Genomic DNA, 56,932 nt, shown 5'->3' on the forward strand with positions numbered 1-56,932 from the left:
CGCAAGCGCGAAGGTCAGCAGGAAGACGGCAATCGCGCGAGACCGAGGGGTAGTTGACACCTGATGCTCCGATGATCGCTTGCTGGAACGGGGTGAACCCGGCAGCATGCAGGTCCCACGTCATAGGCGTCGAGGCGGCGCGAGCGTGCGAAGCAATGCCATCGAGCGCGCCGGCATCCACCACCACGTCAGCCACCCGATGAGCCTAGCCAGGCAGCGGCGCGTCGCGCGTCCACCAAACGCGGACATCGAGCACGACACGGGTCGGTCGGGATCGATCTCGACCCCCGATGACGTGACGTTGTAAGCCAGCCCGAACATGCTCGCGTGAATCCTGCTCGAACAGGCATCCATGGCACGGCAAGCTCCAACAAAAAAATCCCCGCCGAACGGGGATTTTTGTGGAGGTAGCGCGACAGTGCTCTAACCTTGCCCCGACCCTCCAGTTGGCGGTCACGTTGCATCGAGCGATCCGACGTCGCCGCAGGCCAACGGTGGGGCCGGCCTCCTCTCGGCCGCTGCCGCGTCCGGTTCCGCGGTTGACGGCGGCGATGCTGGATGAGGCGGAGCGCCGCTACAAGTGCGGCGAGATTCTGCGGGTGATCGCTGACGATCTGGGCGTGAGTCGGCAGCGCCTCGCTGACCGGTTGCGGGATCGAGGCGTGCGACTGCGCCGCGAGAAGCCATCATCGGGAGAGGTTCTCGAAATGTGCCGCCGTTACGAGCAGGGCGAGTCGCTGGCCAGGGTCGGCGAGCGGCTGGGTTTCAACGCGAGCACGGTCCGGACGAACCTGCTTCGTGCGGGTGTCTCGCTTCGTGATCCGCACGGGCGGGAACGGTAGGCGAACAAGCAGAAGGATCCGCTCTCTTCCAGTCGAGAGCGGATCCTTGGCGGTGGCGGTAACGGATCAGTCCGTGGGGTCGCTACCACCGGAGGGGAACGACCGCGGGGCCTCGGCATCGAGGTGTGCCTGCTTGACGGCGATCAGGTTTCTCCTCGACGGAGCTTGTCGTGCGGTCTTTGGTGACGTGGATGTCGACTCCAGCGTCGTGGAGCTGCTGGACGACGGCGACGTGATCGGCGTACTTAGAGCCGAGCCGTGCAAGGTCGGTGACGATGAGCCCGGTCACGTCCTGCCGCTCGACGGCATCGAGCATGTGACGCAGGCCGTGGCGACTGTGCCCGACGTCGGTGAAGACCTCGGTGACGGTCAGGCCGTGCTCGTCGGCGTAGCTGCGGCAGTCGGCTTCTTGCTGGTTCAGCCAGGCAGGGTTCTCCGCCGCGCTGTACCGGTAGGTGACTGCGTTCATGATGCACCGCCGACCATGACCGGAGCATCGTCCGGCGTGCCGCGCCCCTCGGCTTCACCGCGGACAGCGCGGCGTTGGGCGTGCTCGCGGTGCCGGGCACCGGCGAGGGCGATGAGGCTCATCGGGCCGAGCCAGAGCATCTTGAGCGCGTTCCACGCGCACAGCAGCACGACCAGGTGGAGCCAGCCGGGACTGCCCTGCTCGATGTGATCGCTCAGCAGCTTCACCGCTGCGATGTAGGGGGCGGCGAGCAGCATCGCCGGGACGCCCCATTTGAGTCCGCGGCGACTGTAGACGGCATCGCGGATGCGGTTCGTCGGGAAGAGCCGGCGGACCGGCTCCAGGTTCTGGGCGGTGTTCTCGCTCTGGCGCCAGCGGCGCCGCACGCGGTCGCTGAAGAACATCGGTGGGTCTCCATTCAACACGGTTCGAATGTTAGGAAGCGGCGTGTTGGTGGTGGCCCCGCGAAAGGGGTGGTCCCGGAGAACCCGACAGATTGGAAGCCTCCGCTTCGCCTTCCACTCTACGCCGGCGTGCGGACAAGAGGAACCCCCGACCCGGGAGGCCAGTCCGGTCCCATCGGCGCCAGGTGGCGTAGATTGACCGTCAGGAGCTCCTTGCTTCCCGTCAAGATGACCTTCACCCACGACTCGGCTCCCCGCAAGTTGACGGATTCTTGATAAGAACTGAAGTATCGTGCTACGCTTCCACTGACGATGGGAGACGACATGCGCGATGACGACCACCTTGACTGGCGTTCGGAGTTCACTCAGGAGGAGATCCAGACTCTGCGGTCTGCGATCCCGCAAGCCATTCATCTCAGCCAGCAACGTTCGGCCCGAGCGCACACCGAGTACCAGGACCCGGACGGAGACCAGGATGTTTACGGCGTCGGGATGGCTCGTGGGGCTCAGAAGGAACTTCAGGCGCTCATCAATGCCCTGCCCTCCTACCATGAACAACGGGTTCCCGGTACGCGTCGGACGCTGACGTATGTCGGCAACAGCCTCGTCTTCCTTCAGCGCGTGGGCAAGAAGATGCCGCGCAATCATCGTCGCTACCGTCCGAGCTATCTCCCCGAGAAGCGGCGAGAGATGTTCGCTGCGGCCAGCAACACGAAGTACACCGAGCCTGGCGGCCTGTTCGAACTCCCGCCCAGCCACATCAATGAGGAAGACGACGTGGCCCGCCTGTCCGATGCGCTCGACATCGTCTCAGATCCGAACGGCAAGGTGACGCTGTTCGTGCCGTATTACAGCAGCACGCCGTTCGGCGTCGGCACAATCTATTGGGCGCCAGCACGGCTCAACGGTCGACACCTCGAATTCACCGATCCTGAGCGTCTGACCTACACGAAGGAACCGGCAGAAGCTCCGTCGGTACAGCAGAAGCCTCGTCTGGTCGGCGGCTTCGCCGAGGGAGATCGGCCTCGTACTCGGGCCAAGCTGCGCTCGCGTTCCGAGGAGAAGGAGGGTAGCTGATGCCAGAGCAAAGCCTGACCGATATTGCGCGCCTTTTTGATCCTGCCCGCCTGACTCAGGCGCGACGCATCTGCAAGATGAGTAAGACCGAACTCCATCGAGCGGTTGGAGTCTCTGCCGCCGCGATTGGTCAGTACGAGCGTGGCGAAGTCAGACCGCGTGCAGAGACAATCGCAGCGCTGGCCGACGCCCTCAAAGTTCCAGCAGGTTTTTTCGCACATGGCCGTCCTCGCGCACAAGTCGAGATCGCAGAAGCTTCATTCCGAAGGCTCCGATCGACCACTGTCAGTCAGCAGCAACAGGCCACTGCCTATGTCGAACAGGCGTGGGAGCTTAGCTGCTATCTCGAAGAGAGTGTCGAGTTCCCTGATATCGATCTGCCGGGCTGGGCGCAACCCGACTCGTTCGACGTGCCCGACCCGGTCACCGCGGCACGCGCTATGCGCGAGCATTGGCGGCTCGGTTTCGGCCCGATCCCTCATCTCGTTTATCAGCTAGAGCAGCACGGCATTCTCACGGTGTTCTTCTCAATGAAAGAAGAGGAGCTGGACGACAAGAGCCGTATCGATGCGTTCTCAACGATCGCCCTGCCGCGTCCTATGATCGTGCTCACACCGGATAAGGCCAATGATGTTATGCGCCACCGATTCTCCGCGGCTCACGAACTGGGACACATCGTGCTGCATCACGGGCGTCAAGGAACTGACACCCAAATGGAGCGTCAAGCCGACGAGTTCGCGGCCGAGTTCCTCACGCCCCGTGATGTCATCTGCAACGAGCTTCCGAAGCGGGTTAACTTCAACCGGATCGAGGAGATCAGCGAATGGTGGGGCGTCTCGGTTCACTCATTGCTGTATCGCATGCGCGAGCTCGAAATCATTTCCGAGTCAACCACCAGGCGAGCCTACATAACGCTCAATAGCTTGCCGCGACGCTCACGACCAATCCGAGACTTCCCTGGGGAGCAACCAGAGCTCCTCAAGAACGCCATCGAGCTTCTCGAAACTGTCGACGTGACCGTTGTCGATATCGCGCGCGACCTACAGTTCACCCCCAGACGTGTTCGGCAACTCGCGGGCATCGAGGATCCTCGGCCGAAGCTCTCGCTGGTGCCAACCCCAGACGACCGTCGAACCACGACGGCGCCCCCCGACGACATAGGGGGGAACTCCGAGGAGGAAGGAGCCGACATGGCTCATCGCTCTGCAATCACAGGCCGCTACATCTCGAATGCCGCGGCCGCTCGTCATCCGAAGACGAGCGTTACCGAAACCGGAGGGAACAAGTCGAGCGGCACGCACAACCGCTCGGCGATCTCCGGCCGGTACATCTCGGGCGCTGCCGCTGCCCGTCACCCCAACACGAGCGTGACGGAGAAGGGAAAGTAGGGCCGAACGAGAGAGGGCGGTCGATCTCCCTGGGACTGAGATCGACCGCCCTCTTCTCGTGCCACCCTAGCGTCAACTTCTTCGGCAACGACACAAGAACTCCAGAGACCTGCACCCCTCCTTCTCGCTTTCAACACCCCTCCTTCTCGCTTTCAAAGAGTGCGGCCCTGCCGGGCCTCCACCGTGAGGTCCGGCTGTTCGGAGTCCCGGGTCTGACGGCTGAGCTGCTGCGCCCGCGTGAGCGCGGCAGTCGCGCGGGCGGCGTCGAGCTTCTGCGCATCCGATCCCGCATCGCGGCCAAGCGGGGTGTCATCGGTGATCTGGTACCGGTCGCGGTACGCGGCGACAACCCGGCCGGCCTGCCGCCACCGCTGCGCCGTCCGTGCGTCCGCGGGCGGCTTGCCCAGCGCGGCCGTCCACGGCTTCCCCTGATCCCGGTCGCGGCCGAGGACCGCCGCTGCGCGGTGTTCGATCAGCTCTTCGCGTTCAGCGAGGGCGTGGTGCATCTCAGGGTCGGTCACGCCCGAGGCATACGGGATGAGCCCTGCGATCAGCCGCGGCGACCGGCGGGCGCGCCCGGACCCGGCGGGGCGGGCGGTGGCGCGGGCGAGGCGGTGATGCAGGACCGAGGCGAGGTCGTCGGCATCGGTAAAGCCGCGCGCCGCCACCAGCCGCGGAAACAGGGCGTCGAGGTCGTGATGATTCGCCTCGGCGCGGCGCAACTCCGCGGACAGGGCACCGTAGGCGTCCGAGCCGAGCACCACATCGACCTGCCCCTCGGTCAGACCGGAGGTTTCCAGGAGGGTGGCCCAGCGGTCGTGCTGGGCGGCTTGGGCGATGGTCTCGTACTCCGCCGCCAACTGGGCGATGGACCCCCAGCGTTCGTGTTCGGCGGTGATGGTCTCGTGTGCGGACAGCTCGGCGCCGACGTGCTGGAGCACCCCGTACAGGACGGATCGGGCGGTGGCGTCGGGGTTGTCGGAGGGGTGCGGGGCGACATGCGCGTCGTCTGTGGTGTCGGTGGCGACGTAGGCGTAGTTCCCGTGCCGGCCGCGGGTCATCGCGACGTAGAAGTTCTCCCGCGTGGTCGTGGCCGTCACGACCGCGTGCGCGGTATCGACAGTGATCCCTTGGGCGCGGTGCCCGGTGATCGCATACCCGAGTTCGACCTGTTCGGCGACATAGGCGGCGGGGAGCACGAGCGATCCGCCGAAGCGTCGCCCGGCGGGGCGGACGGTGATCGACCCGTCGCTGGAGATGTCGGTGATGGTCCAGCGGTCGCCGTTGCGCACCCAGTTCTTGCCGTTCTTCGACCGCAGGCGCCGGTCGTTCTCCCTTGTGATGACCCGGTCACCCTTGGATGCCTGGGTGCCGTCGTGCAAGGTGACTTCTCGGCTGGGGGTGATGGTGCCGTCGAGGATGAGGTCGGCGCGGGCACGCTCGTTGAGCTGGGTGACGCTCTCGCGGGTTTCGGCGACGAGGATCGACGCCCGCCCCGCCTGGACGTCGTGTCGCCAGGCGGTGTAGGCGGCATCGATCATCGCCTCCTGGTCACCGCCGCGCACCCGGTCGTGCTTGATGAGCGTGTCGATCGCCGGGGTACGGCCGTGCCGCAGGGCCAGCGAGTTGGCCTTCTCCCATTGATGGGTGAACCGGTGTACGTCGACCAGTTCGGGGGCGTCGTCGCGGTCGTGGACGAGCATCCCGAACGCCCCGCCCGCATCCACGGCCTGGAGCTGCGACCAGTCACCCACGAGCAGGACTTTCGCGCCAGCTTGTTCGGCGAGGCCGGTGATGCGATCGAGGGAGCCGGTGCCGGCCAGGGATGCCTCGTCGAGGATCACGAGCTGGTCCTTGTCGAACGTGGTCCCGTGGAGGAGGTGCATCTGCCACCAGCGGGCCGTGTTCTCCGTCTCGATGCCCAGTTCCTCGCCGAGCACCTGCGCCGCGTTCTCCGACGGCGCCAAACCGACCACGCTGCCGGCGCCGTGTTGCTTCTCCCACGCCCGTTTCAACGCGCTCATCGCCGTCGTCTTCCCCGCACCTGCGGGCCCGACGAGCACGTCCACGACCCGGCCCGACACCGCGATCCGCTGCAGGGCATCGGCCTGATCGGGGCCGAGCCGGCGCCCTTCCGAGTCGGGCCTGCTGGTGATCTTCTCGACGGTGGCCAGTTCCACGGTCGGCCCGGTCGTCGCGTGCGAGCGGTCGAGGAGCCGGTCTTCCGCGGCCAGCAGTTCCTCGGTGGAGTACAGGACGGCGCTGGGGTGGCGGAAGCGGCTTGATCCGTCGGGGCGGCGGAACACGATCGGGCTCGATGCCAGCTCCGGCGGCGTCAACCGCAGCGACGCCTGTTCGGCGGCGTCGGTCACCATCCCGGTAATCGCCTCCCTGTCGGCAGCGGTCGCGAACCGCACCCCCATGAGCTGCCGGCTCGCTTCGGAGCGGAGGTTCCAGCGCCGCCACGTCGACCGCTTCTCACCCACCGCCGCGACGACGGACTGGCCGAGGTCGGTGATGGTGTCCACGGGCACGTCGTCGGCCCGCAACAGCGCTGCCTGTTCCCCGCCGGTGAGGGTGCGCGCCCAGGCGGTCGCGTCCTCGCCGAGGACCTCGCCTGCGCGGTGGCGCCAGTTGGCGGTGAGGGTAGCGAGCGACTGGACCTGCTTCTCGGGTCGGGTCGCGAGGGTCGCTTGGGCGCGGAGCTTCAGGATCGTCTTCGTCGACGGTTCACGGCCGTGGTTGGCCCGGTAGGCGTCGATCAGGCGGGTCTTCTCCTCCTCGATCTGCCGAGACCGGGAGGAGAACTCCGAGATCAGCTCGTCCGGTACCGGGGCGAGCTCCCATGCCGGGTTGCGATCCCGGCCCCGTTCCCTGGCCTCCCACTCGATCCCGAACATGCCCGTGATCCGGTCGGCGAGGGTGGCGTTGTACAGCTCGGACAGGGCGACGACCGAGGCGTGCACCGGGCGACCGGCGAGGGTCCGCCACTTCTGGTCCTGCACGGTGAGCACTTTGTTGCTGACCACGACGTGGGTGTGCAGCTGCGGATCGCCACGGCGTGAGTCGTAGTGGTCGAACGCGGTGGCGAGGACGCCGGCGACATCGACATGCGCGACCGCGCCCTCCGGTCCGGCGGCACCGACGCGCGTGGTCGCGACCTCGCGTTCGAGGAACGCGATCACCTCCGCGACCGCCTGATGGTGCGCGTCCGCAATCAGCGATTGCGTGCCCGCATCCGCAACGCCCCACCAGGCCGACAGCGACTTCGGCACCGAGAACGTCAGGTCATACCCCGCGACCGCGCGGCGGGTGCCGCGCTCGGCTTCCTCCGCCTCGATGGCCGCGACCTGCTCCGCACGAGACACCGGCCCCAGCTCCGGGTCGAGGTCGGCGACCCGACGATCGACGCGGTCCTGCACGCTCGCGTACTGCCGATACGCTTCACCCAATGGCTCGCCTGTGATGGGGTCGCGGCCCATCCCGACCAGGAGCTGGAGCTGCGCCTCGGTGACTCGGCCGCCCTCGGCCAGCTCACCGCTGCCGAGGGACGGCAGGCCCGTCCCCATCCAAAACCCGGGGGGCGTTCCCGCCTCGGCGTAGTAGCGCGTCAGAGGCGTGGACAGCGAGCGGTCACCATCGGCCGCGGCGACTGAGCGCAGGAGGTACTTGTAGCCGTCCCCGGCGCTCATCACCCGCATCGAAACTGTCATACGAGCCAGGTGCGCGTCATGCGGGCAGCCCATTCCAACGGCTGCACCAGTCGATGCTGCGTCGGTCGCGGCCTGTGTTTGTTTTGTACTCTATAGTCCATCAACTGCTAGCATCGCGGACATGGGTAGACCACGAACGTTTGACGAGGCGACAGTGCTGGATGCCGCGGCCGCGCAGTTCAGGGTGCGTGGATTCGCGGACACGTCGACTGAGCAGTTGTGCGCGGCGGCCGGGGTGCGGCGGAGCAGCCTGTACAACGCCTTCGACTCCAAGGATGAGCTGTTCGTTCGAGCGCTGGAGCGCTATGTCGAGGTCACTGGTGAGAGCCAGGAGGCGGTGCTCGCCGATGCCGAACTGGATGGCTTCGCACGCGTGAGCGGCGTTCTGAATCTCATGATCGCCGAGGAGCACGAGGCGTCCACTGAGGGGCACGCGGCCGGGTGCATGGTCGTGACGACACGCATGACGCCGGACCGCGGCAGTCAGGACCCGCGCGTCGCCCGCATCCTCGACCGTGCACTGGGACGCCAGCTCGCGATGCTGGAGCACGCCGTCAGGGCCGGCAAGCTCGACGGCAGCCTCCGGCCGGACCTGGACCCTCGGGACACCGCACTGCTGGTCGTCACCCTGATCTCAGGGATTCGCGTCATGGCACAGGCCGGCTCCGCACCCGAGGAACTGCGGCGGATCGTCGCACTCGGCCTCAGTGCCCTGACACCTTGATACGCCACTACTGAGAACTCCGTGAGCTGTCGGGCTCACCTGCACCCTTATTTTGTACTAGAGAATCCAGATTGGAGACCGGTCAGTGAAGAAATACCTGTACGTACTGATGCTCACGATCATGGTGGTGATCATGAGCGAGTTCCAAACCGCGGGGATGATGCCGCAGATCGCCGCAGACCTGGGCGTCTCGACCGGCCAGGTCGGGACGGTGGTCACTTTATACGCGCTCGGCATGGCGCTCGGAGGCCCGCTGCTGGTCTACCTCCTGCGGCATCGCCCACCCAAAGGCTCACTGTTGATCGTCATCGGAACCTATGCCGCGCTGGAGGTCCTGGTCCCGCTGATCCACGAGTTCTGGTGGCTGGCACTGCTTCGCGTCCTGACCGGATGCCTCTCCGGCGCCGCCTATGGCATCGCCGTGTCCTATAGCGCCCGACTGGCCCCAAGTCCGGAGAAGATCGGCGAAGCAGTGTCCATCGTGCTCGGCGGCATCATGGTCGGAACCGTCATCGGCCTGCCGCTGTCGCACTTCCTCGCGGCCCGCTGGGGCTGGCAGTCCAGCTTCTACATCCTAGGCATCGCGGCCTTCGCCGTGTTCCTCATCAGCCTGCTCACCCTGCCCGCCCGCGAAGCCGCCACCCAGGAAGCCGCCGCACAGGACCTGCGCAAGCTGCGCTCACCGAAACTCTGGTCCAGATACCTGGTCAGCCTGCTGACCATCGGCGCAGCCTTTGCCGGCTTCTCCTACTTCACCCCGCTGCTGGAACAGAACGCCGGCTTCGCGACGAACACGACGACCCTGATCCTGCTCGCCTACGGAATCGTGTCCTTCATCGGCAACCTCATCGTCGGCAAATTCGCCGACCAGCACGCCATCGGCATCCTGCGCATCGGACACACACTGCTATTCGTCTCACTCTCGCTCCTCGGAGCCTTCAGCAACGCACAGCCGCTCGTGCTGGCCATGGTGCTCATCGTGGGCGTCGCCGGAGTGCCGATGAACCCCGCGATGGTCGCCCGCGTCGCCGAAATCGGAGGAACCGGGAACATGGTCAGCACGGTGCACACCTCCCTCATCACCATGGGCGTCGCCCTGGGATCAGCGATCGGCGCGATCGCCATCGGCCGAGCCGGTGACGATCCCTCCGCAGCCATGTGGATCGGAGCAGCCTTCGCCATCCTCGCCACACTCACCCTGGCAACACAAGCACGAGGCAGAAGACAACCTCTTCGACCACCCCACGCAACTGAAACAGTAGATTGTGTCTGATCTGCTGATCTGCTCGAATCACATCTCCAATCGGCAGACCCGTCGATCCCCTGGACCATCAAACAGACGTAGCTACTTTCGCATACCAACGGCGTCCTGATCAGAAGGTAGCGACCGGAGAACGCGACATCACGCTCTCACCGACTACGGTGCTTGCGTCGCCGTCCCGAAGGGATTGTCGATGATGTAGCGCCAGGTGCCGTCATCGCCGCGTCGCGCCACGTCAGTAGCGGTGCCTTGGATGTTGACTTCTTCACCGTCCGGAGTGGTGCCGGCGATCGTCCAATCCACGATCAGCAGGGCGATGTCGTCGGCGACGTAGACGTGACGGGGCTTGACCTCGATCGGAACCCCGAGAGAGGCCATGCGGGCGTTGGCCTCGCGGCGGTCGGCTCCGGTGGAGGGGTTACCGGGGATGCTGATGAAAACGCCGGCCTGTTCGTAGACGCGCTCAATCGCGTCAGGGTCACCGGTGTTGAATGCGGTCGCGAACACATGCGGCTGCTGCTCCGGGCTGGTGGCCAGAGGAACGTCACTACCGGATGGGAGAATATTGTCGGTCATAGTTCCAGCGAAGCAGGAGGTCTCGTGGCTCACCAAGCAGTAAGTCCCCGGTGGGATGTAGAGCTCGTACCGACCCTGAGCGGACGCACTGACGTTCCTTCGATCGACTGCCCGGTCGAGGTGTCGCTGGCGGCGATCTCGGGTCGGTGGACGACGCTCGTGCTGCGCAACCTCCTGCCGGGCGACGGCTACTCCTACACGGAGCTTGCCGCGTCACTGCCGCAGCTGAGCGACAAGGTGCTGACCGAGCGCCTGCGTGAACTCGTCTCCGCCGGGCTCGTGGAACGGCAAATCGCCAGCGGGTTCCCGCGACGAACTGAGTACCGGATCACCGAACGCGGTCGGGAACTCCGCCCGCTGCTGATCGAGCTCTACCGCACCGGTCTGGCACTCAAAGCACATGACGGCACCGAGGACGAGTAGCGCGATTGGAGCACCAGGCCTGCTTCGGACCTCTCCCGGATAGGCTGAGAACCGCAAGACGCAGCCGATCAAGACGCACTTACTTTTGCAGGACTACGGGGTTCTCGTCTCCATGTAGCGCTGTGTCGCTTATGCCACTTGGTCGAGCGGGTCGGACTACTTGAGCCCGACGGGTGCGGCGTCCTCGTCCGCCGAACTCAGGACGGATGCCAGGAGTCCGGGGAAGCGTTCTTCGAGGTCGTCGGCGCGCAGATGGACGTAGCAGCGGGTGCCCTCGTCGCGGGTGCGGGTGATGCCCGCGCTGCGCAGCGTTTTCATGTGGTGGCTCAGCGTCGACTTCGACACGGGGGCATCCAGTTCGCCCCACTGCCGCTCTTGCCCGTCGGAGAGCAGGCGGACGATGCCGAGGCGTAGCGGATCGGACAGCGCGGAGAGCACTCGCGTGAGCGAGAGGTCCGCGGTGGCCGGGTGCTTGGTGTCCGCATGGTCGGTCGGGGGCATGCCTCGATCCTACCTTGTTCGTCGCCTATCGAACGACCTGCTAACGTGTTCGATGTTCGTGAAACATAGAACATCACCATGCTTCGACTCGACCGGAGGTGCCCATGCCCCGCAGTTCCCTGTGGCTTACCGCCCTGTTCATCGCCACGCTCTCGCTCGGCACCGACGAGTTCGTGATCGCCGGCGTGCTCAACACCGTCGCCGCCGACCTCGACGTCACCCCCGGCGCGGCCGGCCAGCTCGTGACCGGCTTTGCCTTCGCGTTCGCCCTGGGCGCTCCGGTGCTCGCGGTCTGGTTGGATCGCTACCCGCGCCGGCTCGTCCTGTTCGGCGGGCTGAGCGTGTTCGTGCTGGCGAACCTCGGCTGCGCGATCGCACCCGACCTGACCACGCTCTTCATCCTGCGGATCGTCGCGGGCTTATCGGCTGCAGCGGTCTCGACCACCGCGTTCGCTGCCGCGGCCGAGGGCGCGCCCGAGGGCAATCAGGGCACCTACCTGTCCGTGGTCACCGCAGGGCTCACGGTCGCCCTGTTCACCGGCGTGCCGGTGGGTACCTGGCTCGCCGGCGCGTGGGGCTGGCGCGCTACGTTCGTGCTCATCGCGATCGTCGCCGCCCTGGCCGCGATCATCGCGCTGACGACGATGCCCCGCCTGCCCGGAGCGAAGCCCGGCACTCTCGGCGAGCGTCTTGCGCCGCTGCGCAACCCCGGCGTGCTGCGCATGGTCGCCGCGATCTTCCTGTGCGGAACGGGCGGGCTGATGTTCTACACCTACCTCGGCCCAATCACCCTGCACACGCTCGGCACTGATACCGCGATGCCGATCCTGCTGCTGACCGTCGGGCTCGTCGGCGTCGTCTCCGCGCTCCTGGGCGGCCGCCTCACCGACCGCTTCGGTCCGCGCCGGGCACGCCTCGCGATTCTCGGCGGGCACGCCCTTGCCCTCTCGCTGGTCGCTGTCCTTGTCATCGTCACGGGCGCCCCCGTGTGGGTGTTCGGGATCACCGTCGGCATCTGGTCGGTCTTCGCGTGGGCGCTCAACCCGCCCATGCAAGCGAGCACCATCGCCGCGGCACCCGACGCGGCCATGACCGCGGTCTCGCTCAACATCTCGGGCCTCTACCTCGGCACCGCCGTCGCCGGAGCCATCGGTGGGCTCACCCTCGATCACCTCGGCGCATCCGCGATCCCGATCGTCGGCGCGATCGCACTCGCGGCGGCATGGCTGGTCGCCGCCCCTCGTATCAAGAACTCGACCCCGCTCCACCAACAGTCCACTGCCGGATAAGGTCGGCACTGCTCAACCAAGAAGATCAGGATGCGGCTACTTTTGGGGGACTACGGCGTGCCCTCCTCCGTGTAATACTTCGTCAGCGGAGTCGACAGGGAACGGTCGCCGTCGCCCGCGGCGACGGTGCGTAGCAGGTACTGGTAGCCGTCGCCGGCGCTCATCACTCGCATCGAGACCGTCATACCGAGCAGGTGAGCACCCGAAGTGGTGCATGACGCGACCATGCCCAGCGCGAGATTCCGCCCGCCACCTATGAGGGCCGCGCTTCGTCCGGCCGTACGTTGTCGGCTTCACGCAGTCGGGCTTGAACACTGAGCGTCCTGTGCACGGCAGACGTGTGGCGCGAGCAGGAGCAGCCCGTAGGCGAGGACAAGGAAGAACGCTACCGCCCCTGTTGCGGTCCGGGCAGCACCGGATACCGGCTCGCAGTTGCGCCGTACACCACCGCATCCAGCAGCAGACCGGTCACCGCGATCACCGTACCGAACAGCAGACGGAGCGTGAGCGAGTCGGTACGGGGCCGGCGGAAGATCAGATAGGCCAAGGTTGCGATCCCGAGTGTGAGCACCCCGAATCCCGCGACCAGCAGCATGCCACCCCAGCGCGCGGCCCGATGACCTGCGCGGTTGGCCGAGCCCTGGCTGCATAGGAGAGAATGAGGGCACCGTGGATGAGGTCAACACGAAGCGAGGATGCGATGGCCAAGGTCAACTTCAAGCGACTGGGCCAGGGGGCCTCGGCTCCGGCCAATACGATTACCGACCCCCGTGATCTATTCAACGCTCTCCCTGAGAAAGTCTCCGGACTGGACTATCTGAGAGGGCCGCAAGATCAGGTGCTGGCCGCTTGGCACGAGCGTCGCGACGAACGGGACCTCGTGATCAAGATGAATACAGGGGGCGGCAAAACGCTGGTCGGGCTCCTGCTGGCTCGTAGTTGGCTTAACGAGGGAATCCGACCGGTTGCTTACCTCGTGCCTGATGACTTCCTCACGGCCCAGGTCACTAACGAGGCACAACGAGCGGGGATCACCACCACGAACGACCCCAAATCGCCCGAGTATCAGCAGGGACGCGCCGTCCTCGTCGGGACGTTCGCCAAACTCTTCAATGGCTTGTCAGTCTTCGGGGTCGGCGGCAGCGTGTCCAAGCCTCCGTCGCACGGACTCGCAGGAGTGATCATTGATGACGCTCACGCCTGCATCGCGCAGGCAGATCATGTGTTCCGGCTCCGGGTCGATGCTGAGTCGTCCGCATACGACGAGCTGCTGGACCTTTTTGCTGCCGATTTAAAGGTTCAGTCTCCTAGCGGATATTTGGACTTGGAATCTCGTCACCGTAGTGCGATTCAGGAGGTTCCATTCTGGGCCTGGCAAGCGAAACAAGATCAAGTCTTGTCCATCCTGCACCCGCTTTCGACCGGCGCTCTGAAGTGGGGTTGGCCCCTTGTTGTTGACAGCCTCCCGCTCTGTACTGGCGTTATTACAAGCGACGCCTTCGAGATATACCCTCCTTGTCACCCAACCGAAGCGCTTCTCGGGTTCTCCCAGGCGCAGCGACGCGTGTACCTCACCGCCACTCTTGCTGACGACTCAGTGCTTGTCCGGCACTTCGGCGCCGCCCCAGAGTCGGTCGCACGACCCATTTTCCCTTCAAGCGCGGGCGATATAGGGGATCGGATGATCCTTGTGCCCCAGCAACTCGTGCCGAGAGCGACAGATAACGAAGTGCGTGAGCTTGTCCTAGATCTGGCAGAAGAGCAAAACGTTGTTGTCATCGTTCCGAGCCATGCACGTGCCGACTGGTGGCGGGACGACGCTGCCCTCGTTCTCGACCGTAACAACATCCACGAGGGCATCGAGAAAGTACACCAGAACCCCCAACTGGGACTCGTAGTCCTCGTCAACCGCTACGACGGCATTGACCTACCCGGCGACGCGTGCCACGTCCTAGTCATTGATGGACTCCCCGAAGCACTCGACGGGCCCGAACGGATAGCGCAGGCGCGACTAACCGGATCAGCAAATCTCCTTGGTCGGCAGATTCAACGCCTGGAGCAGGGTATGGGTCGGGCTACTCGGTCAAACGAAGACCATGCCGTGGTTCTCCTCCTTGGGGCTCGGCTGGCCGAACGCCTGAATGCGCCCGAAGCACGAGGCTTCTTCTCTCCCGCGACCAGAGTGCAACTGGACCTCGCGGCGGAAGTTGCGAGCGAGGTCGAAGCCGAGACCCTTGACGATCTACATGACATCATGAATCAGTGCCTCGAACGCGATAGGGACTGGATCGCTTACAGCAAGGGCGCTCTGGCGCAGGTCCGTTACGACGCTTCGATGGTCGTTGAAACCGCTAAAGCTGAGCGACTCGCATTTAGTGAAGCCATGCGTGGCGACTATGTGTCCGCGGCACGAGAACAGCAGTCAGTCGTTAATAGCATCACGGATGACGACGCTACACAAGCACTCCAGCAACAGCGACTCGCGACTTACATCAACTTCTTCGATCCATCGCAAGCACAACAGATTCAAAAGACGGCTAATCGCGCGAACATGCGACTACTTCGACCTCTCGCAGGTGTGCAGTACGAGAGATTGAAAGCGGCCAGCCGCCCGCAGGCTGAGCAGGCTTCATCTTGGCTGCAAGCGAGGTACGAGTCCGGTAACGATCTGCTCCTCGGTTTCAACGCCCTAGCGCAAGACCTAGATTGGGGGCCTCGGACGGACCAGTTTGAGCAGGCGGTGCGAGATCTTGCGGAACATATCGGACACGTAGGGCAGAGACCCGAGCAACTTCCCAAGCCCGGACCCGACAACTTGTGGGCGCTCAGCGACGGGAGTTTCTGTGTCATTGAGGCGAAGAGTGACGCGGACGCCGGGCACCCGGTCTACAAGAAGTGGGCCGGGCAACTTTCCCAAGCGATGGATTGGTTCCGTGAACAGTATCCGAGTAGCCAATCGGTTCCTGTGCTTATCCACCCGGAGGAGAGGTTCGATTCACGCGCTGCGATACCGTCGGGCTGCCGGGTTATTACCACGGAGCGGCTTGCTCGCCTGAAGAAGGCGCTGGCGTCCTTCGCTACAGGGCTGGCTTCGAATGATGCCTTCCGTGATCCCGCTCGTGTCGCCAGCCTTTTGAACGATCATGGGTTGACCGCCGCCGAGTTCAAGCGTCGATTCTCGGTAGAGGGACGATACTGAGTGCCCTGCCAGTTCATCCTCGCGAGACCAGCGGGGCTAGGAGATGCAACCGCATGAACTCAGACCCATTCGAAAGTCTTGCCCCAAGGGCCGAGGGCTACCGCACCTGCGCAGAGTGCGGAGCCGATTGCGCGCCAGAGCCGTTCGACGCGGGCAGGGCACGGGCCTGCGCATCGCGTTCTCCTGCCCCGCGCACGGCGTGCATACGGTCGTGGACCCGTTCGAGGAGACCCGCTGACTAAAGCCCGCTGATCGATCTGTGCATCCATCTCTCGGCCAGCAGCGCGATCCCCATCACCGTCTTCGACTCACGCCGCATCGACGGCGACCTCACTGTGCGGCACACTGACGGACAGCACATGGGAGGCATGCAGATCGTCATCGATACGCGCTAGATGGCCCTGGTAGCGACGAAACTCGTGCACGATCGCGGAGCGCTCAGCGCGATCCAGTGACAGCACCTTCACGGGCCAGCCCCTGGCCCCTCCCATCCGGGATGCGCTCACGCCGATCAGGTGCGCTGATGACGACACTTGAACCCGGTTGTCAACTCAAGTTGACGCGGCGAGCCTCGCTTGAAAGACGTGTGGCGGCTCGTTGGGCGGCGAGAGCGACTGGTCGCGGAGGAGGTCGAGTAGCGCGCTGCCGAGGGTTCGAGGAGGCAGTCGGCCGAAGGCGTTTCGGGGGTCGCGGTAGTTCGATACGCGCCGGTCGTCTGGTGGTGCACCTGGCAAGTGTTCAGCCCGGAGAGTCGGCGCCCGTTCGGTCGCGTCGAGGTCCGGGGTTCACGAAGCCTGCGGAGCCCTCATGCGCGACGATCATTCCCAGCGCGGCCGCCCTCTCCGGGTCGGGTCGCTGTTCTCCGGGTACGGCGGCCTGGACCTTGCCGTCGAGTACGCCACCGGCGGGGAGACGATCTGGTTCTCCGAGATCAACAACCCCTCCATCCGCGCCTTCACCCACCACTGGCCGGGCATCCCGAACCTCGGAGACATCTCCGCGATCGACTGGGCGACGGTGCCGCCGGTCGATGTGCTGATCGGCGGGTTCCCCTGTCAGGACGTCTCGACCGTCGGCAAGGGCGCCGGCCTCGCACCCGGCACCCGCTCCGGGCTCTGGTCGCACATGGCGGCCGCGATCGACGCGCTGCAACCCGAGCTCGTCGTCATCGAGAACGTCCGCGGCCTGCTCTCCGCACCCGCAATCCGCTCGCCCCTGGAAGGAGCAACCCCCGATGCACGCAACCGAGACGATGCAACCGACGAGCGTGCAACCGCCGTTCGCAACTTGGAACCCGACCCGTGGCTGCTGGGAGACGAGCCAGCGCGACCTCTTCGGGCGCACGGAGCCGTTCTCGGGGATCTGGCCGACCTCCGGCGAAGTGCAAGGTGGATCGGCCTACCGGCGTCACTGGCCGGCGCACCGCATCACCGGTTCCGTGTCTTCATCACCGCCTACCGCGAGGACGCTGTTCCGGACACCTTTGGCCTCGGACTCCTCACGCGGCGGCGAGACCCTGGACCAGGTACGGGCACGCCGGGGCACGATCGCCCTGAGCCACCAGGTGATCGACCTCGCCCTGCACGGGCCGCATGGCTCGCCCGCCAGCTGGAACGAGTCGGAGACCCTGTTCGCCCTGGTCGAGGACATCTTCACTGCTGGGGGCGATACGCCGATTCACTGCTGGGGGCGATACGCCGAGGCCATCGCCCGATGGGAGCACATCACCGAACGAGTAGCCCCTGCCCCCGCGATCCTGAACGAGGAGAAAGGCCCTCGCCCAGCGCCCGAGTTCGTGGAATGGCTCATGGGCCTCCCCGCGGGCTGGGTCACCGACCCTGAGCACGGTATGACCGCGGCCCAGCAGAACACAGCCCTGGGCAACGGCGTCCTACCCCTCCAAGCAGTCGTCGCGCTTGACGCGCTACAGGCAGGCACTGAGCCACGATGAGAACGGAGTACTCAACTCGGTGTAGCGACGCTATTGATCGGTTCCGACGTTGTGTTCCACCCAGTCGCGTAGGTGCTTCAGCGGGGCTGCAGCGCTGTGGCCGAGGTCGGTGAGTTCGTACTCGACACGGGCAGGAACCTCGGGGTACACGGTGCGGGTGAGCAGGCCGTGGTCTTCGAGGCGCTTGAGGGTCTGCGACAGCACCTTGGGGCTGATGCCGTCCAGTTTCCGTTTGAGTTGCCCGTTCCGCTGCGGCCCGTCTTCGAGGGCACCGATCGCGAGGGCACTCCACTTGTTGGCGAGCAGATCGAGCATGTCCCGGCAGGGGCACATCGCCGCGTAGACGTCGTTCCGCGCGCACTCATCAACGATCTGGCTCATCTCATCATGGTATCCGATAGATACTGGATGCCCTTGACGGTAACCAGGGTCGGCAGGGAACCATAGGGTCCATGACGACAACAACTGCCATCGGCTACGAGAAGAACCTGCCCGCCACCGACCCCGAGGCGCTCATCGCCCGCGAGGTCGACGTGCCCGAACTGGGCCCGCACGATCTGCTGGTCGAGGTCGAGGCGGTCTCGGTGAACCCGGTCGACGTGAAACTCCGCGCGGGCGCACCCGCCGACGGGTTCAGAGTGCTCGGCTTCGACGCCGCCGGCACGGTGCGCGAGGTCGGCTCCGCGGTGACGCTGTTTGCGCCCGGCGACGAGGTGTTCACCGCCGGGAGCATCGACCGGCCGGGTACGAACCAGCGCCTCCACGTCGTGGACGAGCGCATCACCGGACGCAAGCCCGCCACCCTCTCGTTCGCGGACGCCGCCGCACTGCCACTGACGGCGATAACCGCCTGGGAAACGCTGTTTGATCGGCTCCGCCTGACCGAGGAGTCCTCCGGCACACTCCTGGTGATCGGGGCGACCGGCGGGGTCGGATCGGTCATGCTCGAGTTGGCCGAGGCCCTGCTGCCGAACGTCACCGTGATCGCCACCGCTTCCGATGCCGAGCGCGCCGCCTGGGTGCGCGGCCTCGGCGCGGAGCACTCAGTCGATCACCGCGGCAACCTGGTCTCCCAGGTGCAGGGCATCGCTCCCCACGGCGTGGACTGGCTGTTCACCGCGCACTCCGAGGGGCAGATCGAGACCTACGCGCAGATCGTCGCCCCGTTCGGACATATCGTCGCCATCGACGACGGCCCGCGCGACGTATTCCCGCTCAAGGGCAAGAGCATCGCCTGGCACTGGGAACTGATGTTCACCCGCCCGCTCCAGCAGACCCCGGACATGGTCGAACAGCACCGGCTCCTGAACCAGGTCGCCGACCTCATCGACCAGGGAAGCATCAGCGCGACGACCACGCAGACCTTGGCTCCGATCTCGCCGGACACCATGCGTGAGGCGCACGCACTCGTCGAGAGCGGCCGTACCCTCGGCAAGGTCGTCGTCCACGGCTGGCGGTAGACTCAAGCCCGCAGAATCATGCCGTTCAAGACGCTCGTACTTTTGCGTCCCCATAGGGTTCCGGCCTCACGGTAGTAGCGTCGCCAACGTCTCAGCTGGGTTCTGTGCGCTCGGGCGCGGCCAGGCGGCGGGCCGCGGTGATGACGGAGGCGCGGCGGCGGGCGTGCGCGGCGTCGTCTTCGGGGCCAGTGATCATGCGGGCGACCTGTGGCACGGCTGACCACCAGCCGGCCAGCGACAGGATCAGGAACATCAGGTGATCCGCGTCGATCTCGCGGGTGACGGTGCCGGCGTCCTGCCCGGCGGTGACGGCGGCGGTCTTGTAGCTGTAGTAGTCGCGCCGCTGCTCCTCATCGGGCACGTCGGCGTCGAAGAGCAGCCCTTCCCAGCGCAGCAGGCGGCCGAGCTCGGGGTGCTCGCAGTGGTAGTCGTAGACCCGGCCGGCGTAGTCGCCCACGTCCTCGACTGCGAACGACTCGACCGGCACGTCCCGGGCGACTTTGGCGAGTTCCTCGCGCAGCACCCGGGCGAACAGCTCGCGCTTGCCGCCGAAGTAGTTGTAGACGCGCTCCTTGTTCACGCCGGAGGCTTTCGCGATCCGCTCGATTGTCGTGCCGTCCGGCCCGTGCGCGGCGAACTCGGTCACGGCGGCGGCGAGGATCTTGCGTTTCGTGCCCTCGGTGTCCCACGCCATCGCCCGTTCCCTCTCGTGCCGTCCGCCGGAATCTCCAACGCTCGCGTTGCTTCCCGGGCTCCACCGTACTACAGTCAATTCCAACGTTACCGTTGGAAAGGGGTTGGAGTGTCAGCAAGCTCAACCGACCAAGTGACCGTCGTCCACGACAAGAGGGAGCATCCGGCGGGGAGCGGCACCGTCGTGCTGCTCGTGGTGACGGCGCTGTTCGTCCTCATGCAGCTGTATGCGGCGATCCCGCTCATCGCCCCGGTCGGCGCGGCGCTCGGCGCCCATGTGACGTTCGCACTCTCAACGGTGTTCAGCGTCTGCTATGCGACCGGGTTTCTCATCTGGGGGCCGTTGGCCGACCAGTACGGCCGCAGGCGCATCCTGCTCATCGGCCTCGCCGCACTGACCGTGGCGACGATCGCGTGCGGTCTCGCCGCCTCAGTACCGGCCCTGGCCGTGCTGCGCGGGGTACAGGGGCTGACGGCGGCGAGCTTCGCGCCGGTCGCGCTCGCCTACCTGGCGGAGGCCACCCCGCCGCGCCTGCGGGCATCGGCAATCGGGGCGATGTCGACGGCGTTCCTCGTCGCCGGGATCGCGGGCCAGGTGCTCGCCTCCACGATCACGCTCGCTCTGGGCTGGACGTGGGTGTTCATCCTCTCGGGCATCGTGCTTGGGTTCTGCCTCATCGGTGTCGCCGTGCTCATGGCAGAACCGTCTCAGCGGCAGAGCGGCGGCGGCGTGAGCCTCGTGCGTCGCTTCGCCGCCGTCGGCAGAGTCGCCGCCCGTCCGGCGGTGCTGCTGCTGAGCGCCGCGCACCTGACCCTGCTGCTGTCGTTCGTCGCGATGTACACCGGCCTCGGCCCCCACCTGGACGCGCTGGGCCTGGACGCCTCGCAGGTGATCTGGTTGCGCCTGGCCGGGTTGCCGGGGATGTTCGCCACCCTGCTCGCCGGAGTGCTCGCGCGGCGGCTCGGCGTCGCCGGCGTTGCCCGCGCCGGGTTCGCCCTCGCCGGCGTCGGCCTGCTTCTCGAAGCGGTACTCTCCGGAACGCTGATCGGCACCGCCGCGGCGAGCCTCGTGTTCGTGACCGGCGTCGCGCTCGCCGTGCCGTCGATGATCACCCTGTTCGGCGAGACCGCCGCCCCGAACCGCGCCGGCGGCATGGCGCTCAACGGCTTCGTGCTCTTCCTCGGCGCCAGCCTCGGCCCCCTCACCGCACACCTGCGCCTGGACTTCCCGATTCTCCTGGTCGCCCTCGCCGCGCTCGCCGGCCTCGCGGTCGCCTCCTTGACCGGGTTCGCCCGACTCACCCGCGCGAACGCATAGGAGGTATCCACATGACCCGCATCCTCCTGCTCGGAGCGACTGGCCGCACCGGAGCCGCTATCCTCCAAGCACTACCGGCCGGGGTGGAAGTCACCGCCGCGCTGCGCGACCCGGCAGATACCCGCCGTCTCGCCGAGACCGCGGCGTCACTCGACCACGTTGTGGTCGACCTCTCCGACAGCGAGAACCTCCGGCACGCGATGGACGGGCCGGATGTTGTGGCGAACGCGATCCGGCTCCGCGAGGACATCGCCCCGACCGAGCTCATCGACCTGCACGAGCGACTGCTCGCCGCCGTGGAGACGCGGGGCAGGGCGTGCCGGATTGTGACCGTCGGCGGAGCAGGCGCACTCCGGCTGCCAGGAGGTGAGCGCTTCTGGCAGAGCCCGGCGTTCCCACGGGCCACGCTCCCGCGCGGACATGCGCACGCCGCGCTGCGTGACCACCTCGAAGCGGGGAACGCCGGAGATACGTGGGCGTACCTGATCCCACCGCCGGCATACGTTCCTGACGGCCCGGCGACGGGGCGGTGGGAGATCGTCCCGCCTGCCTTGGATGAGACTGCTTTCACTGACCGGGCGATCAGCTACGCCGATTTCGGAGCCGCCGTCGTCGAGGCCGTTGTGAACGCAGGTAGGGGTACGCAATTGATCGCCTGGCAACACTACATCGAGCAGTGACGGCAGGGAGTGACTGTGAAGAGCTCACCGATCCAGACGCCGAACTACTTTACGGACGTATGGCGTGCCGATCTCGGTCTACCGAGGGGCTTCGGAGCGTTAGACGGCGGCGGTCTCTCCTGCGTCGACGACGCTGCGGATCGCGTCTCGGGATGCGACGAGGGCTTCGATGGAAGCTTCGATGCGGGCCCGCTCGCGCTTGAGGTCGTCGATCGTGTCAGTGCAGATTGGGGCGAGACGGCCCGCGCGTTCGGTGAGGCAGGGCAGCACGGTGCGGATGGTCGCGGTGCCGAGTCCGGCGTCGAGGAGCTGCCGGATGCGCCGGGCGACCTCGACGTCCTGGTCGCTGTAGTCGCGATACCCGGAGGCGTTGCGCGCAGGCACGAGCAGCTCCTGCTCCTCGTAGTAGCGCAGGAGCCGGGCCGGGATGCCGGTGCGGTCGGTGACGTCCGAGATGCGCATGTGAACGATGTCTCCTGCCGAGTGGTTTGCCTTCACATTGATGTGAGGGTTCAGCCTAGCAGGGTGAACGTCGAACAGTCTTCTCTCGCTTCTACTCGTGCTCGGCCTGGTCTGGTGCTGGCCGGGTTCGTGCTGCTGGTGTTCTGCACCGGCACGGCCGAGTACCTCGTCGCCGGTGTGCTGCCGCAGCTCGCCGCCGACGTCTCGGTCAGTATCGCCGCTGCCGGGCAGACGGTGACCGCCTATGCGCTCGGGGTCGCGATCGGTGGCCCGATCGTGACCGTGCTGACTGCCCGGTTTCCTCGCAAGGGCCTCGCTCTGGCTTTGGGGGTCGTGTTCATCGCGGGCACGGTGCTGACGGTGTTCGCGCCGACGTATGCGTGGGTGATTGTGGGCCGGGTGGTCTCGGCGTGCAGTCAGGCCACGCTGTTCGCCATCGGGCTGACGACTGCGACCGGTTTGATGGGGCCGGCTCGTCAGGGGCAGGCGATCGCGATCGTCAGTTCCGGCCTGACGGTCGCGACCGTCCTCGGTGTACCGCTTGGTGCGCTGCTGGGCGGTACGACGAGCTGGCGGATTCCGTTCGTCTTCGTCGCTGCTGCCGCCACCCTCGGGGTGCTGCTGCTGGCTGCCGCGATGCCCCGCACCCCGGCACCGACGACCGGGGTGCGCGATGAGATCCGCACCCTGCTGCGCGGGCCGGTGCTTTTGGCGGTGTCGACCACGGTGATCGGGTTCGCGGGCGTGAGCGTCGTGTTCACCTACCTCGTCCCGCTGCTGAACGAGGTCACCGGCATCGCTGCGAGCGTGATCCCCGCGCTGCTGCTCGCCTATGGGGTTGGTGGGTTTGTCGGCAACCTCATCGCCGGTCGCCTCGCCGACCTCTCGCTCGGCAAGACCCTGGTCGGGGTGTTCCTCGCGCTCATCGCTACCCTGGCCGCGTTCCCGCTCCTAGCCGGGCATCCGATCCCGATGATCGGGCTCGTGCTGATCCTGGGCCTGCTCTCGACCGCGACCATCGCCCCGCTGCAGTCGCTCGTGCTCCGCCACGCAGGAGCCGCGCCCACGCTGTCGCTGGCGGTCAACGTGGGCGCGTTCAACCTCGCGAACGCGATCGGCTCCGCCCTCGGCGGCCTCGGCGTCGCCGCCGGGCTGCTGCGCTGGGGCGGCTTCGGCGGCGCCGTGTTCGCGGCGCTCGGCCTGATCCTCACCTTCCTCGCCCTCCGCGCCACGCCGCGCTCCGACCCATCTACTACCGCAACCGCTGACACCGATGCACAGGAGACCCGCTCATGAAGACCGCAGCCATCACCACCTATGGTGACCCCGACGTCCTCACGATCCTCGATGCCCTGATCCCCGAGCCCGGCCCGAGCGAGGCTTTGGTCGCTGTCGTCGCCTCGACGATCAATCCCGTCGATGTGAAGACCCGCACCCCCGGTACGCCGCAACAGGTCGGCCGGTTCCCCGCGGTGCTGGGCTGGGATGTCGCGGGCATCGTCATCACCGCCCCCGCAGGCTCCGGCTGGACGCCGGGCGACCGCGTGATCGCAATGCACCCGCCCCAGCCGGACGGGGCGGGAAGCTGGCAGCAGTACGCCGCGATCCCCGCCGCAGGCCTCGCCCCGGCACCGGAGACGGTCGACCTGAAGACCGCGGCGACCCTGCCGCTAGCGGCACTCACCGCAGACCAAGCACTCACGCGACTCGACCTCGGCGACGACGAGCAACTGCTCGTCACCGGCGCCGCCGGTGCTGTCGGCGGCATCGCAGTCCAGCTCGCCGCACACGCAGGCATCCGGGCGGCCGGTCTGGTCTCCCGACCGGAACACGAATCCGCGGTGCTCGGTCTCGGGGCGGCTTCCGCGCACTCGAACCCGGTCTCGGCGGGCGAGTTCGATGCGATCTTCGACACCGCCGGCGTCTTCGACCACCCGCACCTGCTGCGCGAGGGCGGCAGGCTCGTCACGGTCAGCGACGACACCATCCCCGACGCCCTCGAACAGCGCGCAGGCAGTGCGGTGCACAACTATGTCCAGCACGATCCTCGGCGCCTGCGCGAACTGTCCATCCTCGTCGACGAGGGCAAGCTCAGGTTGCGGGTCGCCGAGCAGTACCCGCTCGCGAGCATCGCGCAAGCGAACCGGCGGGCCGAGGCCGGCGGACTGCTCGGCAAGATCGTCATCGCGATGTAGAACACCGTTGACCCGCACACCGAGCGGCAGCCAGAGCCGGCAGTCTCAGACCATCACCGATCAGGTAGCTCCTACGTTCGGACCCTGCGAACGCAGAGTGAAGCGCCGAGTCTCGAACCCTCCGCTACGCCGACATCGGAGCCGCGACCGGAGCAGGTGCCGATACCAGCTGATCGCCTGGCCGCAGTAGAGCACTGGCTCAGACAGCAGTAATGAGTGGCCGCACGACTCTCCCCGCCTTTGTCTGCCCGCACGCGCACGCTCCATCGCCCCATCGGGCCTGCCGCCTATGGCTGCGTGCGGCTCGTCGTGGTGCGCGATGGCACGGCGATCGTGTCCTCCGAGTTCGGTGAGCAGCCCGTCAGCTTCGGCGACGCGATCCTCCTTGGACCCCACGTCCTCTGCGGGATCGAACCGGAGGGACAGCTGACGGTCACGACGATCTACGTCGACACCGATCTGGCGTTGGATCAGTTCTTCTGGCAATACTCCACGATCCTGCACGATCGACTGGACGCGCAGGGCTTCGCCGAGAAGGTCTATTCCGAACCGGCCCAAGTTCTGCATCTGGGCCGCGATCGGGCGGGCCTGATGCTGCCGTGGCTCGATGAGCTGGTCGCGCTCAGTGCCGAGGGGCATTTCCATGAACGCTTCCCCCGGTTGCAGTCGCTCTGGTTCGCGATCGTGGATGTCATCGCTCCGTATGTCCGCGTCTCGCCGGTGCGGCTGACCAGGTTGCAGCGTGCCCGCTCCCGCCCGGTCTCTTCTCATGAGCGAGCGCTTGGACCGCTACGCCGCGAGGCGATGCTCGTGCGCGATGCGCTCCATCGTGATGTCGCCTACCCGTGGACATTGACAGAGCTGGCCGAGCTGGTGCAGCTCTCCCCGAAGCAGCTTGCCCGAGTGTTCACCGCCGCGTTCGGTAAGACCCCGACCGCGTATCTAACGATGCTGCGAGTGCAGGAGATGGCGCGACTCCTACGGGAGATGAACGTCACCGTCGCTGTAGCTGGGCAGCGGGTCGGGTGGCGGAGCCGGTCGCGTGCGATCGAGGCGTTCGCCGCTCATACCGGGGTGACGCCGAGCCGGTACCGCGACATGCATCCCATCGTTGCCGACGTGCCGTGAACACCCCACCTCTGCGTTTCGGGAAGCGGACAGTTCGACCGGGAAAATCCCGGTCAGGCCACCTTCTCCTTCCGCACGGTGCCGCTCGCAGGTAGGCCGGTATGTCCTACGTCAGGTGCCTCCGCGTTCCTGATGGCCAACCTACCGACCTCGCTGTTCGCTGACCGTCTGACTCGCCGGAAGCTCCTGGCTCACCTCGCTGGTGAAGGCCAGCAGCCCCTCGCGCGGCTGGCCGCTCGGGAGGAGGCCGACGATGGCGACGAGGCAAGAGGAGGCCCGCCAGGCGCGGGAGGCGAAGCTCGACGAGCTCCACGACAAGCTCACCGTCGCGGTCGAGCGGCTCGTCACCGGTGACGACTGGGCCGACGCGCTCCGGTTCGCCGCCCGATTCCGGTCGCGGTCGTTCAACAACGTCCTGCTGATCTGGGAGCAGCATCAGGCCGCGTTCGAGCAGGGCCGGGTCCCGGAGCCGTTCCCGACCTATGTCGCCGGGTACAAGCAGTGGCAGCAGCTCGGCCGCCAGGTCGAGAAAGGCCAGGCCGGGTACCAGATCCTCGCCCCGGTCGCCGGCAGATTCGCGTCCGCGAACCCGTCCGATCCGGCGTCGTGGCGGCGCCTGAACCGGGGCGAGAAGCCGAAGCCGGGCGAGACGGTGCGCTCGAAGATGGTCGGGGTACGACCGGCCTACGTCTGGGATGTCTCCCAGACCACCGGCGACCCCCTCCCGACGAAACCGGAGCCGCAGCTGCTGACCGGGGAGGCTCCGGCGGGGCTGCGGGAGGGGCTGGCCCGGCGGATCGAGGCGGAGGGGTTCGAGCTGCTGTGGGTGCCGCACGAGGGCATGATCGGCGGCGCGAACGGGCTGACGAACTTCGAGACTCGCCAGGTCGCGGTGCGCACGAACATGGACGACGCCGCGCAGGTGAAGACCGAGGGCCACGAGCTCGCCCACGTCCTCATGCATGGCCCCGACGCCGAGGAGGCCCGCCAGCATCGCGGGATCGGGGAGGTCGAGGCCGAGTCTGTCGCTTTGATGATCGGTGCTGCGCACGGGATGGACACGAGTGAGTACACGATCCCGTACGTGGCCGGGTGGGCGGCGGCCGTGGATGGGAAGAACCCGGTCGAGGTGGTCCAGGCCGCTGGGGAGCGTATCCGCAAGACCGCGATCGACATCCTCGATGGGCTCGACACGATCCAGGTGAGCGACGGCACCCCGCCCGGCCTCGACCGCGACACCCAACGCCGCCCGCCAGAACCTCGGCCCAGCCGGACGGCACCCGCCGCGGAGCCTGGGCAGGCGCGGCCCGAGCGAGCGGGGCGGGGGCTGTGATGACGGTCCGTGATCTGTCGGCGCTCTTCCTCGACGCCACCGACCAGCCCCTCCCGCAGGCCGCGGTCAGGCTTGCGTCTGCGGGGGTGCCGGTGTTCCCGGTCGCGCCGCGCGACAAGGTGCCGCTGATCCGCCACGGCCGCGGCTTCCGGGATGCGACGACGAACCTGCGGCAGGTCGAGGCGTGGTGGCGGCGCTTCCCGCAGGCGAACATCGGCGTGCCCACCGGCGCTGCCTCCGGCCTGGTGGTGGTGGATGTGGACGTGCACGGCACGAACGGCTACGACGCCCTGCACCGCGCCGACCGAGCCGGCCTCATCACGGGGTGGGAGTTTCTGGCGCGTACGCCGACGGGCGGCCTGCACCTCTACTACCCAGCCGCCGACGAGATGGAGCAGCGGTCGTGGCAGGCCGGGGATGCGGGGATCGACTTCCGCGGCGACGGCGGCTACATCGTCGCCCCACCCTCGCTGCGCGTGATCGACGGCGAGATTGTGCCGTACCGGCTCACCGAGCTCGGCACTGAGCCCGCACACCCGCTGGACGCGGGCCGGCTGCGGGGCTTTCTCGAACCGCCCCGCCCGCCGCGCCGATTCCCGCCCCGGATGCGCGGGCAGGGGCGGACCGATCCGCAGAAGCTCGCGAACTGGCTGGGCGGGGAGCGCACCGATCGGAATCGGAAGCTGTTTTGGGCCTCGTGCGTGCTCGCCGAGGAAGGCGTGCCATATCGGGAGGCGCTGGACGCGATGCTCACGGTCGAGCAGCCCGACTTCGGGTCTCGGGAGATCACCCGGACCGTCGCCTCCGGTTACAAGCGCATCCACGGTGATCCGCCCTCAGTCCGTGGGAACAGAGCGCCCCGCGGAGGGCCTGCGCGAGCCACCGTCGGCGCATCTCAGGAGCAGCGGGTTGCGCCGGTGAGGGGGCTGTGATGAATCGGCGACGTGGGTGGGCGGTGGTCACGGCCGCGTCGGGCACCGTGCTCATCGGCGCGGGCGCGTTCTGGCTGTCGTTCACCGCACTTGCCGACCTCGCGATCCGTTCCGGAATTGGGGGCGGGCAGGCGTGGATATGGCCGCTGCTGGTGGATGGGTTGATCGTGGTCGCGACCGTCGCCGTGGTCGCGCTCGACGGGGGCCGGGCGGCGTGGTATCCGTGGGCGCTGCTGATCGCAGGGGCGCTGGTGTCGGTGACCGCGAACGCCGCTCACGCCCTGGTCACCGCCGACGCCACCGTTCCCGGAGTCCTCGCGGCGACGGTCGCCGCCGTCCCGCCCCTGGTATTGCTCGCGTCCACGCATCTGACCGTCGTGCTCATCCGCTCCACCCGCACCGACCTCCCCTCGACTGCCGACCTGTCAGTTCCGGTGCTGCTCCCGCCGACCCGCACCGAGACGGATGTTCCCGCCCCAGCGGCGTCGGATGAGCCCGCGCCGGTGGAGCCGCCGGCCACGGAGAAGAGCGCCGTCCCGGCACCGCTGGAGCCCGTGCCGGCTGAGGCCAAGGCGCCCCGGCCGGGGATGGAGGCAGGGGTGGGTCGACGGGAGCGGGCGGCGCGGCTGCGTGAGGCGGGCTGGTCGAACAAGCAGATCGCCCGCGAACTCGATGTGCACCCCTCGACCGTGGGCCGCTGGTTTCCCCGCCCACCCGAGCCCGAGGTCGAGGTGTCTGAGTCGTCCGGCCCGCAGGAGGCCGGCACCCCACCTGAACAAGCCGAGGAGGAACCGTCATGAACACCGAACAGCACCCGCACGACCAGCAGTCACCCGAGCCACCGCCACCATCCGAGGCGGCAGGGCCGGAGCGGCCTGATCCGGCGGCGGGGATGGCACCGGAAGCGATCCAGGCCGCCGACGTCGACCGCGAGCAGCAAAGCGCGGAGGGCGTGGACGTGGAGAGGCCGACCCGCGGGGTGGACTGGGAGCGCGCCTCCGACTTGCTCTCCCGTGGCAGCGGCTCTCTGTCGCGGCGCGGCATCGACCTGGACGCCACGCTCGCTCGTGGAACCCGGCACGGCATCGCGGTCAGCGCCACGTATGTCGGTCGGCAGATCGCCGCGGGCGCGAGGCGGCTGCCGCCGCTCTCGGCCTTCGGCCGCGAGGAGCCCGCGCCCGAGGCGCCGGGTCTGGGCAGGAAGTGACCCAGGGGTGAGCCGTCATGTCTACGATCCGACGTTCTTTCCCTGACCAACCGGCTGCTCGTGGGAGCCGGCGTGCACCTGCCTGGCAGGAGGTGCCGAGATGATCCCGCACACAACAACTGCCGCCGGCCCGGGCGGCGAGGACTACACGACCGGCGAGGGCCTGCGCGCCCTGCTGGCCCGGCTGCACGAGGAAGGACCGGGAGCGTGGCGCACCGACTCGACCGCCGCGAAGCTGATGCAGTACGCGGCCGAGAAGTACGCCGCTCTGGCGCGCAAGCACGGCCTTGATCCGTGGGAGGCGGCGGCCGCCGCGTTCGATGTGATGCGCACCCGTTCCGCGCGCGAGGCCGACGACCCGTGGGGCGTGGTCACCCACGCGGTGCGGATCACCTGCATCGCCGAGGAGCGCGCCCAGGGACTGCTGTGCTCGACGCATCAGGCGCGCCGCCCGCACTACTCGGTCTTCCACGACGCCGAACGCCTCTCCGACCGCGAGAACCCGCTGGATGACTACCATCCCGCGTTCCACATCACCGACCCCCACCCCGATGACGAGAACCGGGAGGTGGTGGAGCCGGCGGGGGTGGTCACGTCGGCGTCGAGTGCGGTGGAGGACGCGATCGCGTTCGTCACGGTCCTCGGCTGGCCGGCCCAGACCGCCCGCGCCGCGGTCGAGCATGTCTGCCACGCCCTCGCCCGTGCTGGGTCGCGGCAGTCCGCGTTCGAGGTGCTGCGCCGCGACCAGCACTCCCGCGCCCTGCTCGACCTGCCCGGCTCCTCGTGGACGGCGCTGCTGCGGGCGCTGCTCGGCAACCCCGCACCCGGGGTCGCCGCCACCTCGGCGGGGCGGGGCATTCTGCTGCGCCTGCTGATCGGCGAGACGCTGCCGGTGCTGCTGCACGACGACGACCTCGTGCTCACCGTGTCACTCGCGGCGCCGAGGCATGGGGGCCGGCGATGAGCATCGAGCTGGAACGGGCCGTGTCCTCGATCAGGATCGGGAACCGGCACCGCACCGACCTGGGCGACATCGACGCCCTGGCCGCGTCCATCGCTCGCGACGGGCTGCTCCAGCCTCCGACGATCACCCCGGACGGGGTGCTCGTGTGCGGCAGGCGCCGGCTCGCCGCGATCCAGCAACTCGGCTGGCGCACCGTGAACGTGTGGGTGCGGCAAGGGATCTCCGACCGGCTCGGACATCTCCTCGCCGAGCAGGACGACAACCTTCTACACAAGGACCTCACCCCACTGGAAGCCGCATCCCTCTACCGCGAGCTCAAGACCCTCCTCGCCGAGGACGCGGCCCGCCGTCAGGAAGCCTCCCGGTTCAGCACCGATCACCAACCGTCCGAGACCGGCGAGGGTGGGGAGGACGGTGGCGGAAAATTTCCGGCACCGTCACCGACACCGATGCCCGCGGGTGAGGCGCGGCAGCAGGCGGCGGCGATGATCCCGGGCGCGGCGTCGTATCGGACGCTGGATAAGATCGAGGCGATCCAGCAGGCCGCCGACCGTGACGACCTCCCCGACGACACCCGAGCCCAGGTCGCGGATGCGTTGGCGCGGATCGAGGCGGGCGCGCCGGTGCATCCGATCTTCGAGGAGGTCCGCGCCCTCATCGACGACCCCACCCGGACCTGGGATGCGGAGTTGGACCGGCTCGCGCAGGAAGCGGTCGCCCGCGCCAAGAACCGGCCCCGCCGCACGAAGACGGCGGCCGTTCCCGCGCCGGCGAGGCTCACGGTGTGGACGGCCCGCACGTTCGTCGTGATCTGGGGCGAACTGGTCGACTGGTGGACGCATTACGACCCGGCCGTGCTCGCCGGCGAGCTCACCGAGGAGCAGATTGAGATGTTCCTGACGATCGCCGATGGCACCGCCGGCTTCGCCACCGCCCTCCGCGCCGCACGCGACCGCAAGACCAACGACGAAGACCGTGAAGAGGGTGAGGGTGGGGTGCGGCATCTGCGCGCCCTCTGATCCTCACGTTGCTTGGCCGCCCCGGACCCCTGTAGGGGGTGCTGGGGCGGATGTGCGTTTGGGTGCACCTGGTGGGCATGAACTCGACAGATGCTTCACGTTCCCGCCGCCGACTGGTCGTCCTGATCTCGGCCGCGGTCGTCGCGCTGCTGCTGGTCGGCGTCGGCGTCTACGGCCTGGTCTCCGGCCCCCGCACCACCAGCGACCCGCCACCCGCGCGCCCATCACCGACCGCACCGAGTACCGCGGAGCAGGGGCCGCGGGAGCTGGCGCCGATCCCCGAGACCGACGACCCCGAGGAGTTCGCCCGGCTGGTGGCCGAAGCACTGTTCGGGTGGGATACGACCACCGGGCTGATGCCGCTGGACTACACCAGCGTGCTCCTGGCCGTTGCTGACCCTTCCGGGGTCGAGCAGGCGGGCCTGGCCTCGGATATCGCCGGCTACCTCCCGAACCGCGACACCTGGGTCGAGCTGCGCAAATACTCCACGACCCAGCGCCTGGAGATCACCGGTGTGTTCGTGCCCGACGCGTGGGCGGAGGCCGAATCGCAGGCGCAGCCAGGGCAACTGGCGCCCGGGACCACCGCGTACACGGTCGAGGGTGTCCGCCACCGGCAGGGCATCTGGAATGACGAGGCGACGTCGAGTGCGCATGAGGTGGCGTTCACGATCTTCCTGACCTGCCCGCCCGACGGCGACCCGTGTTATCTGCTGCGCCTGTCCGTCCTCGACCAGCCCCTGCGCTGACACCGGGGAGGAGACGCTGATGCTGCGCAAAGCGATCGCGGGGCTCGCCGCCCTCCTCCTGCTCGGCCCGATGGTCGTCCTCGTCTCGGTCGGGCTGCTCGTCAACCCCTCCGCCGCGTCCTGCGCGGCCCCTGGCGGCAGCGTGCAGGTCGGCGACATCCCCGACGAGCTGACCTCCACCACCCGCAACGGGGAACAGATCGTCCTCAGACGAATCGAGCTCACCCACGCCGCCACGATCATCGAGACCGGTTCGACCACTGAGGGGGTCGGGCGCGACGGGATCATCATCGCGCTGATGGCGGCGCTGACCGAGTCGCGCATGCGGATGCTCGCCAACACCTCCGCTTATCCGGAGAGCGGCGACTACCCGAACGACGGCAACGGCTCAGACCACGACTCCCTCGGCCTGTTCCAGATGCGCCCGGCCTCCGGGTGGGGCACCGTCGCCGAGCTCATGGACCCCGACTACCAGGCCGCCGCGTTCTTCGGCGGCCCGGGCGGCCCCAACGCCGGCTCACCGCGGGGGCTGCTGGACATTCCCGGGTGGGAGCAGATGGGCAAGGGCGAAGCCGCCCAAGCCGTGGAAGTCAGTGCATTCCCGGAGCGGTACGACAACTACGAGCCCGTCGCAGTCGACATCCTCACCGCCTTCACCGGCAGCGGCGACCCCGGCCCCCGCCGTGCTGCGACGTTGGTGAGCGCGGAGTCGGTCGAATCGGCGCGGGTGGTGTTCCCACTCCCGGAGGGCACCTGGGTTGCGACGAGCCCGTTCGGGCCGAGGACGCATCCGATCACCGGGGAGCAGTCCTTCCACACCGGCAGCGACTTCTCCGCCCCGGACGGCACCCCGATCCTCGCCGCCGCCGACGGCATCGTGACGATCTCGGAGTTCTCCGGCGGTTACGGCGGTCTCGTCGTCATCGAGCACCGCATCGACGGCCGAACGATCGCGACCGCGTACGCGCACTCCTGGGAGCACGGCATCCACGTCAGCGCGGGCGACACGGTGCGAGCCGGGCAGCGCATCGCCGACGTCGGATCGTCGGGGATGTCGACGGGGCCGCATCTGCATTTCGAGGTCCGCGACGGCGGCACCGACGGCGAGTACATCGACCCCGCGAAATGGCTCAACGACCACGACGCCGCCGACCTCGACGAGTCCGACGTCACCCCACCCGGGCAAAACGGCTGCGACACCCAGCAGGGCACGGCGGGTGATCCGTCGCCGGTCGAGGGCGACCCGGACGAGCTGGTGGACGACCCCACCACGGATGGGCAGATCACCGTGCGGATGCGCAGCGTCTACGAACAGACCCTCGCCGCGTTCCCGGAGTCGACGTGGGCGTGCTACTCGCCCCGGCCAGGATCGAAATCGGAGCATCCGATCGGGCGGGCGTGTGATGTGGCGTTCGGGAACGCGATCGGCCAGTACCCCACACCGGCCCAGCTCGAATACGGGTGGCAGGTCACCAACTGGCTCCAAGAGCACGCCGAGACCCTCGGCGTCGAATACCTGATCTGGCAGGGCACGATCTGGTCCCTCGCCCGCGCCGACGAGGGCTGGCGCGACTACAACGGCGGCGGGATGCACGACCCCTCAGATGTGACCGGCGGACACTTCGACCACCTCCACATCACCGTGAAGGCCGGTGAGGCGTGATGGGCGTGTTCCCGGATTTCGAGGGGCTGTCGGGGATCGAGGACCTCCGAGAGGTCGCCGGCGCCGTGTTGATGTTCGTGCTCATCGTCGCGGTGCTAATGCTCATCGTCTCAGGCATCTGCTGGGCGATCGGCTCCAGCAACGGCAACTACCAGCTCGCTCACCGCGGCCGGGCCGGCGTGTTCGTCTCCTTCGCCGGCGCGATCCTCGCCGGCGCCGGCGTCGCCTGGCTGAACTGGCTCATCACCATCGGCAACCAGCTCTAACCATCCACCCGTCTTCTTCTTATCGCTTCGGCCCGCCCCGCTCGGGGCGGGCTTTTCGCGTACCCAGGGGCCGGGGGTGCACCTGGCGGTCGGAACTGTCTCTCGTCTCGTGAAAGGGCACATCGTGATCGACATCGACCCCAACTCCAGCGGCCTGCCGGGCATCGAGCAGCTGCGCACCATCGTCGGCGCCGTGATGACCGTCGGCCTCATCCTCGCCGTGCTGGCGCTGATCGTCTCCGCGATCGTCTGGGCCTACGGCTCCAACTCCTCCAACCCGCACCTCGCCGGGCGGGGGAAGACGGGGCTGCTGATCTCCTGCGGCGCGGCCGTGATCTGCGGCGCCGCCGTCGCGCTCGTGAACTTCGGCTGGTCGGTCGGCCAGCAGGTCTAACCCCCTCTCTTCTGCGTGTGAAAGGAGGGGTGCGCCGTGAGCGTGTGCGATATCCCCGTCATCTCGAATGTGTGCGACGCGGTCGGTGAGGGCACCGCGTCCCTGATCGCCGCCCCGTTCGACTGGCTCGCCTCCTCGATGGCCGGGGCCGCGGCCTGGCTGATGGAGACGATGTGGACCGTCTTCGACACCACCACCCTGGTCGACCTGAACCAGGACGGATTCGTCTCGGTCTACAACATCGTCTTCGGGATCGCCCTGTTCATCATCGCCATCTTCTTCTTCCTCCAACTGATCACCGGGATGATCCAGCGCGACCCCGGCGCCCTCTCCCGCGCCGCGCTCGGGGCCGGCAAATCGATCCTCGGCAGTTTCGTGGTCATCACGTTGACGACAGTGCTGCTGGAGATCGTCGACCAGCTGTGCATCGGCCTCATCCAGGCCGCCGGGGAGACCACCGAATCGATGGGCAACCAGCTCCTCCTCCTCGCTGGCGCCCTGTCCGGGCTGAACATCGCCGCACCCGGCGTCGGCGCGATCGTCTCGATCTTCCTCGCCGGCCTGATGATCGCGGCCATCGGCATCGTCTGGTTCTCCCTGCTCATCCGCAAGGCCCTGATCCTCGTCACCGTGGTCCTCGCCCCGCTGGCCTTGTCGGGGGCGTCGTGGGATGTGACCAAGGGGTGGATCGGGAAATGGGTGACGTTCCTGATCGCCCTGATCGTCTCGAAGCTGGTGCTCGTCGTGGTGTTCCTGGTCGCGATCACGCAGGTCGCGACCCCCATCGACGCCGGCCTGACCGCGGTGACCGAGCCCATCGCCGGGATCGTGCTGATGGGGATCGCCGCGTTCGCCCCCTACATGGTCTACCGGCTCCTGAGCTTCGTGGGCTTCGACCTCTACAACACCATGGGCGCCGAGCAGGACGCGAAGAACGCCATGAACCGGCCCCTCCCGATCCCCACCCGGGGCGGTGAGGGCCCGAAGAAGATCCTCGACGGCTCCAGCGGCGGCGGTGGTGGTGACGGGGATGGCGGTGGGAGCCCGCCCGCGGCGAAGCCGCCCGCCAGCACTGAGACCGCGGGGACGGAGACCGCGACCGCCGAGGCGGGAACGGAGACGGCCGCGAGCAGCGGGCCTGCCGCCCCGGTCGTGGCCGGCGTGATCGTCGCCAAAGAAGCCGCCGAAGCCGGCCCGGCAGCGGGCAACGAGGTCGGCACGCAGGCCGACACCGCCGCCGCGGGAGCGCAGAACACCGGCAACACCACCACCCCCGGAGGCGATGTCGGTTCGGGTGGGACGCCGCCGGCTCCGTCGGCGCCGATGCCGAACACCCCGACCGAGCCGTCCGCCCCAGCAGACCCCGGCCCGGCCGGCGGGAAGGAGTAGGCGATGCCACGCACCGACGACACCACCACGAGCGCCGGCGAGCTGGTGCCGGTGAAGTTCTCCCGCCTCACCCGACGCGGCCTCATCCTGGGCCTGTCGCTGTCGCAGATGATCGCCCTCGGCACAGGGGGTGCGTCCCTGATCGGGGCGCTCTACGCCGGCGGCGGCATCCTCATCGCCTACTCCGCCCCCATCTGGGCGGCCGCGATCGCCCTGACCTGGGTGAAGATCAGCGGCCGCGCCCTGGTCGAATGGATACCCGTGTGCGCCTGGTGGGCCTGGCGCACCACCGGCGGACAACTCCTCTACCGGCGCCGGATCGTCGCCCCGAGGCCGGAGGGCACGCTCGCGCTGCCCGGTGACATGGCCAGGTTGCGCGAGTACACCGATCCCGAGACCGGGGCCGGGATGATCCACGACCCCACCGCGAACACGCTCACGGTGGTGGTGTCGGTGACGCATCCGGCGTTCGTGCTGCTGGACCCGTCCGAGCAGCACCGCCGCGTCACCGCCTGGGGGCGGGTGCTGGCGACGATCTGCCGCTCCGGCCGGGTCGCCACCCTCCAAGTACTGGAACGGACCTTGCCGGATTCCGGGCAGGGGCTCGCCGAATGGTGGGCCGAGCACGGCACCCACGACGACTCCTGGGCCTCCACCACCTATAGCGAGCTGATCGACCGGGCAGGGCCCGCTGGGGAACGCCACGCCACCACCGTGTCGCTGTCGTTGGATATGAAGGCGGCGGGCCGGCAGATCCGCACCGCCGGCGGCGGCATCAAGGGCGCGGCGAACGTGCTCCGCCAGGAGATGACCACCCTCGTCTCCGCGCTCCGCGCCGCCGACCTCACCCCGTCCGGGTGGCTGAGCCCCGGGGAGATCGCGGTGATGCTGCGCACCGCTTACGACCCCGCGATCGGGCCGACTCTGGAACGCCACGGGCAGCTCGGGCAGGACCTCGCCACTGCCGGCCCCGTCGCCGTCGCCGAGACGTGGGAGCGGTTGCGCACCGACTCCGGCTACCACGCCGTGCTCTGGATCAGCGAATGGCCCCGCGCGATGGTCTATCCGGGGTTCCTCGCCCCGGTGACCTTGTCGACGGGGATACAGCGGTCGATCTCGCTGCTGTGCACCCCGCTCAGGACCGACCAGGCCGTGCGCGACATCCGCAAGAAAAAGGTGGAGTACATCAGCGACCGCGCCCAGCGGGCGAAGATCGGACAGATCCAGGACGCCTCTCAGACCGCCGAGTACGAGGACGTGCTGCGCCAGGAAGCCGACCTGACCGCGGGGCACGGGGTGCTGCGCTACACCGGCCTGATCGCCGTGACCGCCCCGACCGTCGAGGAACTCGACACCGCGGTCGCCGCGATCGAGCAGGCCGCGATCCAGGCCTCCTGCGAGACACGGCTCCTGGTCGGGCAGCAGGCACAGGCATTCACCGCCGCCGCCCTGCCGCTGGCACGCCGCATCTGAATTGTGGTCAGTCGGTGGGCTTGACCAGGATCGTGGCGCCGGGGTCAACGTCGGCAGCTGCGGCGAGGGTCGGGAGCTCGGCACCGTCCAGACCAGCGAGTTCCAATGCGGCCTGGCCGGCGAGATGAGCTGACCGGACGGATTGCCCGTTCGCGATGGAGGCGTAGAACTGGGCGGCGTAGTTGATGGCGTCGGCGTCGTCGATGCTGTCGGCCATGCCGATGGCGAATGGGACGACTTCCGCGACGAGTTGATCGATCTGTGCGGCGGACTTGCAGGCGTTGAGCAGCACGAGCAGGGGCGGGTCGTCGGTGGCGGCGATCGCGCGTGAGAACGCGCGCGCTGTGACGACGTGCCCGTCGTGCGGTGCGTCGGTGTCGTGTTCGAAGACGATCAGGTCTTCGTTGCTGTGCCCGGAGAAGTGCACGACGTGCGGTCGGAACTTGGTGATGCCATCCAGCAGGTCGCTCGCGGTCGCGGCGGGGCGGACATCGAGTTCGATCAGGTCCCGGTGCAGTGCGGACTCGACTGCGGATCGGATGCGCTTCTGCTCTCGCCCGACGCGCAGATCCCCTTCGGAGGACGCTCCGAGCAACAGCACACGCAGTTTCTCCGGCTTGGGTGCCCGCAGTTCCCGGAGCGCTTCCCCGACAGCGTGCTCCGTGCGGTCGAATCGCGCTTCGGTCGCCGCACGTTCGGCGGCTGCACGCCGATCAGCGGCGGTCTGCTCTCGCTTGCGCTTGCGTTCGGCCGCGTCGGCCTCGGAGCGCTCTGCCCTGGCGAGCTTGGTCTGCAGGTCTGCTTCCTGCTTCCGATATCCGGAGGCCTTGGCCGCCCACTTGTTCGCTTCGCTTCCGGCGGACGCGGCCTCCTTGTCACGCTGCGCGGCCCGGCTCAGCTTCGATTTCTGTGTCGCCGGGCTCTTGGTCTTCGCCGCCTCCTGACGTGCCTTGTCCGCCTCGGCACGCTTCTTCGACTCCTTGTTCCGGTACTCACCGGCCTTCTTCTCCGCGTCGACGCGCTGCTTGCGCTTGCGCTCCAGCTCCCCGCGGTACTGCTGTGATCCCAACTCGGCTCCTCTCGATTCACCTGCGTGGCAACGCTATCCGGCACCACTGACACCGCAGAGTCGTGCGCACCTGGGGAACACAGCGCCCCGACCCCATCTCACTTCCGCCGGGGTCGGGGCGCTGCCGCGTCCACCGAAACCTCAGGAGTTGTCATGCCGACGTTCGATGATCCCCAAGTCGATGCCCGCGAAGCCGCCGAAGCCTTGCGCGGGCTCGCGCACGCCACGATCACCATCGAGGACCCGCGCGCCATGTATGAGGTCATGGGGAACCTGCTGGCCAGCACCCGGTACTTGGCCCAGGTCACCGATCAGCTCGCCCAGAACCATCACCGCAATGCGGCACGGGCGACGACCGATCACGGTGATCCGCTCGCCGCAAGAACGCTCATCAGCGACGCGATCGACGCGCTGCGCAGCGCGTCCGCCCGCATGGATCAGGCCGAAGGCTCCCTCGACCAGGCGTCCGGGAAGGCTGGGCAGATCGCGTGGAAGCCCGACGATCCGCAGCACCGGTGGGTCAGCATCGTGTTCCTCCAAGGCGACGAGGCCGACCCGGTGAGGGAGATCATCGACCGGCGGGGCGCCGACGCCGCGATCGCCTACCTCGCCGGCTGGGACTACGGCGAGGAGACGGTCAGCGATGCGATGGAGAACGGGTACGTCTACGACACCGCCCCGCAGAGCGCCGCCGACCGGCTCGCCACCTCCGGCGACTACGCCCTCACCTACAGCCCCCACCTGGGCTACGTGGGCCTGTCCCGACGTATCGACGCCCCCGACCCCGACGCTCCGGCCTCCGGCACCACCACCCCGCCCGTCCCGGAGGACGAGCCGCGGCGGGGGCGGCATCGCAGGCCAGCACTGTCGGAGGGGACGTCGTCGTGGTTCCGGCCGGATGCGATCGATGAGGTCGCTGAGAACCGGGGGCTGTTCCGGTGAGCGGCGACCGCGAGAAGCTGCACTCCGCCGTCCTCGTCGCCCCCGCGAAGGAGCGGCGCCGGCTGCGCAAGCAACGCCGCGCCGCTGCCGCGGAGCTCGTCGCCGAACAGCGCCAGAAAGAACGGGCGCAGGTTCGGGAGAAGAAGGCCGCCGAGCGGGCCGAACGCCGGGCGACCCGGTATCTGCACACCGCCGGCGAGCCCGGCCCCGCCACCCTGCGCACGCCGGGCCGGTTTCGCCTCCCGAAGCACCAGGACACCAGCGCGATGCTCGCCGGGGCGTATCCGTTTCTCGCCGAAGGCGGCCTCGGCTCCCAAGGCGTGTTCATCGGCCAAGACCTCTACTCCGGCGGCTCGTTCGTCTACGACCCCTGGGTCTTGTATGCGAACGGGGTCATCACCGCCCCGAACGTCGTGGTCGCCGGCATCGTCGGCTCCGGCAAGTCGAGCCTGGCGAAGAGCCTCTACACGCGGTCGCTCGGATTCGGCAGGCGGGTCTACATTCCCGGGGACCCGAAAGGTGAACACACGGCCGTCGCCGAGGCTGTCGGCGGGAGGGCGATCAAGCTCGGCCACGGCCTGCCCTCCCGCCTGAACCCGCTCGATGAGGGCTACCGGCCGGCGGGGATGAGCGACGAGCAATGGACCGCGACCGTCGTCTCCCGGCGGCGCGATCTGATCGGGGCGTTGACGGAGACGGTGCTGGCGCGGCCCATGTCGCCGTTGGAGCACACCGCGATCGACACCGCCCTGACGGCGACCATGCGCGGCAACACGGTGCCGATCCTGCCGATGATCGTCGACCACCTCCTCAACCCCGCCCACGACGACGATGGACGGCTGAAGGAGGACGGGCGGATGGTCGGCCACGCACTCCGCAGACTGGTCGCCGGTGATCTGGCCGGGCTGTTCGATGGCCCCAGCACGGAGGTGTTCGATCCGTCGCTGCCGATGATCTCCCTCGACCTGTCCCAGGTCACCGAGAACTCCACCCTCATCTCCGCGCTCATGACCTGCTCCAGCGCGTGGATGGAAGCCGCCCTCCTCGACCCCGCCGGCGGGCAGCGGTGGTGCATCTACGACGAAGCCTGGCGCCTCATGTCCCAACCCGCCCTGCTCAAGCGGATGGATGCGCACTGGCGGCTGGCGCGGGCGTACGGGATCGCGAACGCGATGATCTTCCACAAAGTCAGCGACCTCGACAACGTCGGCGATCAGGGCTCGGCGATGCGCGGCCTCGCCAATTCGTTGTTGGCGAACGCTGAGACGCGGATCATTTACCGGCAAGAGAGCGATCAGCTCGGCCCGACCTCCGCGGCGCTAGGGCTGACCGGCACCGAGCAGGCGCTGCTACCGACGCTGGGTGTCGGGCAGGGGCTGTGGAAGATCAAGGGCTCCTCCTACATCGTCCAGCACCAGCTGCACCCGGCCGAAAATAGACTCTTCGACACGAGCTCGCGGGCGGCGGCGCACAGCTAGGAGCACCGGATGGTGCGGGTGCACCTGGCGGGCATGAGACTTACCCCTGATTCCCCTGATTCGTCCGCGCCGGTGGTGGTGCCGCATCTCGTGCTCGACGTGCACGAGGACGGCACCCTCACCGCGACCCTCAACCACCACCCGGTCGCTGCGCCGGAGGATGTGGGGGCGTGGCGGCGGGCGATGTTCGCGCAGATCATCGATCACGTCACCCACGACCGGGCGACCCCGGTGCGCGTGACCGTGCACGAGGTCGACGGCAGCACCTTTACCGACATCCTTCCCGCCGCCAAACGCCCCACCCCGGAACCCGACCCCGATTCGCAGCCGGAACCGGTGAAGAAGCCGGGCCGGCGGCGTCGCGGGGCCGACCCCATCCGGGTCGACGGCGGTGACGGCTTCATCTCCGGCGAAGACATCGCCGTCGCTCTCATCATCGCCCACACCGACGCAGCCCCGGACGGCCGAGCCCGGGCCCTCCTCGACCCCCAGGTCGTCGCCGCGGCGAAGGCGGGCGAGGTGGTGCTGGTCGGGCGGGTCTCGGGCACGATCTCCGCACGGAGTCTGTCGTGACCGGGCCGCAGGACCGCCCCGGCCAACCGATGGGCGACGAACTCACCAACATCCTCCTTATCGTGATCGGTGGGCTGCTCGGGGTCGCCTTCGTGCTCCGTGCCGCGGGCAGTATTGCCGCGTTCCTCACCAGCACCCCGCAGCCGACCGCCGGGGCGACGGGCGGGGTCGCGGTGATCTTCCACCCGGCGGACCCGGGCGGGCAGCTCGGCACGGACGGCCTGAGCCCAGTCGTCTACTGGATCACCGCCGCCCTCATGCTCACCGCCCTGACCGCGGCAGGGCTCTGGGCAGGGAGCCTGATCCGCCGGCTGACCCGGCAGGCCGCGGGCGATCCGCACCGGCAGGAGGGCACCGCCACCGGGCACGAGGTCGCCAAGGCCGCGTCGGCGAAAGCGCTCATGCGTCGCGCAGGCACTCTGCGCCCCAGCCTGGACATGCCTGGGCCGGGTGATGTCGGGTATCGGCTCGGCACCGCGCACCGCCGGGAGGTGTGGGCGTCGGTGGAGGACTCGATCCTGCTGATCGGCCCGCCCCGCTCCGGCAAAGGCCTGCACCTGATCATTCCGGCGATCCTCGACGCCCCCGGCGCCGTCGTCACCACCAGCACCCGCCCGGATAACGTCACCGCCTGCCTCCGCGCCCGCAAACGCATCGGCCCGGTGGCGGTGTTCGACCCCCAGCATCTCGCCGAAGGCCTGCCGGCGGGGATGCGGTGGTCACCGATCCGGGGCTGCGAGTCCCCGCAGATCGCGATGATCCGCGCCGCCGGCCTCGCCTCCGCCACCGGCCTGTCCGCCGGCGGGGTCGAAGGCGGCGACTTCTGGGAAGGCAAAACCAAAGCCGCCCTCCAGGCGCTGCTGCACGCCGCCGCCCTCGACCGGCGTAGCCCCTCCGAGCTGTTCCGATGGACCCTCGACCCCACCTCCGCGGCGGACGCGGTCGCGATCCTCACCAACCATCCCGACGCCGCGACCGGGTGGGCGGATTCGCTCGCGTCGATGATCGACGCCGACCCTCGCACCCGCGACTCGATCTGGCAGGGCGTCAGCCTCTCGCTGGCGGCGCTGGCAGACCCGCGGGTGCTCGATGCCGTCTCACCCCGCGAGGGTGAGGAGTTCGACCCCGAGGCGTTCATCCGTGAGCGGGGCACCCTGTTTCTCCTCGCCACCGGCGCCGGGGCCGGGAACAGTGCCGCGCTCGTCGCCGCCCTGGTCGAAGACCTCGTGGAGACCGCCCGTCGTATGGCCGCCCGCTCCACCGGCGCGAGACTCGATCCGCCACTGCTGTTGTGTCTGGATGAGATCGGGAACCTGGCCCCTCTTCCCAGCCTACCGACGTTGATGGCGGAGGGCGGCGGCACCGGCATCACCACCCTCGCCGTGCTCCAGTCCCTCGCGCAGGCTCGGGACAAGTGGAACGAGCACCAGGCCGGCGCGATCTGGGATGCGTCCATCGTGAAGATCCTCCTCGGCGGCGCCTCCAGCAGCCGCGACCTCCAGGACCTCTCCACACTGATCGGGGAACGCGACGAGCTGACCGATACCACCACGGTCGGCGATTACGGTTCCCGCTCCAACCAGCGGAGCGTGCGGCGGGTCGCGATCCTGCCGCCCGATCACATCCGGCGCCTCCCGTTCGGCACCGCCGTCACCCTGCTGCGATCGGCACCGCCGATCATCACCGACCTGCGGGCATGGCCCGCCCGCCCCGACGGAGCCCGGTTGAAGGCGGATCGTGCCGAGGTGGAGCGGCTCCTGCACAACGCCCACCGCCAGTAGCCCCTCGTTGGGCTCTGGGGTGGTCAGGTGCACCTGCCTGCCACGAGCAGCCCCGATGAAGAGCGGGCGGCATGAGCAGAGCGGGAGCACACGATGAGCGAGCAGAAACCAGACGTCGACCCGGAGATCGGCCAGGCCTTCTACGGGTTCGTCGCCTCTGAGCCGCAGCTGACCTGGCACGACGGCAAGCCGCGCCTGTACTTCAAGGCCGGGCAGGAGCACTACCAGTTCGCGCCTGATGGGTCGCGCACCAAGCTACCGACCACCTTCCACGATGTCGTCGCGTTCCGCGGCGCCGCCGTCAGCGGGAATGAGACGCTGGCCAAGCAGGACTGGTTCCTCGCGCACGGCCGCCTCGACACCAGCACGAACCCGAACACCGGGGTGGAGAGCAAGGAGTTCATCGCGAACCGGTTCGGCCCCGACGCCGCCCGGATGAACATCGAGATCGGCACCCCGCGCCGGCTGTCGCAGATGGAGTCGCCGAACCGGCAGCAGCCCGAGCGGCAGGTCGGCTTCGAGCCGCCCGAGCAGGAACAGCCCGACCGCGAACAGCCCGACCGCGAACAGCCCGCACGGGCCATGTGAACGGAGGCGGACGTGACGAACGACGACACCGCCCTGTCCGACCGTCCCGACCCCGAGGAGTGGGGAGACGAGGACTTCGGTCCGACAGGTCCCGACGATGATGTGCCGGGGCCGCCGCGGCCGGTGAACTGGAACCTGCTGCTCGCCCACGACCTGGAGCAGGAATGGCTCGCCCTGAACCGGTGGGTCGAGTGGGTCAGGAGAGAGTACGCGCTGCCCGTCTCGGTGATCCCGCCGTTGTGGCACCGGCATCCGGCGCTCAAGTGGGAGCTGTCCGCGTTGCACCTGCACTGGCTCGCAGCGTACGACCCGGAACAGGATGCCTCGGCCGCGATCGGGTGGCATCGCGACTTCGCCGCTGCTCGGCAGCGGCTGCGCGACTGGGTCGCCGCCTCCGGCACCCGCCTGGATCGCGACCGCCCCGACCGGCAGACCGCCTGGCCCGGCGAGCCCCCGGCCCCGCCGGTCGAAGACATCCCGATCACGAACCGGCGCGAGGACTTCGTGGCCTTCGTGATCGCACAGGTCGCCCGCCGCAAAGCCGCCGAAGACGCGTTCTTCGCCCGCCTCGACGACGCCGACCTCGACATCGACGCCGGCCCCGACGAGGGCGCCGACACTGAAGGCGGGTGAGCGGTCATGGTGCGGAACTATCAGCGCAAGACCCAACGCCCATCATCGGATCGGCGGCTGCGGGTCACGTTCACGAGGCGGGAGCAGATCGACACCGAGAAGATCGCCGAAGTCCTCATCCGCGTCGCCCTGCGCGAGGCCGGCACCGGGGGCCCGGTCGGTCAGGCCGGTGACCAGCTCCGGGCGCTGCTGAGCAGCGAACGGTAGAATCCCTGTTGTACGTCCATCCAGGGCGCTACCGGCTAACCAACTTGTTGCCCGAACCCGTCGTGGTTCGGCAGGCCTCCCCAATTTGTGTCGTGACCGCCAGTCGGCGCCCGCACCCACCCCCGCTCTCGGGGCTGGGTGAGAGCCCGAAAGGCAGTCACGACCATGACGCTCCTCGACCTCCCCGCTGGCCTCGACCTCGGCGCGCTGCGCACCCTCGCCACCAGCCCGAAGCCCGCCTCTGAGGCAACGACCCTTCCCGATGGGAAAGTGCCCGCGATCTCGTACCTGCGGGTCTCCACCAAGGACCAGGCCACCCGCAACGGTCTCGAAGAAGGGCTCTCCATTCCCGCGCAGCGCGAAGCAGCGCAGCGCAAGGCCGACCAGCTGAACGCGGTCATCGTCGCGGAGTTCATCGAGCCCGGCGAGTCCGGGAAGACCGCGCGCCGCAAAGCACTCCAGGAGATGCTGGACTACCTCGCCGAGCACCCCGTCCGGTACTGCATCATCAACAAGGTCGACCGCATCGCCCGCAACCGGCTCGACGACGCGATCATCCACGCCACCCTCCGCCAGGCCGGGGTCACCCTCGTGTCCGTCATGGAGAACATCGACGAGACCCCCTCCGGGATGCTGATGCACGGCATCATGGCCTCCATCGCCGAGTTCTACAGTCTGAACCTCGCCCAGGAGGTCACCAAGGGACTCGTGCAGAAAGCCACGATCGGCGGCACCCCGCACCGAGCACCCATCGGCTACCTCAACATCCGCACCACCGATGCGAACGGGCGCGAAGTCCGCGAGGTGCGGCTCGATCCCGACCGGGCCGAGCTGATCCGGTTCGCGTTCACCGCCTACGCCACCGGCGACTGGTCTCTATCGAAGCTCGCCCGCGAGCTGGAGACCCGCGGCCTCACCACCCGGCCCACGCCGTCGTTCCCCGCGAAGCCGGTCACCACGACCGCGCTGCACAAGATCCTCGTCAATCCCTACTACCAAGGCATCGTCACCTTCCGCGACATCACCTACCCCGGCACGCACGATCCGCTCGTGACGCCCGAGACGTTCGAGCAGGTGCAGACGATCCTCCAGCAACATCACGTCGTCGGCGACAAGCCGCAGAAGTACGACCACTACCTCAAAGGCTCGATCTACTGCGCCTGCGAGAAGAAGCTCATGTTCGAGCGGCCCCGCAACCACCAGGGCGTCGCCTACGACTACTTCACCTGCACCGGCCGCCGGTTCAAGCGCAACAACTGCCAGCGCACCGCCATCCTCACCCACCGAGTCGAGCGGGCCATCGAGACTCGGTACCAAGACATCTCCATCAGCCTGGACGAGGCAGCACAGGTCCAGGGCGTGCTCGGGCAGGTGTTCGACACCCTCTCCGAATCCACCAGCGACGAGAAGAAACTCCTCGCCGGGCAGAAGGCCAAGCTCGAAGCCGAACAGGTCAAGCTCCTCCAAGCCCACTACGCCGACGCGATCCCCATCGACCTGCTCAAGACCGAACAAGACCGCATCCGCGCCAGCCTGCAAGCGATCACCGGCCGGCTCGACACCCTGGAGACGACCTACGGCAAGGCCAAGGTCGGGCTCGACGCGATCCTCGGCCTCCTCACCGACATCGGCGACGTCTACGCCAAGGCCGAACCCGCCGAACGGAGGATGCTCAACCGGGCACTGTTCGACCGCATCACCATCGATGACGAGGACGAAGCCACCCTCCAACCGACCGAAGCGATCCAGACCATCCTGGCCACCAGTCCCAGGCCACACAACGAAAGAACCTTGCCCCGCGATCACGCGGGGCAAGGTTCGAACGTTCAACTTTACGTGGAGCCTAGGAGATTCGAACTCCTGACATCCTGCTTGCAAAGCAGGCGCTCTACCAACTGAGCTAAGGCCCCCAGTGACAAAAGCGACGGGGGTGGTGGGGCTACCAGGACTTGAACCTGGGACCTCTTCATTATCAGTGAAGCGCTCTAACCGCCTGAGCTATAGCCCCGTCCGGAGATCGGCGTCGCCGCCGTCAACCTCCAAGACTTTACCCGACTCGCGGGCAATCCGAAAATCGGATCAGTTCGAGGTGAAGCCGACGAGCAGTCCGCCGGTGACCTTCACCATCAGGTTGTAGATGCCGGCAACGACCGCGCCCAGCACCGTCACGACGATGAGGTTCAAGATCGCGACGATCGCGGCGAAGGCCATCACCTGGGGCAGTCCGACATAGGTGCTGAGCGTGAAGCTATCGTCGAACGCCTTGAACAGGTCGTCGAGCTTGCTCAGCACAGTGGTGGTCTGCAGCACCATGTACACGAGGAACGTGGCGACGACGGTGACGATCGCGAGCGCGACCGCGGCGAGGAACGACAGCTTCACAGCCGACCAGAAGTCGACGTAGACGAGGCGCAGGCGCACCTGCTTCGCGCTGGTCTTGCTGGAAGATTTCTTCGCCAGCTTGTCGGCTACCGTGCTCATGCGTCAGTGTCACTCTCTTCGGGGCTCGCAGGCGTGGTCTCGTCTGCAGCAGCGGGCGTGGCGGGCTCTTCCAGGTCGGGAGCCTGCCCCAGCGTCCGCTCTCCGTTGCGCGCGATCGCAAGGATGCGATCGTCGTCATCGGGGCGGGCGAACACGACACCCATGGTGTCGCGTCCCTTCGCCGGGACCTCGGCCACGGCAGAGCGTACCACCTTGCCGCTGGCAAGAACCACCAAGACCTCGTCATCGTCAGACACCATCAGACCACCCGCGAGGTCGCCCCGATCCTCGCTCAGTTTGGCCACCTTGATGCCGAGTCCGCCGCGCCCCTGCAGGCGGTATTCGCCCACCTTGGTGCGCTTGGCGTAGCCGCCTTCGGTGACGACGAACACATACGCGTCGTCTTTCGCGACGGATGCCGAGAGCAGCGAATCTCCCTCGCGGAAGCTCATGCCCTTCACGCCCTCGGTCGCCCGGCCCATGGGGCGCAGCGAGTCGTCGGTCGCCGTGAAGCGCAGCGACATGCCGTGGCGGGAGATCAGCAGGATGTCGTCGGTGTCGTCGACGAGCAGGGCGCTGACGAGCTCGTCGCCGTCCTCTTCGTCTTGCCCGCGCAGGCGGATCGCGATGATGCCGCCCTGACGGTTCGTGTCGTACTCGCTGAGGAAGGTCTTCTTCACCTTGCCGTCGCGGGTGGCGAGCACGAGGTGCGTCGCGGCCTTGTAGTCGCGGATGTCGAGGATCTGCGCGATCTCTTCGCCCGGCTGCAGCGCCAGCAGGTTCGCGACATGCTGACCCTTGGCATCCCGCCCCGCCTCAGGCACCTCGTAGGCCTTGCAGCGATAGACGCGTCCCTTGGTGGTGAAGAACAGCAGCCAGTGGTGCGTCGTCGTGACGAAGAAGTGCTCGACGACGTCGTCGGCGCGGAGCTGTGCGCCCTTGACGCCCTTGCCCCCGCGGTGCTGCGAACGGTAGTTGTCGCTGCGCGTGCGCTTGATGTACCCGGCCCGCGTGATGGTGATGACCATCTCTTCTTCGGGGATGAGGTCTTCCATCGACATGTCGCCGTCGAAGCCGTGCAGGATGTGCGTGCGCCGGTCGTCGCCGAACTTGTCGACGATGCCGGTGAGCTCCTCGGCGATGATCGTGCGCTGACGACCGGGCTTGGCGAGGATGTCGTTGAGATCGTCGATCTTCAGCTCGAGCTCGGTTGCCTCGTCGATGATCTTCTGGCGTTCGAGGGCCGCGAGGCGGCGCAGCTGCATCTGCAGGATCGCCTCGGCCTGCACGTCGTCGATCTCGAGCAGCACCTTCAGACCCTCGCGCGCCTCGTCGACGGTGGGTGAGCGGCGGATGAGCGCGATGACCTCGTCGAGCGCGTCGAGCGCTTTGAGGTAGCCGCGCAGAATGTGCATGCGCTTCTCGGCCTCGCGCAGGCGATACTGCGTGCGGCGGACGATGACCTCGACCTGGTGTTCGATCCAGTACGAGATGAACCCGTCGAGAGCGAGCGTGCGCGGCACACCGTCGACGATCGCGAGCATGTTCGCGCCGAAGTTCTCTTGCAGCTGCGTGTGCTTGTACAGGTTGTTGAGCACGACCTTCGCGACCGCGTCGCGCTTCAGCACGATCACGAGGCGCTGACCGGTGCGGTCGCTCGTCTCGTCGCGGATGTCGGCGATGCCGGTGAGCTTGCCGTCGCGCGCGAGGTCGCGGATCTTCGCCGCGACGTTGTCGGGGTTCACCTGGTAGGGCAGCTCGGTGACGACGAGGCACGTGCGGCCGTGGATCTCTTCGACGTTCACGACGGCACGCATCGTGATCGACCCGCGGCCGGTGCGCTGGGCCTCGCGGATTCCCTTGGTGCCGAGGATCTGCGCGCCGGTGGGGAAGTCGGGGCCGTGCACGCGCGCCATGAGCGCTTCGAGCAGTTCGTCACGCGAGGCATCCGGGTGCTCGAGCGCCCACAGGGCGCCCTCGGCCACCTCGCGCATGTTGTGCGGCGGGATGTTCGTGGCCATGCCGACCGCGATGCCGACCGAGCCGTTGACGAGCAGGTTCGGGAAGCGCGCCGGCAGCACCGTCGGCTCTTGCGTCTTGCCGTCGTAGTTGGGCTCGAAATCGACGGTGTCTTCGTCGATGTCGCGCACCATCTCCATCGACAGCGGCGCCATCTTGGTCTCGGTGTAGCGCGACGCGGCGGCACCCATGTTGCCCGGCGTGCCGAAGTTGCCCTGACCTTCGGCGAGCGGATAGCGCAACGACCACGGCTGCACGAGGCGCACGAGCGCGTCATAGATCGCCGAGTCGCCGTGCGGGTGGAACTGACCCATCACGTCGCCGACGATGCGGGCGCACTTGTTGAAGCCCTTGTCGGGGCGGTAGCCCCCGTCGTACATGCCGTAGATCACGCGGCGGTGCACCGGCTTCAGGCCGTCCCGCACATCGGGCAGCGCGCGACCGACGATGACGCTCATCGCGTAGTCGAGGTAGCTGCGCTGCATCTCGACCTGCAGGTCGACCTGGTCGATGTTGCCGTGGTTGTAGTGCGCGGTCGGGTCGGGGCGTTCTTCGTCAGTCATGATGTTCTTTCACTCGTTCCGGATGTCTGAGCCTGCGAGAGGGTCAGATGTCCAGGAAGCGGACGTCCTTCGCGTTGCGCTGGATGAATCCGCGCCGCGATTCGACGTCTTCGCCCATGAGGATGGAGAAGATCTCGTCGGCGGCGGCCGCGTCGTCGATCGTCACCTGGCGGAGGGTGCGGGTGTCGGGGTCCATCGTGGTCTCCCACAACTCTTTGGCGTTCATCTCGCCGAGACCCTTGTAGCGCTGCACGCCGTTGTCTTTCGGGATGCGCTTGCCGGCGGCGATGCCCTCGGCGAGCAACGCGTCGCGTTCGCGGTCGCTGTAGACGTACTCGTGCGGCGAGTTCGACCACTTGAGCCGGAAGAGCGGCGGCATGGCCAGGTAGACGTAGCCGGCCTCGATGAGCCCGCGCATGTAACGGAACAGCAGCGTGAGCAGCAGCGTCGTGATGTGCTGGCCGTCGACGTCGGCATCGGCCATCAGCACGATCTTGTGATACCGCGCCTTGGCGACGTCGAAGTCTTCACCGATGCCCGTGCCGAAGGCCGAGATCATCGCCTGGATCTCGGCGTTGCCGAGCGCACGGTCGAGGCGCGCCTTCTCGACGTTGAGGATCTTTCCGCGCAGCGACAGGATCGCCTGCCGCTCGGGGTCGCGACCCGACACGGCCGAACCGCCGGCCGAGTCACCCTCGACGAGGAAGATCTCAGAGATCGACGGGTCTTTGCTCGTGCAGTCCTTGAGCTTCTCGGGCATCGAGAACGACTCGAAGACGCTCTTGCGGCGTGCGGTCTCGCGGGCCTTCCGTGCGGCGAGGCGCGCGGTCGCGGCATCCACCGCCTTCATGATGACGCGCTTGGCCTGGGCAGGGTTGCGGTCGAGCCAGTCGGTGAGCTGGTCGCCGACGACCTTCTGCACGAAGGCTTTCGCCTCGGTGTTGCCGAGCTTCGTCTTCGTCTGTCCCTCGAACTGCGGCTCGGACAGCTTCACCGAGATGACCGCGGTGAGACCCTCGCGGATGTCGTCGCCGGTGAGGTTGTCGTCTTTCTCTTTGAGCAGACCCTTCTCACGCGCGTACTTGTTGATGTACGTCGTCATCGCGGCACGGAAACCCTCTTCGTGCGTGCCGCCCTCGTGGGTGTTGATCGTGTTCGCGAACGTGAAGACGTTCTCGGTGTAGCTCGTCGTCCACTGCATGGCGAGCTCGAGCGAGATGTGCCGCACGGTGTCTTCGGCCTCGACCTCGATGATCTCGTCGTTGACGACCTCGGCCTTGCGGATCTTGTTGAGGTATTCGACGTAGTCGACGAGCCCGCGCTCGTAGTGGAAGTCGTCGTGCGGCTGACGCTCGACCGACTGACCGTCTTCGCCGTCGACGACGTACGCCGACGAGGGGCGCAGGTCGCGGAGGGTGATGCGCAGGCCCTTGTTGAGGAACGCGGTCTGCTGGAACCGTGTGCGCAGCGTGTCGTAGTCGAACTCGACCGTCTCGAAGATGGTCGCGTCGGGCCAGAACGTGATGACCGTGCCGGTCTCGGTGGTCTCTTCGCCGCGCGCGAGCGGGCCCTGCGGCTTGCCGCCGCCCGCGAACGTCTGCCGCCAGACATAGCCCTGCCGGCGGATCTCGACGTCGAACTGCGTCGAAAGAGCGTTCACGACCGACGAACCCACGCCGTGCAGGCCACCCGAGACCGCGTAGCCGCCGCCACCGAACTTGCCGCCGGCGTGAAGCACCGTGAGCACAACCTCGACCGTCGACTTGGTCGGGTCGGACGCGTGCGGGTCGACCGGGATGCCACGGCCGCGGTCGATCACGCGGATGCCGCCGTCGGGCAGGATCGTCACGTCGACCAGGTCGTTGTGACCGGCCAGCGCCTCGTCGACAGAGTTGTCGACGATCTCGTAGACGAGGTGGTGCAGGCCCCGCTCACCGGTCGAGCCGATGTACATGCCCGGGCGCTTGCGCACCGCCTCGAGGCCTTCGAGCACCTGGATGGCGTCGGCCCCGTAATCGTTCTCGACTCTGTGAGAGGGGTGAGCGGGCTCGGCGGGGAGCTCTTCGGGAACGCTGTCGGGGGTATCGGACGTCATAGGTTTCGAGCACTCCCGGGTCGATAGTCAGGGTCGACCAAGTCTATCGTGTTCGCGGCCCTTTCGTCGGCTGAATGGCCCTGTGCCGCCCTGAAAGCGCGTCGGATGCCGGTGGACGTCGCTCAGCCGTAGGTATCGCGAGGACCGCGCCCTGGAACGGCTCTGGGGCCCCATTTCCATGAGGGAACGTCCGGGCCGACGAAACGCACGTTCTGCACGCCGGCGTCGGGAAAGCGGCGAACGAGCTGGGTGACGATCTCGCCGCGCATGAGCTGCAGGTTCTTCGCCCACGCCGTCGAGTCGCACTGCACGGTGAGAAGTCCCCCCTCGAGGGCGACCGGCCGGGCGTGCCGGGCGGTCTCGGCGCCGGTCACCTCTTCCCACTGCAGCACGAGATCTTCCCGTGCCAGCTGCGAGTCCCATCCCGACTGCCGGGTGAGGTCGCCGAGCACATCGCCGAGGCCTTTCGGGTCGCGGCCGGGGGCGAACGGCATCTTGTCGTCGTCTTCGGCAGCCCGGCGCTTGCGCCGGCGCGCGGCGCGCGGCGAGGGGTCGAGCCCGCGCAGGCGCAGATAGGTGCCGATCGTCTCGGGAACCTCGTCAGTCATGGGCGCCGTCCTCGACGATCGTTCCGGCGACGACCCGCACGGTGCGCGCACGCAGGGCTTCGGGCACATCGTTCTCGACCGCCGCCGTGACGACGACCTGCTCGAACCCGCCGACGAGGGCAGCCAGGCGCGCCCGGCGGTCGGCGTCGAGCTCGGCGAACACGTCGTCAAGGATGAGGATCGGGTCGCCGAGCTGCGACTGCGCCCGCAGCAGCTGCGCCGAGGCGAGGCGGAGGGCGAGGGCGACCGACCACGATTCGCCGTGCGATGCGTAGCCCTTGACCGGCAGCCCGCGCACGCGCAGCAGCAGGTCGTCGCGGTGCGGCCCCACCAGGGTCAGCCCCCGGTCGAGCTCGGCGGCGCGGCGTTGGGCGAGCGCCGCACGGAACTGAGCCTCGAGCTCCGCCGCCGCACCGCGCTGCGCATCGTCAGCGGCAGATGTCGCGACCCCGGTGGCCGGGGCGTCGAGGTCGTCTTCGGGGTCGGCGCCGCCGATCGACAGCGCCCATTCGAGTTCGGGACGGTGGTCTTCACCCGCGATCGCGGTGTACGCCTCGGCCACGGGCCCGGACAGATCGGCGGCGAGGGCGAGCCGGGCTCGGATCACTTCGGTGCCGAGCTGCACCAGCTTGTCGTTCCACACGTCGAGGGTCGAGAGCGCATCGCCGCGGATGCCACGGGCTCGCGCCGACTTCAGCAGCGCCGTGCGCTGCTTGACCACCCGGTCGTAGTCGGCGAGAACCCCCGCCATGCGGGGCGCGCGCTGCACGAGCAGCTGATCGGCGAAGCGGCGGCGCGCCGATGGATCGTTCCGCACGATCTGCAGGTCTTCGGGGGCGAACAACACCACCTGCGCGTAGCGCGGCAGCTCGGCGGTCTTCACCGCGGCGCCGTTCACGCGCGCTTTGTTGCTGCCGGTGCGATTGAGTTGCGCCTCGAGCAGCACCCGGCGCTCCCCGTAGGCGAGGCGCATACGCACGACCGCGGCATCCGCACCGTCGCGCACCATCGGCGCGTCTTGCGACACGCGGTGCGAGCCGAGCGTCGCGAAGAACCCGATCGCCTCGGCGAGGTTCGTCTTGCCCTGACCGTTGCGCCCGACGAAGACGTTCGCGCCCGCGCCGAGCGCCACATCGACCGCCGCATAGTTGCGGAAGTCGACGAGGCTCAGTTGCTCGACGATCACCGATTCAGCCTACGGGGCGCCGCCGACGTGGGCGGGGTCGGCGGAGCGCTCGCTCGCGACGAGGTTCGCGGGGGGAAGATCAGCGAAGCAGCAGGTTCGGCTGCAGCAGGTACTTGAAGCTCACCGCGTTCGCGTCGCCCGCCGAGGTCTGCGGAGTGATCAGCACGGGGCTGAGCTTGTTCGCGTTGTCGCTCGAGGTGAACGTGATGCGTGCGAACTCGCTCTTGACCGCGCCGAGCGCCTCGAGCAGGTACTGCGGGTTGAGGCCGAGGGTGACCTCCTCGCCGGCGAGGGTCGCGTCGACAGACTCGGTCGCCCGTGCCTGCTCGGTGCCCGAGGCATCCATCGACACACCGTCTTCGGTGAAGGTGAACCGCAGCGGGGCGGAGCGGTCGAGCACGAGCGAGACGCGGCGCACGGCCTCGGCGAGATCCGAGGTCGAGACGACCGCGTAGTGGTCGGTCTGCTCGGGGAAAAGCCGCCGGACCGGGGGGAAGTTCCCCTTGATCAGTAGCGAGGTGACGGTCTTGTTGCCCGAGGTGAACGCGATGATCTCGCGATCGCCCGAACCCGAGAACGCGACCTGGATGTCGCCCGAGTGGGCGAAGGTCTTGCCGACCTCGGTCAGGGTGCGCGCCGGAACGAGCGCCGTCGTGGGTTCGTCGCCGGCGCCGGTGCCGCCGTGGTCGCCGAAATCCCACGCCACTTCGCGCAGCGCCACGCGGTACCGGTCGGTCGCGACGAGGCTCAGCTGCGTGCCTGAGACTTCGAGCTGCACGCCGGTGAGTACGGGGGTGACGTCGTCGCGTGACGCGGCGAACGCGACTTGCGCGATGGCGGTGGCGAACTCTTCGGCGGGAACGAGGCCCGACTCGCCCGACACTTCGGGGATGGCGGGGTATTCCTGCACCGGCATCGACGCGAGCGTGAAGCGCGCCGAGCCGCAGGTGAGCACGATGCCGTCGTCTTCGCCGACCTCGATCTGGATCGGTGCGTTCGGCAGGCGGCTGGCGATCTCGGAGAGCAGCCGGCCGTGCACCAGGATCGTCCCCGGCTCGTCGACGGTCGCCTCGATGGTCGTGCGGGCCGAGGCCTCGTAGTCGAACGCGGCGAGCGAGAGACCTTCGTCGGATGCCTCGATCAGCACACCGGCCAGGATCGGCTGGGGGTTCCGCTGCGGCAGGAGCTTGACGACGAACGACACGGCCTCGCTGAATACGTCGCGATTCACGTGAAACTTCACTGGCGCTCCCTACGGGTCGGCATGGGCGTCTCCATTCTAGTGCCCGGTCGTGTGATTCTCGCAGGGCCGTCTCGGCTGGCGCCGGTCGCCGTCTCGGTGATCGAACGGGATTTCATGAGAGAGTTATCTGTCATGGTGTTAACAGCTGTGGAAACTGTGGATAACCACCGCGATGCCGCTCGACGAGCGGGAACCACACGCGTGTAACTTGTGAGCGGGCTGCGGATGCCTGTGTTCGACAGGCATCGGGCGCGGTGGTCGTGGCATCCGTCCGTCCACAGCATTGCGTGATCCGCTCACAGTTGTCCGGTGTCGACGCGAAGTTATCCACAGGCTCTCCACACTGTGCAGAACGCGCATGATGGGGCAGAGGGCGCTGCGCTGTCAAGTCAGAGGTGGCGCGTCGCGCCACACGGGGTCATCGCGAGGCGCGACCGAGCTGCGTCGTGATCTCGGAGACCTGGTTGTAGATCGAGCGACGCTCTTTCATGAGCTGCGCGATCTTCTTGCACGCGTACATGACCGTCGTGTGGTCGCGGTTGCCGAACAGCTGACCGATCTTCGGCAGCGACAGGTTCGTGCGCTCGCGGCACAGGTACATCGCGATCTGTCGTGCGGTGGCGACCGACTGCGAGCGGCTCGATCCGTAGAGGTCGTCGACCGACAGGCGGAAGTACTGCGCCGTTGCGGCGATGATGTCGGTCGGCATGATGACGTTCGCGTCATCGGTGTCGACGATGTCGCGCAGCACCGTCTGGGCGAGCGAGATGTCGAGGTTCGAGCGGTTGAGGCTCGCGAAGGCCGACACGCGGATGAGCGCGCCCTCGAGCTCGCGGATGTTGCTGGAGACCTTCGTTGCGATGTACTCGAGCACCTCGTCGGGGACGAGCAGGCGCTCGGACTGAGCCTTTTTGCGAAGGATCGCGATGCGGGTCTCGAGGTCGGGCGCCTGCACGTCGGTGATGAGACCCCACTCGAAGCGGCTGCGCATGCGGTCTTCGAACCCGGTGAGGTGGCGAGGCGGCACGTCGCTCGTGATCACGACCTGCTTGTCGTGGTCGTGCAGCGTGTTGAACGTGTGAAAGAACGCCTCCTGCGTCTCGGCCTTGCCCTGCAGGAACTGGATGTCGTCGATCATCAGGATGTCGACGTCGCGGTAGCGGGCCTGGAAGGCGGAGCCGCGGTTGTTCGCGATCGAGTTGATGAAGTCGTTCGTGAACTCTTCGCTCGAGACGTAGCGCACGCGGATGCCCGGGAACAGGTCGATCGCGTAGTTGCCGATCGCGTGCAGCAGGTGCGTCTTGCCGAGGCCCGAGTCGCCGTAGATGAACAGCGGGTTGTAGGCCTTGGCGGGGGCCTCGGCGACGGCGACCGCCGCCGCGTGCGCGAACCGGTTGGACTGGCCGATGACGAAGTTGTCGAAGGCGTACTTCGGGTTCAGGCGCGTGTCGCTGCGCGAGGGCGCGGCGACCGGGTCGGGCGTCTCGTCGACCGCGGGCCGCACGATCGGCACCGCGGAGAGGGTCGCCCCCGACTGGATCGGGATCGGCGTCGTCAGATGCGCGTCGATCAGCTCGGGGTTGACGACGACGCGGAAGGTCGTCGCGGCCGGCTCGGCGTCGACGTGCGCGAGGGCCTCCATGATGGGGCCGCGCAGGCGCTTGTTGAGCGTTTCGGCGGTGAGCGGGTTCGGCACGTCGAGGTAGAGCGTTCCGCCCATCACGCCCTGTGCGACGGCGAGGCTCAGAAACCCCTGCATCTGCGGCGTGACGCGCTCATCGCCGTCGAGGTGCTCGAGCACGGCCGTCCACACCGGGACATCCGGAACATCGTGCTGTGACATCGAACCCCCTGTGGATAACTACCCGAGCCACGGTAACCAGGGACCTCGTCGAGAGCAAAATCCACTGTAGTTCCGGGCCGCGTGTCCCTGCCACCCGTCATCCACAGGCGGTGGATAATGGCATGTTCGCCGCGCCTCCCGCATCGCTGGTTTGAGGTCTCGGCTTTCTCGACGTATTCTTAGTCGGTTGACTTATGCCCACACGGGCAGTCCCCTGTACCTGTGTCCCCGGTCTAGAGCGTTCGGGTGACCGCCGATCCGGAGTGATCCTCATGAGCAAGCGCACGTTCCAGCCCAACAACCGCCGCCGCGCCAAGAAGCACGGGTTCCGCGCCCGCATGCGCACGCGTGCCGGTCGCTCGATCCTGTCGGCGCGCCGCGCCAAGGGTCGCACCGAGCTCTCGGCCTGACCTTCGTCGCAGTGCTGGCGCGCGGGAATCGCATCACGCGCGGGGCGGAGTACAAAGCCGTCGTCCGCGGG

At 67.8% G+C, this 56,932-nt stretch carries 54 protein-coding genes, 2 tRNA genes and 2 pseudogenes (1 of these 58 running past the window's edge); 38 read left to right on the forward strand and 20 right to left on the reverse strand.

The features are described 5' to 3' along the window. Positions 1-551: 551 nt before the first annotated feature. Positions 552-842 (forward strand): hypothetical protein, encoded by a 291-nt coding sequence (locus tag G3N18_RS00900; RefSeq protein WP_108871773.1) that lies wholly within the window; start codon positions 552-554, stop codon positions 840-842. An 82-nt stretch (positions 843-924) separates the two neighbouring features. Here the strand turns inward: G3N18_RS00900 and G3N18_RS00905 are convergent, their stop codons facing one another. After that, a complete protein-coding gene (locus G3N18_RS00905; RefSeq protein ID WP_230403683.1) occupies positions 925-1,311 on the reverse strand; it encodes a recombinase family protein in 387 nt (128 codons plus the stop codon). After that, the gene (locus G3N18_RS00910; protein WP_196382498.1) at positions 1,308-1,715 is read right to left on the reverse strand and encodes a hypothetical protein; all 408 of its coding nucleotides are present in this window, start codon (positions 1,713-1,715) and stop codon (positions 1,308-1,310) included. Before G3N18_RS00910 ends, G3N18_RS00905 begins: the two co-directional genes overlap by 4 nt. A gap of 324 nt (positions 1,716-2,039) precedes the next feature. Here G3N18_RS00910 and G3N18_RS00915 point away from each other — a divergent pair, with 324 nt between their 5' ends. Both G3N18_RS00915 and G3N18_RS00920 read left to right on the forward strand, forming a co-directional pair. Then, positions 2,040-2,792, forward strand: coding sequence for a hypothetical protein (locus G3N18_RS00915; RefSeq protein WP_108871775.1), 753 nt, complete (start codon positions 2,040-2,042; stop codon positions 2,790-2,792). After that, complete coding sequence (locus G3N18_RS00920) at positions 2,792-4,180, forward strand: helix-turn-helix domain-containing protein (RefSeq protein ID WP_206692834.1); 1,389 nt, start codon at positions 2,792-2,794, stop codon at positions 4,178-4,180. The genes G3N18_RS00915 and G3N18_RS00920 overlap by 1 nt, the downstream gene beginning before the upstream one ends. A 152-nt stretch (positions 4,181-4,332) precedes the next feature. On the opposite strand, the gene mobF is transcribed toward G3N18_RS00920, so the two are convergent. Then, positions 4,333-7,893, reverse strand: coding sequence for a MobF family relaxase (mobF, locus tag G3N18_RS00925; protein ID WP_196382446.1), 3,561 nt, complete (start codon positions 7,891-7,893; stop codon positions 4,333-4,335). 154 nt (positions 7,894-8,047) lie between these two features. Here mobF and G3N18_RS00930 point away from each other — a divergent pair, with 154 nt between their 5' ends. Then, positions 8,048-8,617, forward strand: a complete 570-nt coding sequence (locus tag G3N18_RS00930; protein ID WP_338038102.1) for a TetR/AcrR family transcriptional regulator — start codon at positions 8,048-8,050, stop codon at positions 8,615-8,617. 85 nt (positions 8,618-8,702) lie between these two features. Continuing rightward, a complete protein-coding gene (locus G3N18_RS00935; protein WP_196382448.1) occupies positions 8,703-9,890 on the forward strand; it encodes an MFS transporter in 1,188 nt (395 codons plus the stop codon). Between the two features lie 144 nt (positions 9,891-10,034). Here the strand turns inward: G3N18_RS00935 and G3N18_RS00940 are convergent, their stop codons facing one another. Continuing rightward, the gene (locus G3N18_RS00940; protein WP_196382449.1) at positions 10,035-10,454 is read right to left on the reverse strand and encodes a YybH family protein; all 420 of its coding nucleotides are present in this window, start codon (positions 10,452-10,454) and stop codon (positions 10,035-10,037) included. Positions 10,455-10,478: 24 nt separating this feature from the next. Between G3N18_RS00940 and G3N18_RS00945 the strand changes: the two genes are divergently transcribed. Continuing rightward, entirely contained in the window at positions 10,479-10,877 is a 399-nt protein-coding gene (locus G3N18_RS00945; RefSeq protein WP_206692836.1) for a winged helix-turn-helix transcriptional regulator, read from the forward strand. Between the two features lie 156 nt (positions 10,878-11,033). Here the strand turns inward: G3N18_RS00945 and G3N18_RS00950 are convergent, their stop codons facing one another. Beyond that, positions 11,034-11,378, reverse strand: a complete 345-nt coding sequence (locus G3N18_RS00950; protein WP_055090314.1) for an ArsR/SmtB family transcription factor — start codon at positions 11,376-11,378, stop codon at positions 11,034-11,036. A 104-nt stretch (positions 11,379-11,482) separates the two neighbouring features. Here G3N18_RS00950 and G3N18_RS00955 point away from each other — a divergent pair, with 104 nt between their 5' ends. Continuing rightward, positions 11,483-12,667: an MFS transporter gene (locus G3N18_RS00955; RefSeq protein ID WP_196382451.1), complete on the forward strand. Its 1,185-nt coding sequence runs from the start codon at positions 11,483-11,485 to the stop codon at positions 12,665-12,667. 385 nt (positions 12,668-13,052) lie between these two features. Here the strand turns inward: G3N18_RS00955 and G3N18_RS00960 are convergent, their stop codons facing one another. Continuing rightward, complete coding sequence (locus tag G3N18_RS00960) at positions 13,053-13,262, reverse strand: hypothetical protein (RefSeq protein WP_108871777.1); 210 nt, start codon at positions 13,260-13,262, stop codon at positions 13,053-13,055. Positions 13,263-13,367: 105 nt separating this feature from the next. On the opposite strand from G3N18_RS00960, the gene G3N18_RS00965 reads away from it, so the two are divergent. Continuing rightward, positions 13,368-15,866 (forward strand): helicase C-terminal domain-containing protein, encoded by a 2,499-nt coding sequence (locus G3N18_RS00965; protein ID WP_196382452.1) that lies wholly within the window; start codon positions 13,368-13,370, stop codon positions 15,864-15,866. A 308-nt stretch (positions 15,867-16,174) separates the two neighbouring features. Here the strand turns inward: G3N18_RS00965 and G3N18_RS00970 are convergent, their stop codons facing one another. Beyond that, complete coding sequence (locus G3N18_RS00970; RefSeq protein WP_196382453.1) at positions 16,175-16,333, reverse strand: hypothetical protein; 159 nt, start codon at positions 16,331-16,333, stop codon at positions 16,175-16,177. A gap of 340 nt (positions 16,334-16,673) precedes the next feature. Here G3N18_RS00970 and G3N18_RS15945 point away from each other — a divergent pair. Further along, positions 16,674-17,003 (forward strand): annotated as a pseudogene (locus G3N18_RS15945) (DNA cytosine methyltransferase); the annotation flags it as partial. Between the two features lie 97 nt (positions 17,004-17,100). Further along, positions 17,101-17,817: a hypothetical protein gene (locus G3N18_RS15950; protein ID WP_230403722.1), complete on the forward strand. Its 717-nt coding sequence runs from the start codon at positions 17,101-17,103 to the stop codon at positions 17,815-17,817. A 30-nt stretch (positions 17,818-17,847) separates the two neighbouring features. On the opposite strand, the gene G3N18_RS00980 is transcribed toward G3N18_RS15950, so the two are convergent. Beyond that, positions 17,848-18,198, reverse strand: coding sequence for a winged helix-turn-helix transcriptional regulator (locus G3N18_RS00980; protein WP_206692837.1), 351 nt, complete (start codon positions 18,196-18,198; stop codon positions 17,848-17,850). Positions 18,199-18,269: 71 nt separating this feature from the next. Here G3N18_RS00980 and G3N18_RS00985 point away from each other — a divergent pair, with 71 nt between their 5' ends. Beyond that, on the forward strand, positions 18,270-19,277 hold the full coding sequence (locus G3N18_RS00985) for a zinc-binding alcohol dehydrogenase family protein (protein WP_196382454.1): 1,008 nt from the start codon (positions 18,270-18,272) through the stop codon (positions 19,275-19,277). A gap of 91 nt (positions 19,278-19,368) precedes the next feature. Here G3N18_RS00985 and G3N18_RS00990 read toward each other — a convergent pair whose 3' ends face one another. Further along, positions 19,369-19,971 carry a TetR/AcrR family transcriptional regulator gene (locus G3N18_RS00990; RefSeq protein WP_196382455.1) on the reverse strand — a complete coding sequence of 201 codons (603 nt, stop codon included), beginning with the start codon at positions 19,969-19,971 and terminating at the stop codon, positions 19,369-19,371. Between the two features lie 132 nt (positions 19,972-20,103). Here G3N18_RS00990 and G3N18_RS00995 point away from each other — a divergent pair, with 132 nt between their 5' ends. Continuing rightward, on the forward strand, positions 20,104-21,288 hold the full coding sequence (locus G3N18_RS00995; RefSeq protein WP_206692838.1) for an MFS transporter: 1,185 nt from the start codon (positions 20,104-20,106) through the stop codon (positions 21,286-21,288). 11 nt (positions 21,289-21,299) lie between these two features. Further along, complete coding sequence (locus G3N18_RS01000; protein WP_196382456.1) at positions 21,300-21,968, forward strand: NAD(P)-dependent oxidoreductase; 669 nt, start codon at positions 21,300-21,302, stop codon at positions 21,966-21,968. A gap of 99 nt (positions 21,969-22,067) precedes the next feature. Here G3N18_RS01000 and G3N18_RS01005 read toward each other — a convergent pair whose 3' ends face one another. Then, the gene (locus tag G3N18_RS01005) at positions 22,068-22,430 is read right to left on the reverse strand and encodes a MerR family transcriptional regulator (protein ID WP_196382457.1); all 363 of its coding nucleotides are present in this window, start codon (positions 22,428-22,430) and stop codon (positions 22,068-22,070) included. Positions 22,431-22,544: 114 nt separating this feature from the next. Between G3N18_RS01005 and G3N18_RS01010 the strand changes: the two genes are divergently transcribed. The 15 genes from G3N18_RS01010 (at position 22,545) to G3N18_RS01080 (ending at position 37,142) form a co-directional block, all read left to right on the forward strand. After that, positions 22,545-23,726 carry an MFS transporter gene (locus G3N18_RS01010; protein ID WP_206692839.1) on the forward strand — a complete coding sequence of 394 codons (1,182 nt, stop codon included), beginning with the start codon at positions 22,545-22,547 and terminating at the stop codon, positions 23,724-23,726. Next, entirely contained in the window at positions 23,723-24,625 is a 903-nt protein-coding gene (locus G3N18_RS01015) for an NADP-dependent oxidoreductase (protein WP_196382459.1), read from the forward strand. Before G3N18_RS01010 ends, G3N18_RS01015 begins: the two co-directional genes overlap by 4 nt. 297 nt (positions 24,626-24,922) lie before the next feature. Next, a complete protein-coding gene (locus G3N18_RS01020) occupies positions 24,923-25,753 on the forward strand; it encodes a helix-turn-helix domain-containing protein (RefSeq protein ID WP_196382460.1) in 831 nt (276 codons plus the stop codon). Positions 25,754-26,006: 253 nt separating this feature from the next. Beyond that, the gene (locus G3N18_RS01025; RefSeq protein ID WP_196382461.1) at positions 26,007-27,086 is read left to right on the forward strand and encodes an ArdC family protein; all 1,080 of its coding nucleotides are present in this window, start codon (positions 26,007-26,009) and stop codon (positions 27,084-27,086) included. Next, positions 27,086-28,018: a bifunctional DNA primase/polymerase gene (locus G3N18_RS01030; protein WP_196382462.1), complete on the forward strand. Its 933-nt coding sequence runs from the start codon at positions 27,086-27,088 to the stop codon at positions 28,016-28,018. The genes G3N18_RS01025 and G3N18_RS01030 overlap by 1 nt, the downstream gene beginning before the upstream one ends. Next, positions 28,018-28,818 (forward strand): DUF2637 domain-containing protein, encoded by an 801-nt coding sequence (locus G3N18_RS01035; protein WP_196382463.1) that lies wholly within the window; start codon positions 28,018-28,020, stop codon positions 28,816-28,818. Before G3N18_RS01030 ends, G3N18_RS01035 begins: the two co-directional genes overlap by 1 nt. Continuing rightward, the gene (locus G3N18_RS01040; protein WP_196382464.1) at positions 28,815-29,225 is read left to right on the forward strand and encodes a hypothetical protein; all 411 of its coding nucleotides are present in this window, start codon (positions 28,815-28,817) and stop codon (positions 29,223-29,225) included. Before G3N18_RS01035 ends, G3N18_RS01040 begins: the two co-directional genes overlap by 4 nt. 100 nt (positions 29,226-29,325) lie before the next feature. Next, on the forward strand, positions 29,326-30,189 hold the full coding sequence (locus G3N18_RS01045) for a hypothetical protein (protein WP_196382465.1): 864 nt from the start codon (positions 29,326-29,328) through the stop codon (positions 30,187-30,189). Beyond that, positions 30,186-31,208: a ParB N-terminal domain-containing protein gene (locus G3N18_RS01050; protein WP_196382466.1), complete on the forward strand. Its 1,023-nt coding sequence runs from the start codon at positions 30,186-30,188 to the stop codon at positions 31,206-31,208. Before G3N18_RS01045 ends, G3N18_RS01050 begins: the two co-directional genes overlap by 4 nt. 77 nt (positions 31,209-31,285) lie before the next feature. Further along, the gene (locus tag G3N18_RS01055; protein WP_196382467.1) at positions 31,286-31,957 is read left to right on the forward strand and encodes a hypothetical protein; all 672 of its coding nucleotides are present in this window, start codon (positions 31,286-31,288) and stop codon (positions 31,955-31,957) included. A 19-nt stretch (positions 31,958-31,976) separates the two neighbouring features. Next, positions 31,977-33,620, forward strand: a complete 1,644-nt coding sequence (locus G3N18_RS01060) for a M23 family metallopeptidase (protein WP_196382468.1) — start codon at positions 31,977-31,979, stop codon at positions 33,618-33,620. After that, on the forward strand, positions 33,620-33,886 hold the full coding sequence (locus tag G3N18_RS01065; protein WP_196382502.1) for a DUF6112 family protein: 267 nt from the start codon (positions 33,620-33,622) through the stop codon (positions 33,884-33,886). Before G3N18_RS01060 ends, G3N18_RS01065 begins: the two co-directional genes overlap by 1 nt. Positions 33,887-34,010: 124 nt before the next feature. After that, on the forward strand, positions 34,011-34,280 hold the full coding sequence (locus G3N18_RS01070) for a DUF6112 family protein (protein WP_196382469.1): 270 nt from the start codon (positions 34,011-34,013) through the stop codon (positions 34,278-34,280). Between the two features lie 36 nt (positions 34,281-34,316). Continuing rightward, positions 34,317-35,669 carry a conjugal transfer protein TrbL gene (locus G3N18_RS01075; RefSeq protein ID WP_196382470.1) on the forward strand — a complete coding sequence of 451 codons (1,353 nt, stop codon included), beginning with the start codon at positions 34,317-34,319 and terminating at the stop codon, positions 35,667-35,669. Between the two features lie 3 nt (positions 35,670-35,672). Next, positions 35,673-37,142, forward strand: coding sequence for an SCO6880 family protein (locus tag G3N18_RS01080; RefSeq protein ID WP_196382471.1), 1,470 nt, complete (start codon positions 35,673-35,675; stop codon positions 37,140-37,142). Between the two features lie 7 nt (positions 37,143-37,149). On the opposite strand, the gene G3N18_RS01085 is transcribed toward G3N18_RS01080, so the two are convergent. Beyond that, complete coding sequence (locus G3N18_RS01085; protein WP_196382472.1) at positions 37,150-38,211, reverse strand: CHAT domain-containing protein; 1,062 nt, start codon at positions 38,209-38,211, stop codon at positions 37,150-37,152. Positions 38,212-38,364: 153 nt separating this feature from the next. On the opposite strand from G3N18_RS01085, the gene G3N18_RS01090 reads away from it, so the two are divergent. From G3N18_RS01090 to G3N18_RS16535, 8 genes and pseudogenes are all read left to right on the forward strand, one after another. Beyond that, positions 38,365-39,153 (forward strand): hypothetical protein, encoded by a 789-nt coding sequence (locus G3N18_RS01090; RefSeq protein ID WP_196382473.1) that lies wholly within the window; start codon positions 38,365-38,367, stop codon positions 39,151-39,153. Further along, positions 39,150-40,631, forward strand: a complete 1,482-nt coding sequence (locus tag G3N18_RS01095; protein ID WP_196382474.1) for an ATP-binding protein — start codon at positions 39,150-39,152, stop codon at positions 40,629-40,631. The genes G3N18_RS01090 and G3N18_RS01095 overlap by 4 nt, the downstream gene beginning before the upstream one ends. 72 nt (positions 40,632-40,703) lie before the next feature. After that, positions 40,704-41,204: a hypothetical protein gene (locus tag G3N18_RS01100; protein ID WP_338038113.1), complete on the forward strand. Its 501-nt coding sequence runs from the start codon at positions 40,704-40,706 to the stop codon at positions 41,202-41,204. Between the two features lie 29 nt (positions 41,205-41,233). Beyond that, positions 41,234-42,985, forward strand: a complete 1,752-nt coding sequence (locus G3N18_RS01105) for a type IV secretory system conjugative DNA transfer family protein (protein WP_196382503.1) — start codon at positions 41,234-41,236, stop codon at positions 42,983-42,985. A 93-nt stretch (positions 42,986-43,078) separates the two neighbouring features. Beyond that, a complete protein-coding gene (locus G3N18_RS01110) occupies positions 43,079-43,573 on the forward strand; it encodes a single-stranded DNA-binding protein (RefSeq protein ID WP_196382475.1) in 495 nt (164 codons plus the stop codon). A gap of 12 nt (positions 43,574-43,585) precedes the next feature. Then, positions 43,586-44,206 (forward strand): hypothetical protein, encoded by a 621-nt coding sequence (locus tag G3N18_RS01115; protein WP_338038114.1) that lies wholly within the window; start codon positions 43,586-43,588, stop codon positions 44,204-44,206. Between the two features lie 6 nt (positions 44,207-44,212). Continuing rightward, on the forward strand, positions 44,213-44,413 hold the full coding sequence (locus tag G3N18_RS01120; RefSeq protein ID WP_196382476.1) for a hypothetical protein: 201 nt from the start codon (positions 44,213-44,215) through the stop codon (positions 44,411-44,413). Between the two features lie 165 nt (positions 44,414-44,578). Next, a pseudogene (locus G3N18_RS16535) lies at positions 44,579-45,448 on the forward strand (recombinase family protein); the annotation flags it as partial. Positions 45,449-46,250: 802 nt separating this feature from the next. Here G3N18_RS16535 and G3N18_RS01135 read toward each other — a convergent pair. The 9 genes from G3N18_RS01135 to dnaA all read right to left on the reverse strand — a co-directional run bounded on the left by G3N18_RS01135 (position 46,251) and on the right by dnaA (position 56,451). After that, a tRNA-Ala gene (locus tag G3N18_RS01135) sits at positions 46,251-46,323 on the reverse strand. Positions 46,324-46,344: 21 nt separating this feature from the next. Then, positions 46,345-46,421: transfer RNA gene (locus G3N18_RS01140), tRNA-Ile, on the reverse strand. A 71-nt stretch (positions 46,422-46,492) separates the two neighbouring features. Continuing rightward, entirely contained in the window at positions 46,493-46,894 is a 402-nt protein-coding gene (locus tag G3N18_RS01145; RefSeq protein ID WP_196382478.1) for a DUF3566 domain-containing protein, read from the reverse strand. Next, complete coding sequence (gene gyrA / locus G3N18_RS01150) at positions 46,891-49,476, reverse strand: DNA gyrase subunit A (protein ID WP_196382479.1); 2,586 nt, start codon at positions 49,474-49,476, stop codon at positions 46,891-46,893. The genes G3N18_RS01145 and gyrA overlap by 4 nt, the downstream gene beginning before the upstream one ends. 43 nt (positions 49,477-49,519) lie before the next feature. Continuing rightward, on the reverse strand, positions 49,520-51,571 hold the full coding sequence (gene gyrB / locus G3N18_RS01155) for a DNA topoisomerase (ATP-hydrolyzing) subunit B (RefSeq protein ID WP_196382480.1): 2,052 nt from the start codon (positions 51,569-51,571) through the stop codon (positions 49,520-49,522). Positions 51,572-51,693: 122 nt separating this feature from the next. Then, positions 51,694-52,179 (reverse strand): DciA family protein, encoded by a 486-nt coding sequence (locus G3N18_RS01160; protein WP_196382481.1) that lies wholly within the window; start codon positions 52,177-52,179, stop codon positions 51,694-51,696. After that, complete coding sequence (gene recF, locus G3N18_RS01165; protein ID WP_196382482.1) at positions 52,172-53,365, reverse strand: DNA replication/repair protein RecF; 1,194 nt, start codon at positions 53,363-53,365, stop codon at positions 52,172-52,174. The genes G3N18_RS01160 and recF overlap by 8 nt, the downstream gene beginning before the upstream one ends. 79 nt (positions 53,366-53,444) lie before the next feature. Next, entirely contained in the window at positions 53,445-54,608 is a 1,164-nt protein-coding gene (gene dnaN, locus G3N18_RS01170; RefSeq protein WP_196382483.1) for a DNA polymerase III subunit beta, read from the reverse strand. A 418-nt stretch (positions 54,609-55,026) separates the two neighbouring features. Continuing rightward, a complete protein-coding gene (dnaA, locus tag G3N18_RS01175) occupies positions 55,027-56,451 on the reverse strand; it encodes a chromosomal replication initiator protein DnaA (RefSeq protein ID WP_196382484.1) in 1,425 nt (474 codons plus the stop codon). Positions 56,452-56,723: 272 nt separating this feature from the next. On the opposite strand from dnaA, the gene rpmH reads away from it, so the two are divergent. Then, on the forward strand, positions 56,724-56,861 hold the full coding sequence (rpmH, locus tag G3N18_RS01180) for a 50S ribosomal protein L34 (protein ID WP_005054680.1): 138 nt from the start codon (positions 56,724-56,726) through the stop codon (positions 56,859-56,861). A gap of 11 nt (positions 56,862-56,872) precedes the next feature. Then, positions 56,873-56,932: the 5' portion of a ribonuclease P protein component gene (gene rnpA, locus G3N18_RS01185; RefSeq protein ID WP_196382485.1), read on the forward strand. It continues 279 nt past the right edge of the window; only the first 60 of its 339 coding nucleotides appear in the window; the start codon lies at positions 56,873-56,875; its stop codon lies beyond the right edge, outside the window.

This window comes from Microbacterium paulum, from assembly GCF_015707995.1.
In the GTDB taxonomy this organism is placed as follows: domain Bacteria; phylum Actinomycetota; class Actinomycetes; order Actinomycetales; family Microbacteriaceae; genus Microbacterium; species Microbacterium paulum.

Excerpts from the sequence above, each read along its gene's own strand:
- G3N18_RS00900 (WP_108871773.1), top strand. The coding sequence starts at position 552 with ATGCTGGATGAGGCGGAGCGCCGCTACAAGTGCGGCGAGATTCTGCGG.
- G3N18_RS00905 (WP_230403683.1), bottom strand. The coding sequence starts at position 1,311 with ATGAACGCAGTCACCTACCGGTACAGCGCGGCGGAGAACCCTGCCTGG.
- G3N18_RS00910 (WP_196382498.1), bottom strand. The coding sequence starts at position 1,715 with ATGTTCTTCAGCGACCGCGTGCGGCGCCGCTGGCGCCAGAGCGAGAAC.
- G3N18_RS00915 (WP_108871775.1), top strand. The coding sequence starts at position 2,040 with ATGCGCGATGACGACCACCTTGACTGGCGTTCGGAGTTCACTCAGGAG.
- G3N18_RS00920 (WP_206692834.1), top strand. The coding sequence starts at position 2,792 with ATGCCAGAGCAAAGCCTGACCGATATTGCGCGCCTTTTTGATCCTGCC.
- mobF (WP_196382446.1), bottom strand. The coding sequence starts at position 7,893 with ATGACAGTTTCGATGCGGGTGATGAGCGCCGGGGACGGCTACAAGTAC.
- G3N18_RS00940 (WP_196382449.1), bottom strand. The coding sequence starts at position 10,454 with ATGACCGACAATATTCTCCCATCCGGTAGTGACGTTCCTCTGGCCACC.
- G3N18_RS00950 (WP_055090314.1), bottom strand. The coding sequence starts at position 11,378 with ATGCCCCCGACCGACCATGCGGACACCAAGCACCCGGCCACCGCGGAC.
- G3N18_RS00955 (WP_196382451.1), top strand. The coding sequence starts at position 11,483 with ATGCCCCGCAGTTCCCTGTGGCTTACCGCCCTGTTCATCGCCACGCTC.
- G3N18_RS00960 (WP_108871777.1), bottom strand. The coding sequence starts at position 13,262 with ATGCTGCTGGTCGCGGGATTCGGGGTGCTCACACTCGGGATCGCAACC.
- G3N18_RS00965 (WP_196382452.1), top strand. The coding sequence starts at position 13,368 with ATGGCCAAGGTCAACTTCAAGCGACTGGGCCAGGGGGCCTCGGCTCCG.
- G3N18_RS15950 (WP_230403722.1), top strand. The coding sequence starts at position 17,101 with ATGCACGCAACCGAGACGATGCAACCGACGAGCGTGCAACCGCCGTTC.
- G3N18_RS00980 (WP_206692837.1), bottom strand. The coding sequence starts at position 18,198 with ATGAGCCAGATCGTTGATGAGTGCGCGCGGAACGACGTCTACGCGGCG.
- G3N18_RS00985 (WP_196382454.1), top strand. The coding sequence starts at position 18,270 with ATGACGACAACAACTGCCATCGGCTACGAGAAGAACCTGCCCGCCACC.
- G3N18_RS00990 (WP_196382455.1), bottom strand. The coding sequence starts at position 19,971 with ATGGCGTGGGACACCGAGGGCACGAAACGCAAGATCCTCGCCGCCGCC.
- G3N18_RS01000 (WP_196382456.1), top strand. The coding sequence starts at position 21,300 with ATGACCCGCATCCTCCTGCTCGGAGCGACTGGCCGCACCGGAGCCGCT.
- G3N18_RS01005 (WP_196382457.1), bottom strand. The coding sequence starts at position 22,430 with ATGCGCATCTCGGACGTCACCGACCGCACCGGCATCCCGGCCCGGCTC.
- G3N18_RS01015 (WP_196382459.1), top strand. The coding sequence starts at position 23,723 with ATGAAGACCGCAGCCATCACCACCTATGGTGACCCCGACGTCCTCACG.
- G3N18_RS01025 (WP_196382461.1), top strand. The coding sequence starts at position 26,007 with ATGGCGACGAGGCAAGAGGAGGCCCGCCAGGCGCGGGAGGCGAAGCTC.
- G3N18_RS01030 (WP_196382462.1), top strand. The coding sequence starts at position 27,086 with ATGACGGTCCGTGATCTGTCGGCGCTCTTCCTCGACGCCACCGACCAG.
- G3N18_RS01035 (WP_196382463.1), top strand. The coding sequence starts at position 28,018 with ATGAATCGGCGACGTGGGTGGGCGGTGGTCACGGCCGCGTCGGGCACC.
- G3N18_RS01040 (WP_196382464.1), top strand. The coding sequence starts at position 28,815 with ATGAACACCGAACAGCACCCGCACGACCAGCAGTCACCCGAGCCACCG.
- G3N18_RS01045 (WP_196382465.1), top strand. The coding sequence starts at position 29,326 with ATGATCCCGCACACAACAACTGCCGCCGGCCCGGGCGGCGAGGACTAC.
- G3N18_RS01050 (WP_196382466.1), top strand. The coding sequence starts at position 30,186 with ATGAGCATCGAGCTGGAACGGGCCGTGTCCTCGATCAGGATCGGGAAC.
- G3N18_RS01055 (WP_196382467.1), top strand. The coding sequence starts at position 31,286 with ATGAACTCGACAGATGCTTCACGTTCCCGCCGCCGACTGGTCGTCCTG.
- G3N18_RS01060 (WP_196382468.1), top strand. The coding sequence starts at position 31,977 with ATGCTGCGCAAAGCGATCGCGGGGCTCGCCGCCCTCCTCCTGCTCGGC.
- G3N18_RS01065 (WP_196382502.1), top strand. The coding sequence starts at position 33,620 with ATGGGCGTGTTCCCGGATTTCGAGGGGCTGTCGGGGATCGAGGACCTC.
- G3N18_RS01080 (WP_196382471.1), top strand. The coding sequence starts at position 35,673 with ATGCCACGCACCGACGACACCACCACGAGCGCCGGCGAGCTGGTGCCG.
- G3N18_RS01090 (WP_196382473.1), top strand. The coding sequence starts at position 38,365 with ATGCCGACGTTCGATGATCCCCAAGTCGATGCCCGCGAAGCCGCCGAA.
- G3N18_RS01105 (WP_196382503.1), top strand. The coding sequence starts at position 41,234 with ATGGGCGACGAACTCACCAACATCCTCCTTATCGTGATCGGTGGGCTG.
- G3N18_RS01110 (WP_196382475.1), top strand. The coding sequence starts at position 43,079 with ATGAGCGAGCAGAAACCAGACGTCGACCCGGAGATCGGCCAGGCCTTC.
- G3N18_RS01120 (WP_196382476.1), top strand. The coding sequence starts at position 44,213 with ATGGTGCGGAACTATCAGCGCAAGACCCAACGCCCATCATCGGATCGG.
- G3N18_RS01145 (WP_196382478.1), bottom strand. The coding sequence starts at position 46,894 with ATGAGCACGGTAGCCGACAAGCTGGCGAAGAAATCTTCCAGCAAGACC.
- gyrA (WP_196382479.1), bottom strand. The coding sequence starts at position 49,476 with ATGACTGACGAAGAACGCCCCGACCCGACCGCGCACTACAACCACGGC.
- gyrB (WP_196382480.1), bottom strand. The coding sequence starts at position 51,571 with ATGACGTCCGATACCCCCGACAGCGTTCCCGAAGAGCTCCCCGCCGAG.
- G3N18_RS01160 (WP_196382481.1), bottom strand. The coding sequence starts at position 52,179 with ATGACTGACGAGGTTCCCGAGACGATCGGCACCTATCTGCGCCTGCGC.
- dnaA (WP_196382484.1), bottom strand. The coding sequence starts at position 56,451 with ATGTCACAGCACGATGTTCCGGATGTCCCGGTGTGGACGGCCGTGCTC.
- rpmH (WP_005054680.1), top strand. The coding sequence starts at position 56,724 with ATGAGCAAGCGCACGTTCCAGCCCAACAACCGCCGCCGCGCCAAGAAG.